Annotated in this window: 48 protein-coding genes and 4 pseudogenes; 21 read left to right on the top strand and 31 right to left on the bottom strand. The window is 39.2% G+C overall.

Annotated elements, in window-relative coordinates; translation table 11 throughout:
* Positions 1-436 precede the first annotated feature (436 nt).
* The 4 genes from AB3217_RS10745 to AB3217_RS10730 form a co-directional block, all read right to left on the bottom strand.
* On the bottom strand, positions 437-613 hold the full coding sequence (locus tag AB3217_RS10745) for a hypothetical protein (protein ID WP_020090529.1): 177 nt from the start codon (positions 611-613) through the stop codon (positions 437-439).
* Positions 613-831, bottom strand: coding sequence for a hypothetical protein (locus AB3217_RS10740; RefSeq protein ID WP_010579558.1), 219 nt, complete (start codon positions 829-831; stop codon positions 613-615). Before AB3217_RS10740 ends, AB3217_RS10745 begins: the two co-directional genes overlap by 1 nt.
* Before the next feature lie 121 nt (positions 832-952).
* Positions 953-1,162: a hypothetical protein gene (locus AB3217_RS10735; RefSeq protein ID WP_367366146.1), complete on the bottom strand. Its 210-nt coding sequence runs from the start codon at positions 1,160-1,162 to the stop codon at positions 953-955.
* Between the two features lie 268 nt (positions 1,163-1,430).
* Entirely contained in the window at positions 1,431-2,606 is a 1,176-nt protein-coding gene (locus tag AB3217_RS10730; protein ID WP_003561746.1) for an IS256-like element IS1310 family transposase, read from the bottom strand.
* A 163-nt stretch (positions 2,607-2,769) separates the two neighbouring features.
* Here AB3217_RS10730 and AB3217_RS10725 point away from each other — a divergent pair.
* Positions 2,770-3,129, top strand: a pseudogene (locus AB3217_RS10725) (hypothetical protein); the annotation flags it as partial.
* Positions 3,130-3,186: 57 nt separating this feature from the next.
* On the opposite strand, the gene AB3217_RS10720 reads toward AB3217_RS10725, so the two are convergent.
* Together AB3217_RS10720 and AB3217_RS10715 are read right to left on the bottom strand one after the other, a co-directional pair.
* Entirely contained in the window at positions 3,187-3,636 is a 450-nt protein-coding gene (locus tag AB3217_RS10720; RefSeq protein WP_367366145.1) for a DUF305 domain-containing protein, read from the bottom strand.
* Between the two features lie 113 nt (positions 3,637-3,749).
* Positions 3,750-4,775: an IS30 family transposase gene (locus AB3217_RS10715; protein ID WP_367366144.1), complete on the bottom strand. Its 1,026-nt coding sequence runs from the start codon at positions 4,773-4,775 to the stop codon at positions 3,750-3,752.
* Positions 4,776-5,572: 797 nt separating this feature from the next.
* Here AB3217_RS10715 and AB3217_RS10710 point away from each other — a divergent pair.
* Positions 5,573-6,832 carry a cytochrome P450 gene (locus tag AB3217_RS10710; RefSeq protein ID WP_367366143.1) on the top strand — a complete coding sequence of 420 codons (1,260 nt, stop codon included), beginning with the start codon at positions 5,573-5,575 and terminating at the stop codon, positions 6,830-6,832.
* Between the two features lie 529 nt (positions 6,833-7,361).
* Here AB3217_RS10710 and AB3217_RS10705 read toward each other — a convergent pair.
* The 6 genes and pseudogenes from AB3217_RS10705 to mobQ all read right to left on the bottom strand — a co-directional run bounded on the left by AB3217_RS10705 (position 7,362) and on the right by mobQ (position 13,715).
* A pseudogene (locus AB3217_RS10705) lies at positions 7,362-7,790 on the bottom strand (Spx/MgsR family RNA polymerase-binding regulatory protein).
* A 231-nt stretch (positions 7,791-8,021) separates the two neighbouring features.
* Positions 8,022-8,525: a type 1 glutamine amidotransferase domain-containing protein gene (locus AB3217_RS10700; protein ID WP_003561273.1), complete on the bottom strand. Its 504-nt coding sequence runs from the start codon at positions 8,523-8,525 to the stop codon at positions 8,022-8,024.
* A 46-nt stretch (positions 8,526-8,571) separates the two neighbouring features.
* Positions 8,572-9,684, bottom strand: a complete 1,113-nt coding sequence (locus AB3217_RS10695; RefSeq protein WP_324614406.1) for an ArdC-like ssDNA-binding domain-containing protein — start codon at positions 9,682-9,684, stop codon at positions 8,572-8,574.
* A gap of 3 nt (positions 9,685-9,687) precedes the next feature.
* Positions 9,688-9,903 carry a hypothetical protein gene (locus tag AB3217_RS10690; protein WP_004466187.1) on the bottom strand — a complete coding sequence of 72 codons (216 nt, stop codon included), beginning with the start codon at positions 9,901-9,903 and terminating at the stop codon, positions 9,688-9,690.
* A 121-nt stretch (positions 9,904-10,024) separates the two neighbouring features.
* Positions 10,025-11,680, bottom strand: a pseudogene (locus AB3217_RS10685) (DNA topoisomerase).
* A complete protein-coding gene (gene mobQ / locus AB3217_RS10680) occupies positions 11,655-13,715 on the bottom strand; it encodes a MobQ family relaxase (protein ID WP_367366142.1) in 2,061 nt (686 codons plus the stop codon). The pseudogene AB3217_RS10685 and the gene mobQ overlap by 26 nt, the downstream one beginning before the upstream one ends.
* A 251-nt stretch (positions 13,716-13,966) precedes the next feature.
* Between mobQ and AB3217_RS10675 the strand changes: the two genes are divergently transcribed.
* Positions 13,967-14,194, top strand: coding sequence for a hypothetical protein (locus tag AB3217_RS10675; RefSeq protein ID WP_003555660.1), 228 nt, complete (start codon positions 13,967-13,969; stop codon positions 14,192-14,194).
* A gap of 22 nt (positions 14,195-14,216) precedes the next feature.
* The gene (locus tag AB3217_RS10670; RefSeq protein ID WP_057707345.1) at positions 14,217-14,495 is read left to right on the top strand and encodes a hypothetical protein; all 279 of its coding nucleotides are present in this window, start codon (positions 14,217-14,219) and stop codon (positions 14,493-14,495) included.
* On the opposite strand, the gene AB3217_RS10665 is transcribed toward AB3217_RS10670, so the two are convergent.
* The 9 genes from AB3217_RS10665 to AB3217_RS10625 all read right to left on the bottom strand — a co-directional run bounded on the left by AB3217_RS10665 (position 14,485) and on the right by AB3217_RS10625 (position 20,565).
* On the bottom strand, positions 14,485-15,165 hold the full coding sequence (locus AB3217_RS10665) for a zeta toxin family protein (RefSeq protein ID WP_367366141.1): 681 nt from the start codon (positions 15,163-15,165) through the stop codon (positions 14,485-14,487). The genes AB3217_RS10670 and AB3217_RS10665 overlap by 11 nt on opposite strands.
* Positions 15,162-15,347, bottom strand: a complete 186-nt coding sequence (locus AB3217_RS10660) for a hypothetical protein (RefSeq protein ID WP_010620892.1) — start codon at positions 15,345-15,347, stop codon at positions 15,162-15,164. The genes AB3217_RS10665 and AB3217_RS10660 overlap by 4 nt, the downstream gene beginning before the upstream one ends.
* 46 nt (positions 15,348-15,393) lie before the next feature.
* On the bottom strand, positions 15,394-15,675 hold the full coding sequence (locus AB3217_RS10655) for a type II toxin-antitoxin system RelB/DinJ family antitoxin (RefSeq protein ID WP_010014831.1): 282 nt from the start codon (positions 15,673-15,675) through the stop codon (positions 15,394-15,396).
* Between the two features lie 416 nt (positions 15,676-16,091).
* Positions 16,092-17,180 carry a replication initiator protein A gene (locus AB3217_RS10650; RefSeq protein ID WP_367366140.1) on the bottom strand — a complete coding sequence of 363 codons (1,089 nt, stop codon included), beginning with the start codon at positions 17,178-17,180 and terminating at the stop codon, positions 16,092-16,094.
* Positions 17,181-17,782: 602 nt separating this feature from the next.
* Complete coding sequence (locus AB3217_RS10645; protein WP_281165970.1) at positions 17,783-18,031, bottom strand: hypothetical protein; 249 nt, start codon at positions 18,029-18,031, stop codon at positions 17,783-17,785.
* Positions 18,032-18,044: 13 nt separating this feature from the next.
* Positions 18,045-18,851: a ParA family protein gene (locus tag AB3217_RS10640; protein ID WP_281165971.1), complete on the bottom strand. Its 807-nt coding sequence runs from the start codon at positions 18,849-18,851 to the stop codon at positions 18,045-18,047.
* Positions 18,852-19,388: 537 nt separating this feature from the next.
* A complete protein-coding gene (locus tag AB3217_RS10635) occupies positions 19,389-19,826 on the bottom strand; it encodes a MarR family winged helix-turn-helix transcriptional regulator (protein WP_367366139.1) in 438 nt (145 codons plus the stop codon).
* A gap of 110 nt (positions 19,827-19,936) precedes the next feature.
* Positions 19,937-20,095, bottom strand: coding sequence for a hypothetical protein (locus tag AB3217_RS10630; RefSeq protein WP_319077531.1), 159 nt, complete (start codon positions 20,093-20,095; stop codon positions 19,937-19,939).
* Positions 20,096-20,286: 191 nt separating this feature from the next.
* Entirely contained in the window at positions 20,287-20,565 is a 279-nt protein-coding gene (locus AB3217_RS10625) for a BRCT domain-containing protein (RefSeq protein ID WP_020923847.1), read from the bottom strand.
* A gap of 836 nt (positions 20,566-21,401) precedes the next feature.
* Here AB3217_RS10625 and AB3217_RS10620 point away from each other — a divergent pair.
* The 3 genes from AB3217_RS10620 to AB3217_RS10610 all read left to right on the top strand — a co-directional run bounded on the left by AB3217_RS10620 (position 21,402) and on the right by AB3217_RS10610 (position 23,352).
* Positions 21,402-22,208 carry a ParA family protein gene (locus AB3217_RS10620; RefSeq protein WP_035168925.1) on the top strand — a complete coding sequence of 269 codons (807 nt, stop codon included), beginning with the start codon at positions 21,402-21,404 and terminating at the stop codon, positions 22,206-22,208.
* Positions 22,209-22,210: 2 nt separating this feature from the next.
* Positions 22,211-22,579, top strand: a complete 369-nt coding sequence (locus AB3217_RS10615; RefSeq protein WP_020090532.1) for a DUF5388 domain-containing protein — start codon at positions 22,211-22,213, stop codon at positions 22,577-22,579.
* A gap of 551 nt (positions 22,580-23,130) precedes the next feature.
* Complete coding sequence (locus AB3217_RS10610) at positions 23,131-23,352, top strand: MFS transporter (protein WP_080945476.1); 222 nt, start codon at positions 23,131-23,133, stop codon at positions 23,350-23,352.
* 94 nt (positions 23,353-23,446) lie between these two features.
* Here AB3217_RS10610 and AB3217_RS10605 read toward each other — a convergent pair whose 3' ends face one another.
* Positions 23,447-24,016 carry a recombinase family protein gene (locus AB3217_RS10605; protein ID WP_024855672.1) on the bottom strand — a complete coding sequence of 190 codons (570 nt, stop codon included), beginning with the start codon at positions 24,014-24,016 and terminating at the stop codon, positions 23,447-23,449.
* Positions 24,017-24,125: 109 nt separating this feature from the next.
* A complete protein-coding gene (arsC, locus tag AB3217_RS10600; protein WP_046870756.1) occupies positions 24,126-24,542 on the bottom strand; it encodes an arsenate reductase (thioredoxin) in 417 nt (138 codons plus the stop codon).
* Between the two features lie 259 nt (positions 24,543-24,801).
* Between arsC and AB3217_RS10595 the strand changes: the two genes are divergently transcribed.
* Positions 24,802-24,879, top strand: coding sequence for a putative holin-like toxin (locus tag AB3217_RS10595; RefSeq protein ID WP_255318524.1), 78 nt, complete (start codon positions 24,802-24,804; stop codon positions 24,877-24,879).
* A 208-nt stretch (positions 24,880-25,087) separates the two neighbouring features.
* On the opposite strand, the gene AB3217_RS10590 is transcribed toward AB3217_RS10595, so the two are convergent.
* Positions 25,088-25,477: an AP2 domain-containing protein gene (locus tag AB3217_RS10590; protein WP_003691192.1), complete on the bottom strand. Its 390-nt coding sequence runs from the start codon at positions 25,475-25,477 to the stop codon at positions 25,088-25,090.
* 213 nt (positions 25,478-25,690) lie between these two features.
* Between AB3217_RS10590 and AB3217_RS10585 the strand changes: the two genes are divergently transcribed.
* Positions 25,691-27,031 carry an ISL3 family transposase gene (locus AB3217_RS10585; protein WP_003691194.1) on the top strand — a complete coding sequence of 447 codons (1,341 nt, stop codon included), beginning with the start codon at positions 25,691-25,693 and terminating at the stop codon, positions 27,029-27,031.
* Between the two features lie 67 nt (positions 27,032-27,098).
* Here the strand turns inward: AB3217_RS10585 and AB3217_RS10580 are convergent, their stop codons facing one another.
* Positions 27,099-28,193, bottom strand: coding sequence for a glycosyltransferase (locus AB3217_RS10580; RefSeq protein WP_003691196.1), 1,095 nt, complete (start codon positions 28,191-28,193; stop codon positions 27,099-27,101).
* Between the two features lie 582 nt (positions 28,194-28,775).
* Here AB3217_RS10580 and AB3217_RS10575 point away from each other — a divergent pair.
* Positions 28,776-29,951 (top strand): IS256 family transposase, encoded by a 1,176-nt coding sequence (locus tag AB3217_RS10575; RefSeq protein ID WP_087742475.1) that lies wholly within the window; start codon positions 28,776-28,778, stop codon positions 29,949-29,951.
* Between the two features lie 93 nt (positions 29,952-30,044).
* Here AB3217_RS10575 and AB3217_RS10570 read toward each other — a convergent pair whose 3' ends face one another.
* Positions 30,045-30,578, bottom strand: coding sequence for a cob(I)yrinic acid a,c-diamide adenosyltransferase (locus tag AB3217_RS10570; RefSeq protein ID WP_033615094.1), 534 nt, complete (start codon positions 30,576-30,578; stop codon positions 30,045-30,047).
* A 163-nt stretch (positions 30,579-30,741) separates the two neighbouring features.
* Between AB3217_RS10570 and nrdJ the strand changes: the two genes are divergently transcribed.
* The 3 genes from nrdJ to AB3217_RS10555 are packed head-to-tail and all read left to right on the top strand — an operon-like array spanning position 30,742 to position 33,858.
* A complete protein-coding gene (nrdJ, locus tag AB3217_RS10565) occupies positions 30,742-32,928 on the top strand; it encodes a ribonucleoside-triphosphate reductase, adenosylcobalamin-dependent (RefSeq protein WP_033615096.1) in 2,187 nt (728 codons plus the stop codon).
* 29 nt (positions 32,929-32,957) lie between these two features.
* The gene (locus AB3217_RS10560) at positions 32,958-33,338 is read left to right on the top strand and encodes a DUF4430 domain-containing protein (RefSeq protein ID WP_010078094.1); all 381 of its coding nucleotides are present in this window, start codon (positions 32,958-32,960) and stop codon (positions 33,336-33,338) included.
* Positions 33,280-33,858, top strand: a complete 579-nt coding sequence (locus tag AB3217_RS10555; protein WP_367366138.1) for an ECF transporter S component — start codon at positions 33,280-33,282, stop codon at positions 33,856-33,858. The genes AB3217_RS10560 and AB3217_RS10555 overlap by 59 nt, the downstream gene beginning before the upstream one ends.
* 133 nt (positions 33,859-33,991) lie before the next feature.
* Here the strand turns inward: AB3217_RS10555 and AB3217_RS10550 are convergent, their stop codons facing one another.
* Positions 33,992-35,167 (bottom strand): IS256 family transposase, encoded by a 1,176-nt coding sequence (locus AB3217_RS10550; protein ID WP_317767504.1) that lies wholly within the window; start codon positions 35,165-35,167, stop codon positions 33,992-33,994.
* A gap of 107 nt (positions 35,168-35,274) precedes the next feature.
* A complete protein-coding gene (locus tag AB3217_RS10545; protein WP_225361824.1) occupies positions 35,275-35,475 on the bottom strand; it encodes a DUF536 domain-containing protein in 201 nt (66 codons plus the stop codon).
* A gap of 19 nt (positions 35,476-35,494) precedes the next feature.
* Between AB3217_RS10545 and AB3217_RS10540 the strand changes: the two genes are divergently transcribed.
* The 6 genes from AB3217_RS10540 (at position 35,495) to AB3217_RS10515 (ending at position 39,392) form a co-directional block, all read left to right on the top strand.
* The gene (locus AB3217_RS10540; RefSeq protein ID WP_060463328.1) at positions 35,495-35,803 is read left to right on the top strand and encodes a TetR/AcrR family transcriptional regulator; all 309 of its coding nucleotides are present in this window, start codon (positions 35,495-35,497) and stop codon (positions 35,801-35,803) included.
* A gap of 36 nt (positions 35,804-35,839) precedes the next feature.
* Positions 35,840-35,968, top strand: coding sequence for a hypothetical protein (locus AB3217_RS10535; RefSeq protein WP_257788172.1), 129 nt, complete (start codon positions 35,840-35,842; stop codon positions 35,966-35,968).
* Between the two features lie 57 nt (positions 35,969-36,025).
* On the top strand, positions 36,026-36,730 hold the full coding sequence (locus AB3217_RS10530) for an NrtR DNA-binding winged helix domain-containing protein (protein WP_035426685.1): 705 nt from the start codon (positions 36,026-36,028) through the stop codon (positions 36,728-36,730).
* Positions 36,731-36,845: 115 nt separating this feature from the next.
* Positions 36,846-38,285 (top strand): nicotinate phosphoribosyltransferase, encoded by a 1,440-nt coding sequence (locus AB3217_RS10525; RefSeq protein ID WP_317767330.1) that lies wholly within the window; start codon positions 36,846-36,848, stop codon positions 38,283-38,285.
* 1 nt (position 38,286) lies between these two features.
* Positions 38,287-38,835, top strand: a complete 549-nt coding sequence (locus AB3217_RS10520; RefSeq protein ID WP_317767332.1) for an isochorismatase family cysteine hydrolase — start codon at positions 38,287-38,289, stop codon at positions 38,833-38,835.
* A gap of 317 nt (positions 38,836-39,152) precedes the next feature.
* Positions 39,153-39,392, top strand: coding sequence for a hypothetical protein (locus AB3217_RS10515; protein ID WP_225418902.1), 240 nt, complete (start codon positions 39,153-39,155; stop codon positions 39,390-39,392).
* Between the two features lie 94 nt (positions 39,393-39,486).
* Here the strand turns inward: AB3217_RS10515 and AB3217_RS10510 are convergent, their stop codons facing one another.
* Complete coding sequence (locus AB3217_RS10510; protein WP_317767336.1) at positions 39,487-40,071, bottom strand: recombinase family protein; 585 nt, start codon at positions 40,069-40,071, stop codon at positions 39,487-39,489.
* A gap of 697 nt (positions 40,072-40,768) precedes the next feature.
* The gene (locus tag AB3217_RS10505; RefSeq protein WP_241468145.1) at positions 40,769-41,155 is read right to left on the bottom strand and encodes a general stress protein; all 387 of its coding nucleotides are present in this window, start codon (positions 41,153-41,155) and stop codon (positions 40,769-40,771) included.
* 298 nt (positions 41,156-41,453) lie between these two features.
* Between AB3217_RS10505 and AB3217_RS10500 the strand changes: the two genes are divergently transcribed.
* Positions 41,454-42,122: a DUF421 domain-containing protein gene (locus AB3217_RS10500; RefSeq protein WP_195753494.1), complete on the top strand. Its 669-nt coding sequence runs from the start codon at positions 41,454-41,456 to the stop codon at positions 42,120-42,122.
* 45 nt (positions 42,123-42,167) lie between these two features.
* Here the strand turns inward: AB3217_RS10500 and AB3217_RS10495 are convergent.
* A pseudogene (locus AB3217_RS10495) lies at positions 42,168-43,084 on the bottom strand (IS30 family transposase).
* Between the two features lie 26 nt (positions 43,085-43,110).
* Here AB3217_RS10495 and AB3217_RS10490 point away from each other — a divergent pair.
* Complete coding sequence (locus AB3217_RS10490; protein ID WP_367366137.1) at positions 43,111-44,325, top strand: IS66 family transposase; 1,215 nt, start codon at positions 43,111-43,113, stop codon at positions 44,323-44,325.
* The last annotated feature ends 225 nt before the right edge of the window (positions 44,326-44,550 follow it).

The following is a 44,550-nucleotide window of genomic DNA, read 5'->3' as shown; positions in this document are numbered from 1 at the left end:
AGCTCACTCAATTTAAAATTTTTGAAATTCAAGCATTAAAGCGTTGTTGTAAGAAGACACTGATGATTATTCCTTTAAAATAAATATTATCAAATGGCGATAAGAGCATAGTGCCCCATATCCAGTAACGGCAACCCATTTTAGATTGAACTACCCAAAACTTTAAAACAACTTCAAAACGAGCTTTTGCGAATACGGGTAGCATACTTGGAAAAATCGAAGTCTTGGCATAGAAAAGCCCAGCTAATCACTGAGCTAAGGCATAAATTCAATGTTAAATTAGTTGGGGTGTTAAAAGCAGTACACATGTTGAGTAATCGTTACCACGATGCACTGCATCATGAATATCAATCAGGCTCATCAACGCTGTTGATGAGATTAAAAGCATTCACTTGGAAAATTCCGATTAAATTTGTAATCTAACATAAACGGCTTATTAATCACGCCTAACCGGCTCTTCAGGTTGTTTTTCAGGGTATATTTTTTCTGGATTTATTTGGGGATTTTCAGGTGGAGTCTTTACTGGAAATCTTTGTGGTAATTGCTTTTTAGGCTTTTCTATTGGTATATGAGGAGTAATTTTGTTTGGGTGTTTTTCCAAAAGTGATATCATTAGCTATGCCTCCTTAAATTCTTCTTGAATGGAGTGTCGTCTTTTAAATCAGAGCGATGTTGATACCATTTTTCCGCTTGTTCCGTAGCAATTGAAATGGCCCGCTTATCGTCATAATTTTTTTCTTTAAGCGCATTTGCGATCTCAATAGCTTTTTTTCGAACCACTTTTTTCAAATTTTTCATTGATGGTGGGTAATTTTGTTCATTCCAAGGCATTTCAATAACCTCCATTATTTACAATTAAGTAAATTTTTTAGTCAATTAATCGTAAAGTTAAAGTCCAAGTTAATCTCTTAAGTAGCAATATCAATATTCCAACACCACTTCTTAGCATAAGTTAATGCAATTTTCTTACGACTAAACATATATGTTCTTTAATAATAACAATTGGAAAACCTTTTTTGTCAGTTATAGGTACTTTATCGTGTGTCTTGGCGGTCTTTTCGCCACCCTTTTCTCCTAATTTCTCATAAAAATTTTTATCATGTGACTTAGCGGTTGCTTTTCCGCCCTTCCGGCCAGCTTTTTCGCGTGCATTTTCTATCACTCATACTTGTATCTTCCTAATCATATGATTTTAGATATGGAAAAGAGTATATAGATTATTTGTTATATATTAAATAAGATTACAGCATGTTGGTAAGCGTTGTCAAAAAAGTTGCTTTAGTTTCAACCGATAGTCACTAGACTCATATTTTAACTAAGAAATAGTATCCATGTAATTTGCCCCAAAAAGGTTTCTAATTATAAATTTCGGGTAGCGTCAAGAATCTTGTGTAAATGAAATGCCTTCGTACATATAATATGTATCTAACTTAAATAAATGATGCTTCCAAGGTGTCCTGGAGTCCTTTGAACCCTCGGTGGATCCGCTTCAGAGACTTCTCGTTATAAACATTAAACTGAGAAACCAGGAAGCGATCCAGTGAATCTTCCGTTGGAAATTGTTCTTTGTGGTGGGTGGTGCGCTTGAGATGCTTATTAAAGTTCTCAATCAGGTTAGTGGAGTATAGTGATTGCCGGATAGCTGGTGGAAAGTCCATGAAAGTGAGTAAATTCGGCATTTTAAGCAGATCTTTGATTAATTTGGGATAGGTCTGATGCCAGTTGTTGGCGAACTCATTCAGTTTCAGTTCGGCTGCTTCACGGTTGGCGGCCCGATGAACTTGTTTAAAGTCACTGATCACGGCCTTGCGGTCTTTTACGCGAACTTTGTTCATCAGATTCCGCCCAACATGAACCAGGCAACGTTGTCGTTTGGCTTTAGGGAAATGCCGATTCAAGCCTTCATCCAAACCAACTAACCCATCGGCCACAAACAACAGCACATCTTTAACGCCCTGCTTGATCAAGGTTCCCAGCAGTTCAGTCCAGATTCCAGTCGATTCCGTTGGCGCCACTTGGTAGTTCAGCACTTCTTTCGTACCATCTGGACGAATGCCAATCGCAATATGAACGGCTTCTTTTTGAACGGTATCCCGCTTTAACGGCAAGTAAGTGGCATCTAAGAAGATGGCCGCATATTGTGAAGCCAGTCGACGTTGCTGGAAAGCTTGAACCTGTTCATTGACGGCTTTAGTCATGTTGGAAACCGTGGCTTTGGAGTAGTGAGCACCGTACATTTTCTCAATGAGTTCGGCAATTTCAGCAGTGGTAATGCCCTTGGTATACAACTGAATGACCGTTGTTTCTAAATTATCACTGTGCCGACCGTAGGCTGGCAAGGTATGATTTTCAAACCGGCCATTGCGATCTCGAGGAATGGTTAAGTTAAGTTGGCCGTACTTCGTATCAAACGAGCGCTCATAACTGCCGTTGCGGTTATTACCAGTGTTAATCCCAGCGTATGAGTAGCGTTCGTAACCCAAAAACTCTGCCAATTCGGTTTGAAGCAGCTGGTTAATCGCAATTTCGAGGTGGTGACGAAAAACTTCGTCCAAATCTTGCTTTTGGGCTAGTGCAGCGATAATTTCTGTGGTAAGTTCATTCATGGGGAATGCCTCCTGTGATGTTTTCTGTGGTTACTAAATATCATAAGGGAAGGCATTCCCTATTTCTATACAATTCAGAAATCTTTCCCGAATTGTCAAATCAAGTGCAACACTTGCTAAACTTCACTTATAAGTGGTCTAGGTGGTGGTCATGCGAGTAGCTGCTCAGGATGCGAATGCAGATGGTTTTGTTGATCTCATGGAGACTGAAGCCGTTTCGGGGACGACGATGGTACCTTTTGACGATGCCCCAGAACATATGGATATTCCCCATGACCGCTATCCAACTGCGGATGAGCACGGTGATTTTACTTATGAGAAGAAAGTCCCATTAAGTGAGCTACAAGCTAACTTTAAAAAAGCATTTGGTGAGTCGGAATTACACCTTGAAAAACGCGTGATCTATATTCACGGCGTGACTGCTAACGTGCACTTGCCAGAAAGTGTTGCCGGAATGGTCGGCCACTATGATGCACACGTTACGTTACCGATCGCGACTGGTCAGATCGTTGCGGTTGATTAATAAGCCTAAAAAATAAGGAAGTTGGCCCGATTGGTCAACTTCCTTATTCTTTATCAGCTATTGATCGGCAACTTTTTTCAATAATCGTTTCATCTCCGTGATCTCTTCACGTTGCGTTTTAGCGATCTTCTGTGCGAGGGCTTTGACTTCCGGATCGCTGAGATGCGCGCGTTCACTGGTTAGAATCGCGATCGAGTGATGGGGGATCATTTCTTGCATCCAAGCTGCATCGTGCACGGTCGCTTGGCTACGAACTAGATAAAGCGAGCCAGCAAATATCACCGCACTACCAAGTAGGATCAGGCGGTTCAAACGTTTATTCTGATACATTGACCACATGAATAACAGCATTACAATGGCCATGGTGGCGCCCATAATTAGCGCCATATACATTCGCGTTTGGCTTAGAAAAATATCATCTAATTGGAACACATCAAGGTACATTAACCCATACATAATAACTGTAGAGACAAGAATCATCAGTAAAAATTTCGTGTATTGTTTCATGACGTCCTCCTCGCTTTCGCTGGGTTTATTTTGACTATAACAAAAAAATGCCCGAATTGTCAAATCAAGTGCAACACTTGCTAAACTTCACTTATAAGTGGTCTAGGTGGTGGTCATGCGAGTAGCTGCTCAGCCATGAATTCATTGGCTGATTTATAACCAAATAGTTTACGTGGCCGTTGGTTAAGTGCCGCGGTCGCTTGCTTAATATGATCATCACTGAAACTGGTAATTGATTGACCTTTAGGGATAAATTCTCTTAGTAGCCCATTAAGCTGTTCGTTACTGCCCCGTTCTGACGGCGTATAAGGATGAGCAAAATATAGGTTGGTACCAGTGACCTCACTCAGCGCAGAAAATTCTGCACCATTATCAAAAGTGAGTGACTTAACCACCTCAGCATCAAGTTTATTCACAAACTGTTGAACTGCAGCCTTACAGGTTTCAGCCTGATAGTTGGGGATTCTGATCACGACTTCGTAGCGCGTCATTCGTTCAGTTAGGGTGAGCAGTGCCGGTTGATCGCTGGTTCGCTTGCCTTTGACTAAATCACCTTCCCAATGACCAAATTCAGAACGATCATTAGCCGCTACTGGTCGCTGTTCAATTGAAGTCCCCAAGATCTTTTTATTTTGGCGTACACGACCAGTACTGTGCTTTTGGTGACGCTTGACCTGTTGTGGTAAATCGATATTGGCGACAGCTAGTAACCCGCGATCAATGTAGCGATAAACAGTGGGTGTTGCGGGGCAATATTCAGCTGGATGGTGACGTTTATAAGCACCGACAAAGCTATCTACACTGTGCACTCGGAACTTAGCCTTAAGCGCAGTGGTCAATTGGTTAAAAAATTCCGGATTATGTTCGAGTAGACTTTTGCGATGGCAATTTAAAAGGCGTTGTTCGTATTGAATTTGACCGCTATCGGCAAAATAACGCTGGGTATAAACGCCATAACTGGACATTTGCGTCACGGTGCCGCGCTTGATTTCACGGCTGATCGTGCTGGGATCGCGGGCTAATCTTTTAGCAATCGCTCTGATCGAATAATGATCTTCATAAAGACTCTGGATTTGGCCACGCTCCTCACTTGATAGTTGCTTATAAGATTTTTTGATGGTATCTTTAGATTGGGTCATGAATTCCGTCCTAACTTATTGGTTTTGTCACTTATAAGTTTAAGGCTTCATGGCCTTTTTGGTCTAGTTATTTAGGTGTTGCACTTACATTGTAAATCCGGCTTCAGAAATCTTTTATGCATTTACACAAGATATTTTACGCTCTCTAGAAAAGAGCTTGGAAATAAGTGTTTAATGAATACCACAACTAGCGCTTTTAGTTTTTTAATTTATTGTTGTTATTTGGTGAACTCCAATTACTCCTTTATGCATGTTTCCTAACATTATGCATAGCATACTTATTGTCAATTGTGAGGTTTAAGGACTTCACCTTAAACCTTTTGGCACTTGGGGAAGTCATGGGGTAACTGACGCCATTGAGATACGGTACGGAGAAAATATAGAGAATGGCATTAAAAATCTCGTAGAGAGCCACTTGGCGTGGTCGCGTGCGTTGACGTACGGCTTCCAAATCAGATTGAATTAATCCAAATTGCTGAGGCGTAATGTCACTAGGTTAACCAATCATCTAAAATCACCTTTTTAATGAATTTATATCAAAAGGGATTCTGTCTAACAAAGATTAAAAACAGGTTCTAACATCTGGTGTGACTGTTTCTGACTAGCCTGCATTGTTTCTAAGCCCATAAACTGGGCCTTAGCTTGCTGATGACTTATCATATGATAGATTAAAAAAAGATTACACCAATGCCTTGAAATGAAATACATAAATGGTGTACAAATATACTTGTAGGAATGCAAATTTTCTATAAATTATTCAAAAGTAGGATTATGAGAAGATGAAGGGAGCGATATAAATGGAGAAGATACCGGAAGTGAAAGTTCACTTGGCCGATTTAAAAGCTCTTTATAATGCTGGTTATGAAGTATTGACGAAACTACGTAAAGAGGCGAATTCACCTGTTGTAGAAGCGCACTTTCTAAATCAGGAAATCATTGCTATATATGGTAGAAATGCTGCCAAAATTTTCTATGACAAAAGATTTTTCAAACGCAGCAATGCCATGCCGAAACCAATATTGAGGACATTACAAGGTGAAGGGGGCGTTCAAACACTGGATGGTGAGGCCCATCATAAACGGAAAAAAATATTTATGGATTTAATGACACCAGAGCGTTTGGACGATTATAAGAGATTATTAGAAAAGAATTTGATCACCGCCTTAAATAAACAACAAGAAACTTTTGAGCTTTATGCATTGACTAAAGACGTGCTGTTTAAAACGATTTGCTCATGGGCTGGTATCAATCTAGAAAACTATTCTCGTGATAAGATAACTGAACTAGAAGATGACCAAGTAGCTATGTTTGAAGGAACTGTCACGTCGATTCCGGATCACATCAACGGGCTTACTGGCAGAAAAAATGCTGAAGAATGGGCTCAAGAACTGATAAAAAATGCACGTGAAGCTCCGTTAGAAACTGATAAGAATTTGGCCCTTTATGCTTTTTCAACTGCTACTGATGAAAAAGGAGATTTATTGCCACTCAGAACCGCAGCTGTAGATCTATTAAATATTATTCGGCCAACAGTTGCTATCACGGTATGGATAGCTCTTATGGGACATGCACTGTTTAGCCAGAATAATAACTATATTGCTCTGAAAACGGACTTCTTCAAGTTGCAAGATTCATTTATTAATGAATTACGACGCTATTATCCTTTTTTCCCTATGATTCCGGCCATCAGTATCGACGATGTAGAGATTGATAGTTACTTAATTCCTAAGGAAAGTTGGGTAGTTTTGGATATTTATGGGACTAATCATGATACAAGATACATGAAAGATGCCGATGATTTTAGGGTTGATCGTTATGTTGGCCGTACCAAGGAAATCTCCTATTCTGAACAATATGAAATGATTGCTCAGGGAGGTGGAGATTTTCGCGAAATGCATCGTTGTGCAGGAGAATGGATTACTTTACAAACATTACGAGTATTTAGTGATCAGTTAGTCAACAATTATAAGTTTGACATCCCTGCTCAGGATTGGACAATTCCGATGAATCAATTTCCTACCTACCCTAGAAGTAAAGTATTATTATCGAAAGTGTAAAAGTATATGTCTGAAGATCAATTTGGATGTAAGCTGATTCCTGAGACAACTTTTAAGAGAGGGTATAATGAATAAATCATCTCTCAAAAGGAAGGAATCAGCTTACATCCATTCCTTATTGATTTGCTTAATTAAGACTGTGTCTCCATAGAATTAATTTAATTTTTTAGCTGAATTGTTTAAATTGACGGCTCAGCTACAATATCAACAGTTATATACCTGGCCGACTTTAACCATATTACCAACCTAACTTATAACCGTAATAGTGGCAATATACATTTTTCTGATGTCAAAGACAAACGGTTAATCAAAATAATTTCACTACAAACCACAATTTGTTTAAGTGCAGCTGCAGCCAGCTTTCCTGATCAGTCAAAACTATAGTCAAGTAGTGCCCGTCTGATTATTATACGAGTACCTTAGACCATATGAGCAAAACAGGGGTTGAACAGTACGTGAGTGATCAGAAATAAAACATTATTAGACTTGTTATCACCAACTAAATCATAGTTCACAGAAAATGACTCAACTACTCTATTATATTTTCAGTTCGAAGTCGCTTATCTTCATGCATTATGTCAAAAAACTCTTCCTTTCTAATTTCATGGGGAAGAAATTTGCGAATATCTTCTTCATTGTATCCGACTTGTAAACGATTCTCGTCAACAATAATAGGCCGTCTCAATAAGTGGGGGTCTTCATTAATAAGGTTACATAACTCTCCCAATGTTAAATCAGCTAGTTTTTCCTTTAACTTTCCATAACCTCTGGAACGCCTAGATATTATTTCTTCAGTCCCTCTTTCTGTTAATTTAAGTATTTTTACAATCTCTTCTGTTGTTGGAGGTTGTTGAAAAATATTTTGTTCTTCATAAGTTATATTATATTTATCTAACCAATTTCTAGCTTTTCGACATGAAGCGCAGCCTGGTTATGAATAAAATAAAAGGCTAGTCACTAACCAAAAATCGGTCAGTGACTGGCCTTTTATTAATTAGTATGTTTTAGAATTATAAGTTCATTTTAATTTCGCAACGGAGGTTTAAAAAATGCTATATAAAAAGTCCCCGTGCTACTAACACGAGGACTAAGTTACTTTAATGGTAACTGTTTAAAAAATTTATTTTAAAGCAGCCAAACTCGTCAAGCTATAATTGGTACATGTTTATATGCTTATCAACCATCAACATTATAAAGCTGCTAGGAAGGCCTCGTTAAATGCTGGAATGTCTTTTGGTTCGCGACTAGTAATTAGATTACCATCGATCACAACATCTTTGTCTTCAATGCGTGCACCGGCATAATACAAATCAGGTTGTACAGTTAAGTATGCTGTCATTGTACGACCTTGCACTAACCCGGTTTGAATCATTAATTGTGGACCGTGGCAAATAGATGCCGTTAACTTGTTAGTTGCCAAAAAGAACTTTGTAAATTCGACAAACCGTTGATCCGCACGTAATTGATCTGGTGAAAATCCTCCTGGAATGAACAATGCATCAAAGTCTTGAGGATTCACTTCATCAATGGACTTATCAACATTAATCTGAGTACCATGTTTACCTTCAACAGTGCCTTTTTCAAAGCTGATCGTTGTCACCTCGTGTCCTGCAGACTTAAGAGCCTCTACAGGTTCAGTATATTCAACGTCTTCGACTAGATTAGTCACCAAAACTGCAACTGATTTTGCCATAATAAAATTCCTCCTTTACTTATAGTATATAATATATACCTATATATCATAGACCACAATAACGCACTTTTTTGTGCCTATCATAAACTTCAGAAAAATAGGTAATAATCATGACAGACCCTGTACGAAAGTATGCCCTTGATAAAATACAACAAAAAGATTTTAATTGCGCTTTCTGTTGTGGAGTAGTTACTTGTTGAATTTGTTGTTGCAAGCTTTGGTAGGACTTATTAAGATCATGGGCTGATAACTTTTTTAGATCATGCTCAGGCTCTTTTTGGGCTTCTTGTAAGCCTAATTGTTTGGTTAACCCGTCGCTAAGCTCAATCACTTTGTTGCTCACTTGCTGGATCTCACTTAAAGCACTATGGATCACGGCTTTATCTTTAGCCCAGGTGGCCACGTAACCGAGTGAGTAGTTGCTGGTATCAACGCCAATATTTTGCATGGCAACATATGCGACCGCTTCGGCTTGCGTTTCTTGATAGGCTCGCGGGCGATCTTTAAAGGCTGATTTTAACCCATGTAACTGACTATGCGCATATTCATGATATAACGTCTTCAATTTTAAAGCATTATCGGGCTCATCGCCACCAATGACGATTTCATTAGTGCTGGGTTGAAAATACCCCTTAGCCCCATTTAGCGTCGCTAAAGGCACTTCACTGACTTTAAGGTCGGTTTGCTGGTTTAAATAATCTTTGAACGCGTTATACAAGCTTGTCACATTCTGATGATCGGTCAAATTTTCTTTGACAAAGTCTTTAGCACTTAACACTGGCTCACCGCTAGTTTGTGCCACATCAAAGACGGGTAGATAACGGTAACCGACAATGGCGCGTTCATCGGTGGTACCAAGACGCTTTTTCTCGGCTGGTGTTAACTTCTTAATAATCGGAGCCGCAATCCGAATCGCTTTTGCGCCCCGGTTGACGGTGCGGTTAAAAGCCTTCTGCCATTGCTTAAAACCGGCGACTTGAGTGGCTTGAGGATTTTGCGCATAAATTAAATCAATGTTTCTGGCGCTATAACGATGAAATTTAGCCAGGGTATTGAGATACTTTTTAAATTGGTCACTATCAGTTAATTTTAGGATTTGCTGTTCGGCTTGGGCGACTAATTGTGCTTTCCAGGCTTTAACGTCTGCTTTACTCGGCATTGTCTACCCCTCCTCATCTTCAAAAATATCATTCAATATAGGGGCTACGTTGATTTGAATCGGGGTCGTGCCATAAAGGGCGATGTAGCCATCAGCTAATTTTTGCCAAGCCACTTGATAATAGGCTCCGTTACCAGTGATTTCTTTTAAATACTTGTAGGTTCCTTTAGCCTGTAAAACTGGTAATTCACTCCCAATGACTGCTAATTTATTATCCATTTTATGATCTCCTTTGCTTTGTTAATCTCACCCGTTGTTTGGGTTTACTTTTAGGGTTGTAAAAGTGAACCTAAATGACGGGTTCACCAACCGGAACGTAGTGCAGGGCGGTAGGCAGGTTCTAATCAAAATCAAAACTTAATTTATGGCCGTCAAGCTTTAACTTGGCGTCAAACGACTTTCCTTTTTTACTCTTGAAACCCTTTAATTTGCTCGTTTTCCCCTTGGTGACCAGTGCTTTGATCACGGTCTTCCCGAGCGTCTTACCGCTCCATTTCTTGGGTAGAGTAAAGTCTTCGCCCTGCTCAGGCTTCACAATGTAAAACTTTTGTTTGTTTAAAACAGTTACTTGCGGTGTTTCTAAGAACACCTCGGCGTTTTTTTGCGCTTGCTGTTGGTGATTAATTTGTTGCTTTATGGCCGCACTGCCAGTTAATTGTGTCGGAACATCAGCAATCAACTTCGCCACAAACTTCTTAATTTGGCTCAAAAAATTATCCGGAGTGCGTTCTTCGGTACTGATTTGCTGTAACGCTTGCTCCCATTTAGCTGTCATTTCTGGACTAGTTAGCAAGGGTTCGAGTTCGACCGCTTTACATAAAGTAATCCCGACTTCACTGACGTGGAGCTTATTCTTTTCAGTAACTAAATAGCCGCGTTTCTTTAACACTTCTAGCACATTAGCCCGGGTCGCACTTGTCCCAATGCCTTGCACATCTTTGAGAATTGCTTGGGCTTCTTCATCATCAAGCGTTTTGCCGGCGGTCTTCATGGCCGTAATCAGGGTACCTTCGGTAAAGGGTACCGGTGGTGTCGTTTCTTTTTGCGGTGTTTGCAGATTTGCTTGAACTTGGTCGCCTTGGTGAACGATCGGTAGGGTGGCTGCTCTTGTTGGTCGACTTTGTGATCATCAAATAGAGCTTGCCAGCCTTGCTTAGTTGGGACCTTACCGGTTGCTTTAAAATTGGTGTCGCCAACCTGAGTGATAATGGTGGTTTCTTCGTACTCGTACGGGTCAGCAAACATCGCTAACGTCGTCCTTAAAACCAGGTCATAGACTTGTTGCTGTAATTTAGGCAAGCTGGCTAGTTTCTCTTTCGTCGGCACGACTTTAGTCATAATAATGGCATAGTGTTCTTCAACTTTTTTCCCATCAACATAGCGTTTGTTCGGAGTGGTATTGGTTAAAGCGACTGGCTTAGAGACCAAACCCAGATACTTCGTCAGATTAGCCACTAAATAATCAAATTCTTCATCAGTGATATAAGCACAATCCGTTCGGGGATAACTCATCAACTTGGCTTCATATAAACTTTGAATGGCCGCTAAGGTTTGGCTGGCACTGGCGTGATAACGTTTATTCATGGCACTTTGGAGACTGGATAGTGAGAATAGTTGGGGACTAGCACGCTTTTTGCCTTGTTTTTGGACGTCCTTGATTAAACCATCCTGCGAGCCTTTATGAACGTGTTTAGCTCGCATGAATGTTATTGGCCCTGTTTCGTCTTTAAATCGCTGATAGGGGTCTAATTTTGCGACGAATTTTTGCTGATTAGCAAGAATTTCAGCATTTAGTTCAAAATAGGGTTCCGGCTTAAAGTGTTTGATTGCCTGGTCCCTTTGATAGACCATATACAAGGTTGGCAGCTATAGGTAACTAATCGAGCACGCTCTACGTACCAAATTTTTATCAATATAAAATACATTATGGGCTACCATTCATACCAATTAACCAGTCGCTAATTTTGTGATTACAAGTGCATACCCCCATCTTCATGCCGGTTCCGGGTTTGGTGTTGCCGCTGCTTTTTCGTCATTTCCCACTCGGTTTCTTTTAAGCCGCGTTCTTGTTTTTGCCGTTGGTAATCTTCATCACGAGCATATAGAACAGTCATGATCGCGTCACTAAAGGCCGTCTTTAAGTAATAGTCTGGACTAACTGGCTTGTAATTTAGCGGTTGATAATGCCCCATATTTGCTTTTCTGTACTGGTCGTCCTTGGCTTGTTGCCCTTTTAACTGCTTTTGGATTTTCTCGATCTGACTGTTCTTAATCGTCGGATCGGCTTTGCATTCGCCAAAAAAGAGTTGTTTAGTGCCATCATGCTTTAAAACCCGTTGTAAGTGATGATTTTCTAACTGATCTAAGCTAAGCTGTCCCGATAAATAAGCTAGTCCTTGTTGATGTTCTTGGGGACTGAACACCTGTGGTGGATTTGCTTGCCACTGTTCAATTGTTTCAGCCTGACATGGCTTTAAAACAGGATCATAGTACATCACGGCTGTATAGGCTTGTTCCTGTTTAATCAATGGCAATCCATCTAAATCGCCTTTGGGAAAGGCCCTTTTCAATACTTCATGGTATTGCGTTTTAATGACTTGCTTAACGGCCATGATTGTTCGCAAATCTTTGACTGCGCGAGTAATCTTTTGCTGCTCGGTTGGTGAATACTTTTCTAGTAGACCTTGATCAACGTGTTCTAGACTTTCTAAGCTATCATCATGAATCATCAGCGTATATTTAAGCTCGATTTTGACTTCCTTTTCTTGTTGCATTAATAACTTAAAACCAACGTATGGCCGCTTAGTAAAGGTCAATAATTGTTGCGTCAACAAATCATCACGAATATTCATTAAACGTTCGTTTAATTCACTACCCTTGAAAACTGTTTGTTCGCTATCGGTTTCCTTAATTAATTCTCGTCTTTCAGCTTGCATGGTCTGTTCAAAGTTAAGCTCTGGATAAAGTTTTTTCGTAGTGCGATCAACTACTTTATTTAAGAGTTCATCTGCTTTTTTGAGTGAGCTTTCTTGTTGGTTAATTGTCAATAATTGTTTAGTCACATCTTCACCAACCGCATGTTTAATTAAGGTGCTGTTTTTCCAATTAAATAGCATGCGCCGCTTATCATCTAAGTTCTCCAAACTGATATAAGTTTTCAGTTCATGGCTTAACTCTTTGACTACCCGTTTTTCATTAAACGAGAAGTGTTTACTTAGGCTATCTAAATGACCTCTATTGATTACTTTTTCTTGGTTATTTTTATAACTGGCTTTGGCCTTGCGATAGTCCTTAACTTGTTGGTTAAATTCGTTTCTTTCATGCCGCTTACTATTGATTCCCTCATGTTGAGTTGGAACTTCATTTATTCCTTGATCTTCAAAGGATTTTTCACTGATCCGATCGGGAATATTTTTTTGCTCTAAAACTTGATTTACACTAACCGCCCAATTGTGCCGCCATTCAGTTATTTTTTCTTTTTTATCCCAATCAACCAACCAAATTTTTCGGTTTCTCACATTCCCTGCAGGGGTCTTAGTTTTATTACCATGACTATCTAAAATGTATTCGGTTTTTGTTTTCTGTCCCCAAGTACCATCGGGGTTAAATGGGCGATTGGTTAACATCACATGAGCGTGCGGATTATCTGGGTGGTCGCGATGAATTGCCACGTCGGCTACCATGCCCTCATCAACAAAATTTTCTTGCACATATTTTGTCAGTAATTCTTTCTGTTCGGATTCACTTAATTCTACCGGTAAAGCCACGTTAAACTCTTTTGCATACCGTGAGTTTGATTTACGATCTTTCGTTTCAACTTCATTCCACAACTGCTCTCGATCACTGGCCCATTCTGGTGCATTTTTGGGGGTTAAAATAAAGCTTTCTGGCATAACCGAGCGGGCATAAAAATAGTGGCGACCTTCCTTATCATCAAATAGCTTTTCACCACTTCGATAAGCGGCACTGGCAATCGCACTTCGTCCTTTACCAGCACTAATATTACTAAAACTCATGTGAAAAATTGCCATGTCGGTCACCACCTTTCTTTGGTTTTATGGGTTTGACTTTGTTGTCGCCATCGGCGACTTCTAATACAGGTTTTAATGGGTTTAGCACAACGTCATCAAAGATGACGTGTAAGTGCGCATTGACCTCGTTTCACTCGGTCTTCTGATTCTCTTAACTTTAACTTAGTGTATGCCTTCCGCTTCGCTATTTCAACTTTTATACTTTGACTTAACGTTTCCCTTATGATATAGTGTCGGTGATTATTTCTAATATGATTGGAGGGATCGTTATGTCTCAAAGTAACTTAGAAAAACAAGAAGCTAAATTAAAAGCCCTTAATCAAAAAATTAAGGACGAAAAAAATAAGATTGAACAACGGCTAGGTAAACAAATCATCAGTCAAGCCAATTTAGATTATGCTAATTTGTCTAACGATCAGATTAAGCTTTTAGCCAAGCAATTTTCTGAATTTTTAAAGGTAAAGTCCGTAGATCATTAGCCATACGAGATGGGGAAATTCCATGTCTAATCAATATGAAAAACTAGTCGAGCAGCAAGCGCGTTTAAAACAAAAAATTGAGCGGGAAGATTTTAAATTACGGCAATCTAAATACTATGAAAATCGGCAAGCCCGCAAAGCCCGTTCTCGCCGATTAATTCAAAAAGGGGCTTTATTAGAAAAGTACTTTCAAGCTAATAACCTCTCGGTCGAACAAACCGAAGAACTTTTAAAAACATTTGCTGACTATGTTAACGCCCATAAACCGAATAAACTCAAAAACGATCAACCTAATAACTAGGCCGATCGTTTTTATTTTCTGGATCATTTTTAGGCTTTACTTCTGGGTTTTGATCTGCAAAATTTTGTAACTGCTTTTGCACCTTTTCTGGATAAGTAATATTTTGGTTTATCCAAGGAAAATGCCTCAAATCGTTTTTAAAAACTTGTCCCTTCTCTCTTGCATAAACAGAGGTAAACTTTTCGCTATTATCATAGATCATGACCTTATCAGATTTAAAGGCCACCAATGGCAAATTATGTTTGGATTGCTGATAACGTTTCTTGATCGTTGCTACTGGAACACCGTGCCCACCTTTTTGTACCCGTTCGTTGACCCTTTGGATAGCTAAATTTTCATCTCGCAAAGCAACATATAATAAAGTCACTTCAAAGCCATTTTTGTGAGCTTTGTCAATCATATTGAGTTGAGCTTTGCCTCTACCTGCCAGTGTTGTTTCTACGTGAATACTTTGCTGGTGATCTAAAGCATAGTGTAGTTGTTTGATTTCTTCTTTCATGGCTTTTAAGTTGTCACTATCTTTATGCCAATCGCCACCCATTTGTCTTAAAAGTTCATCAGCGTTAATCCGTTTTGTTTTGTCAAACAAGATGGGAAATGTATCGTATAGCGTACTTTTTCCTGCTCCGTTAATACCAGCAACAATTATATATTGGGGTTTATCTATCAACGGACAAAGTCCTTTCGCTTAATAACCTCATCTTGCCTTTTATCTAAAAAGTAGGTATATAAAGCGTCATATACTTTGCGCTTTTCTGGATCTGGCTCATGTAATGACTTATCAAGTAAATCTTTTAAATCAGTTTCTTTGGCAATTTCAAAAAAGTCATTAATTGTGATTGTATCTTTCATGTTCATCACACTTCCAAGTTATTAATTTATTTAATCTGATAAGCCATTAGTCCTCATCTGGATCATTGAGCCAATCAGCGACTTCTTTAGCGTCTTTGAACTCTGTTACTGGTGTCTCTTTGGTAGCCTTTAAAAGGCTTAAATTAGCTCTTTCGGCTTCGCTCAGGGCTGGTTTAAACGGTAATGCTGCGTCAGCTACGATCCGCTTATAAAACATATTGATCGCGGTAGTTGGGTTTAGACCTAACTGGCTTAAAACGGCTTCGGTATTATCTGCCAATTCTTTGTCAATCTGGACTTGTACGCGTTTCTTTTCCTTAACTGCCATGATTTTCTCGCCCCCCTTTTATTACTACTCACATTATACTAATCTTTGAGTACCATCTCAATTAGCCTGCTTCTTTAAAAGTTGTGAATTTAAGTTTGCTGTCCTTTCCGCAATGGCACTTATATAACGTTCCTAAAGTGCCCGTAAGCGCATTTTAAAACTCGTTTAATATAATTATGCTCTATCTGTTTAAAACAGCTTAAATGGCCTTATATAGCTTTTTAGTTTTAAGCACGCTCATCGTTAGGGTGTTTGGCCGCATATTCTCTAGCCGCTTGTTTATTCCACCAAGCGCCAATTCAGCCACTCAAGGTGTCTATTTTTGCTTCTAAGCGATTTTAAAGCGATTTTAATATAATTATGCATGTAACACTTAAAACGGCTTAAATGAGCTTATATGCCGTTTGATTTTAAAATCATTCATTGTCAGCGTTCTGCTCCTCGGGGTGTTTAGCAACATATTCTCTTGCCGCTTGTTTATTCCACCAAATCCCAAATAGGTTTTGCATGGTGCCGTATAAGTAGTTCTCCACGTTCTTGATATGCTTTTCATTGCTTCTTAGGGCGTTAAAGTAGCGTCTTAAGGCTTTAGTCATCAAAGGTTTTAGTTCTTCGTCGTAAAGCGGGATTATGACGCCAATATCTTGATGATCCTTTTCAACTCGGTACTTAGCATTTAAGATAATGCCAATGAAGCGCCGCATTTGTTGCGGAGTGCGGCACCAGAAACTTAGTAATTGCACGGCTTCGGGTTCTAAGAAAACCGGTAAGCCACTGTCTTCATCAGTTAAGAAGTCATTAGCATGGTTCACCAAATCCTGGTTTTGCTTTTGAATTTCTGCTGGTGAAAAATGGGCTGTGGAAAAGTCCAACTTTTGAGTATCTATATTGTATCTATTAGTATCTAAATTATTAGTATAGTCTAGATCTTGTCTCTTTTTGAGAAGTCCGCTTGTACCAAGGGATTCAGATGTATCAGAAACGGTATCATGCGGTTTTCTCTTTTTGAGAAGTCCGTTTGTACCAAGGGGTTCAACGGTATCATGCGGGTTTCTCTTTTTGAGAAGTCCGCTTGTACCAAGGGATTCAGGCGATTTTAATGGCTCTCGCTTAATATAAACGTCTTTTGCTGTTACTTCCAAATCTGCCAAATATAATCTATTTGGTTCGTTTTTGCCTGATCTTGGATTAAAACCCATATGTTTTTGATACAAAAGTTTTGCGTCCATTAATTCGTGTTTAATCTTATTGATTTTATTATTTGACCAGTTTCGTAAATCTTTTAGTTCATTGTTTGTGTATATGAAATATACGTTGTTATTTTCGTCAACCCAATTATTGCTCAGTGAGTAACTTAGACGATCGCGTAACACCGAATAAAGTAAAATGGCACTATCGCTAAGATCCTTATATTTTTCTCCTTGGAGTAAGATCTGCGGCAAAGCGTAGAACTTTACTTCATATGCCCTTTTAGCATTTGTAAAGTTGAAATTTGATTGATCCATAATAAAAGCTCCCTTTCTTAACTGACACACGCTGTCTTAAAAGAGAGTTGCTAAAACATCTGACTTGTTTTAAAATACAAGTCTGGTATGCTTTAACTGAATTACAAAGCGAACATTGGACGTGATCGGCTTTGTAAATTCACCGGCATGTGTCTATTCTGGGTTGCCCATACGGCAACTTTTTTAATTTCTAACAACAAAAATGGACTAAATAGCATTGGTTAGCTACTTAGTCCATTGGGTTTAATTTGTTTTTAACTATCCTTCACTTGTCCCATAGGACTGGTTTGCGGTATAATTAACCTACAAATTAAGAACAATGTTCAGACGATTTTAACTTGGCGGTCTAAATCGTCTGAATCTAAGTGGCTCTCTATTAGCTACTTTCTAAACCTAAAATCCCTGATTCCTCGTGAATCGGGGATTTTTCTGTTTAGCTTGATCTCTTTATTCGATTGTTAAATTAATCTTAGTCTAGCATAGCGCTTACCTACAGGCAACCGTATTTGGTTCAGTGCACTTTACTAGATTTTACCTAAATACAAATTAGCCAAACAAATAAATTGTGTATTTACTTGTTTGGCTAATTATTTATTTAACTACTAAATTGCATCTATGATTGAAGCTAAGAATTCTGAACGATTTTTAAATCCGTTTTTTCGGGCAGCCACATCCATTTTTTTAAGTTGACTTTCAGTAATTGAGAAGGTCACTGATCGCTTACGCTCTACTTCCTTTCGACTGATATTTTTCAAAAATGCGACTGCATCTTTCTTGTTGTCTTTCAACGTAGTCTCGTAACTTTCTCTCATTTCTTCGTCTTTTTTGTGGTTGAATGAATCTAAACTCATAATCTAACTCTCCTTACTTGGTTTTATTTGCTAATTCTTGAAAAAGATGATCGGCGTGTTCTATGAACTTTTGATTTTGCTTTAAAATGGATTCATCATGATTGGCTAATTCAAATATTGAAGCGTGCTTTGCAGTAGCTTTATTAAAGAGCTCTCTTTCAGGAATTATAGTCGCGACTGTTTCATCGCCTTCTATGTGTTTGAGCAAATCGCGAGACATGCTTGTATTATGTCTAATCATATTGCCGATAAAGAAAAGCTTTGCGTCTACGTAAGTTTCGCCAGTTCGATAATCAAAAAGTGATTTTCTGAATTTTTCGAGTCGTGTTTCTAGATCAAACTTAGCATTGTAGCCATGTTCACTGGGTGTGATGGGACTAAGAAGGTAATTACTGATAGCAATAGCATTTTTAGTGATGGTGCTAAAATCTGGGTGTGTATCAATTAAGATATAGTCATAGTCGGTTAAGCTTAATGAATCGGAGTTGTTTTTAAACCACATGAACAACATCATTTCTTTGTTACTGTTATTTTCTAGATAACTTCCTAAAACATCTAGGTCTATAAAACCGGCGATTAAATCTAGATTTGGTCCGACACTGTCAATTTTTACTTTTTGAGCATTATTGTCTTCTTTGAATGCTTCAGCGATGGTATTGTTTCGTCGTGTCTTTTCAAAAACGGTTGTTAAATTGCACTGATGGTCTAAATCGATTAATAGAACCTTCTTACCATTTTTAGCTAACCAATCACCATAATTCAAAGTCAAGGTTGTTTTACCGACACCACCCTTGATAGCAGTAAAAGTAATAATCTTCATCTTGATGCCTCCTTCATCTAGCTTAATTATATCATTATCAGGCAAACAAATAAACAATTTATTAAATAATTAACGTAACGATTTTGGCCGCTTTAATCATGTACTTCGGCAATATCAACAGCACTCATTCCCGGCTGATAAGGCTTAAACTAGTCTGATATGCTTAACACTTCTTTACTATAGATTGCTTTAAGTGTAAACCGTCAGGCTTTTTTGCTGTCTAAATTTAACTAGCACCACGCGTATGAGTATTATAATTGAAAATACTAATTTAAACACTTTAATTATCACATATTCAAAACGTCAAAAAATTTGTATCTAAATATATCTAAGCTTTTTTAATGGTGAGAAACTTTGCCACTTGCAACGCTCGATTAATTACTTGGGTATACAAAATGATTATTGTCACGAGCCAAAAATAATCTTAATGTTTAAATTTGCTTCACTTCAACAAAAGACCGATCTGCCAAAACCCAAAGATTTTAACAGACTGATCTTTATTTACATTAATGCATCTTGACTTATTTTGAAAAAGCTTTAATTTATCCTAGCAAGTTGTTGTAACAAAGCTTCCACTTGTTTAGTCAACTTCTCCAGATTGTGACTCTGGTCGAAAGTTTTTAAGTTCGCTTGCACTTGCCGAAAAACCTTTTGGACTCTTTCTTGGCCATTAACAGTCAAAGTTAGCCGAACAATTCGTCGATCATTTGGATTCACTTGTGATTGAATTAAATTATCTTGAATCAATCGCCAAGTATTCCTGGAAATTAGTGTGCGCGTAACAATGAATGCATCAGCTAATTCACTAGCAGTAGCTTGCCCATGTTGTTCAAGATAGACTAATATTCCCCACTCACGCATTGAAAAATCAGTTTTGGCCAATCCTTGCGCTAACATCTGGTATGCCTGTTTCTGAATAGCTTGCAGGGTTGCTAAGCTCTCAAACTGGTTCTTAATTTGCTGATGATTTAGCATATAATATCATCCTATTCTTTTTGCTGCCGCTTAGTCATTCCGAAGAGTCCTAACAAACTACTCATGACTAATAGTAATAAGCCACTCAGTGTCATATGTCATTGATCAGTTTAATCAGTTTGAGCCAACCATTGATCCACAAAATTAGTAGCCGTTGCTTGACCATCCTGAACCGGCTTAGCAGGCATCGTTGATTGACTTGGGTTAATAGAAACTCTAAAATCTGTCGATAAATTATTTATAATTCCTATTATAATAAATTGACTCAAACCCATTGTGAACGTTAGAAATGTTAATAATATGCATTGAAGGTTGATTTTCTTTTTTATATGACCACCTTATTAAGAGATACACTATAAAAATTATATAAAAAGCCAATTTTTTTAATATCAAATGGTAGATTGCAAATTTAATCCGAATTTTTGGACAAATTTGCAATCTACCAACTCACTTTGTGAATTTAACCGCCCAAACTCCTAGACCATTGCGCCAATCGTGCCTGACACCAGTCCAAAAAATCCCGTTCTGAAATCGTTGGTGTTCCCGTCAATAACTTTTTTGTGATGGGCTCCTCACCTAAAGCCGTCTCAATTAACCCAACCACTAAATAATCTGTCTGTTTCGTAACCCAATTTTGTGGTTTCGCCCCAAAGACTTTCGCCAAACTAAAAGCTTGATCCCGAGTCATGGTAGTTAGACGTCCGGTAAAAGCAATCTCACAATCTCTTAAATCAAGCATTTTAAATCATCAACTTTCTTGATTCTAATGTTGGTTTTGACTTGACGGGTTATGGTTTTCCATTCAGTTTAGAGGGAGTGACGTTTTGAGCGCAGAATTGTTCCCTGGAAACAGTTATTTGGAATAACTGAACCAGAGTGCAATTCTATGCTAAGGTTTCCCCCTAGTTCGTCGGTCGTTAACGCCCGTCGCTTGTCTGTACAATTGCGGTATTGCTACCACCACTCATTATAAACCTACGTTTTCGGTTTAGCCTACTAAAAAACGCCCTAGTAGGCGTTGGCAATACGTATTTATTTTTGTTCGATCACCAACTAATCAATGGCACCAAGCCTAAGCTTCGTTTTACCACCCGCGCCGTTAATGGTCGCGCTCACCATTCACCACCCAGCCGTACAGATAACCTTGTTGTGGTATAGCCAGACTTATTGAAGTCGCACTGGCAAACGTGTCCCCTTAGATTTAGACCCCAGCTTGTCCCCTAGGGCTTTAAAAATCGCACCGGCCATGATATAATAGTCATTAAACAAGCTGACTTTTATGTGGCGCTCACCGATTCCAGTCGGTGGGTGTTTTTTTGTATTCACTTACAAGTACAATTGTATTTCTCTCAATAAAAGAAATCAACACTTTTTTAAAAAATGTATACATTTTTACATTAGTACAAATACTAATGTAAAAATTAGTATTTGTATACTCATTCAAAATGCCTCTATTGCAGTCTGCATAGAGCTCATGTATACATTTTTACTTTTACACACTTGTATTTGTATACATGTACTAATTTTTGTGCTATGCTTTAAGAGCATTACACTACATATTTATGAGGTGATATTTTGGATAGCAAAGTCATAACATTTTCAAACTTTAAAGGCGGGACTGGCAAGACAACTAATAGTACAATGACTGGTATCGAGTTGGCACGTCGTGGGTATAAAACACTATTAATAGATTTGGATCCTCAAGCTAACGCCACTAATTTATATTTAAAAACTAAAAATAACGTCGGCGGTGAAGTAACTTCTTTTGATGAAACCTTGATGACCGCAATTAAAAACAAAAACCTCAAACCAGCTATCATCAACGTAATCCAAAATTTAGATATTCTTCCATCCTCAGCTGACTTTTCTTTATATCCTAGATATATGGAGAATATAATTTCTGACTACACCGATCGTGTAAAATACTTGTCTACCTTAATAAATCCGTGGAAAGATGACTATGACTACTTGTTGGTAGACGTTCCACCTACAATTAGCCTAATCACAGATACCGCATTATATATGACAGACTACGTGATTGTCGTTCTTCAAACTCAGGAAAGATCGCTTCAGGGTGCCCAGGCATTCATCAAATACATGCAAGATCAAATTATCAATGAATTCCACGCTCCGACATTAGATTTACTAGGAATATTGCCGGTTTTGCTGAAAAATGGTGCCCCTGTCGATAAGAGCACCTTAGCTAAAGCAATTGATATATTTGGTAAAGAAAATATTTTTGACATAACAATTAAAAATATGGAACGCTTAAAACGATATGATGTAACCGGGGTGACATTTAAAGATCAGTTTGATAAAGCAGTTCAAGACGTATACTCCAACGTTACTGATGAAATATTTAGCAGAATGGCTGGTGAATAGGAATGAGCGGATTATTAAACAATCCCAATCTAAAAAAACAACCAAAGACGGACCCACTTGATCGTGGACAAGATATCAAACCCAAAAACACCTTTACTACAGATGATCTTAAAAGTAATAATGGCAAACCATCAAAACCGGGAAAAAGCGTTGCAGATTCTGTTACTTTTTATGCTAACGTTAGAATCAACAACCATATTAAGAACAAAGCGGAAGCTTTATCTGGAATTGGTCTATATAAATCTCAAAAAGATGCCATTGATAACGCATTAGACTATCTCATTGATTCTTTAGACGCTGAAGACAAGCGAAAATTTACTTTTCAATTAGATATTCTGGAGAGTAGAGACGCCCGAACTAGGGGAAAATAATATCGCGCTCTCAGACAACACGTTCAGCTTTTAGACGTATACTTGTCCGTTTAAATTAAGCAGAATGCACACAAAAAAGTCCTCTATTATGCGGAATAGAGGGCTTTTCTGAAATCAGTACATACAGGCTTTGCTTAGGAGCGTTGCTTGTGTCCATTTAGGACATACACAATCATAGCACGTATTTGACAACTATATACACGTATAAGCAAACAATGCACGAGAATGCGTTTATATGGTAGATTGTAAAGAAAGTGGCTCATCAACAATTGAACAGCCTATTTTCCACTACTGGATCAGCCAAATTAACAACTAAAAACAAACAGACGAACCTAAGACGTGCCCTTAAACAAGCGGCCAAATCTCAAGTTGATTTACCATAGCCCCAAAAGGGAACCGATCTTCACCAGGTCTACCAAGCCCAGAAGAAGTTAGCACTAGCTACTGACAACTTAAAAGCGGGTAACCAGCAACTAGCACTTACCTTAACCAAGTTAGAAAATCAAAATACCGCTATATCTAAACTGTCAGTAGCTTCTCAAAAAATTAATTTGGGTAATCAGAAAATAAGCCAGGGTCAGAAAAAATTGTTAGTAGGTCTCAAACAATTGGCACAAAAAGAAGCTTTAACGACAGCTTTGAGAAAAATTAAGCATACTAAGAATCGACAGATCAGCCAGGCCTTCAGTCATACCTACTTAGTAGGAGCGGTGATTGTTTTGATTCTGTCACCAAGTGCTTTGTTGACAGATCGTAAGCCATTAAAAAGTTGAACTGGGAGCTAGCCATTAACTTTAATACGGATTACTAGCTAAATCTAAAAGGGGCCTCGTATTCGAAGCCCCTTTTGGTATGGTGTAAACAGTTTTAAAATATATTGTTTTTAACTAATTTAAATCGTCGCTGTTGCGTGCGTTTACTAATCCCCGTCTTTCGTTCAATCATTTTATAGGTCATGCCTTGTTTTCGTAACTCGTAGGCAAATCTGATTTGTTCCTCAGAATACGTTTTCGGTCGCCCTTCCCGAAACAACGGATCATGTTGCTTGGCATACACTTTACCTTCTTGTGTGCGCGTGACAATCATATCGCGTTCAAACTGCGCAAAGGCGCTAAATATTGTAAAGACTAGTTGTCCAGTCGGCGTATTGTCAATTAAGCCCATATTCAAAATGTTAACTTTGACATTTTCTTTAAACAACTCTTGGATAATGGCTAAGGCCTCGCGTGTGTTCCGCGCAAACCGATCCAACTTAGTGACAATCAAAGTATCGCCTGTTTTTAGAACGCGCAACAGTTTTTGAAACTCCGGTCGTTCGGTAGTTGTGCCGGTAAACTTTTCTTGAAAGATTTTTTCTGCTCCTGCCAATTTTAGTAACTCAATTTGATTTGCTAATTTTTGATCAGTGGTACTGACCCGCGCATAGCCATATTTCATCTTTTTATCTCCTTACTTATGTCATTAAGTAATGACACGGTTCTAACCCTTTAATTATACAGTATCAAAAAAGAGGCCACAACTGTTGAGTTATGTCGCTTTTCTGTAATCAATGAAAGTGGTCATTTAAATCTATAATTAATTTTTTAATCTCGTCACGAACCTTACGGAATACTTCTAGTTGCTCTTCTAATGTTCCTGTTGCTTGCGCTGGGTCAGATAAAGGCCAGTGTAAACTTTTTGTTTGCGGGGGAAGCATAGGACATTTATCCTTTGCATCACCACATAAAGTAATAACTAAATCTGAAGTATTAAAATACTTTAGATCAATTAATTTAGAGTAGTGGCTACTAATATCTACTCCGTCTTCAGCCATAACTTTAACAGCATTTGGATTTAGTCCATGCGTTTCAATACCCGCGCTTTCTATCTCAAAAATATCGGGCGATAGTATACTTTTGGCATATCCTTCAGCCATTTGACTGCGACAAGAATTTCCTGTACATAAAAAATAAATTTTTTTCATTTTAAACCACCACCGATTTAATTTGTGTAACATCGTTATACACAATAAAACTTAAATGCAATGTTTCAATGCCTATTAAGGTAATATAACATTAATCATCAATAGGTAAATTACTAGTTATCCTGTATAATAGTTCAAGTAGAGAAGTTAAGGCGGTGGCTATTTCCTTAAAGGGGGTGGTGCTTATGGTGTAAAAACTATAAACTCACATTCTAGGAAAGGAGTAGCCCAAGTGTCCGTTTCGGACGCTTTACAATTAATGCTGGCTTTCGGTACTTTTATCGTGGCCTTAATCGCATTAGTTGTTGAGTTGATTAAAAATCAGCAAAAAAAATAACCGCCTTAGCTCTGGCAAGCTAGCGGTTATTTAATCGTATTAAGTTATGCCACCGTCTTAAACGGTTCTACATGGGAAGTCTTGTTCAAGCAAGGCTTCTTTTTCTGCTTCTATTATATCATGTCTGTAAAAAATTGGGTAGTAAGGTATTTTTCAGCTTATTTTTTATAACAAATCTATTTCGTGTCTTATAAAGGCTATGAATTTTTTATTTATTTTTGTATTTTTTTAAAATGGGTTCAACTAATTCTTTTTCAGCTTTTTTTCGAGCTTGGATTGCACTTTCCTTATCTTTAAAATATCCTAGCTCGTAGCGTATATGTTTTACTGTGATATAGCTACGCCACCTCTTATCACGTTTACTATAAGAAACCCCTGTTACACCACTAGAATTATTTGCCTTTAATTTGTCGCTTGTTGCTAGTTCCAATATAGATAGTTTAGTATTTTTTTCACGACCGTCATTTTTTCTAAAAGTTTTTTTTATCTTCTCTTGTATCTTTTCATCTTTGTAAATATTTTTCCATTTTTCTCGTGCCTTCTTTAATTGACAACCACAACTCTTGGTAGTTCCTTGAATAAGTTTTGTGCTTGCCACGTCGGTATAATTACCACAATCACATTTACAAAACCATGTAGTACCCGATCCCTTCTTAACACCAACGGATTGTCTTAAAACTGGGTTCTATAATATTTGGTACTGATAGAAAAATCTTCTCTCAGTACCAATTTTGTTTTATGATAAAAAAATAGAGATGAAGACACACTTCATCTCAAAGAAACAATCCCTACACTGAAAGGAATGTCCTACATGAAGAATTGTACACTGGATCTATTGGGAATTAAAGACTCACACCTGGAATTTGATCCAAAATATAAGAATAAAGTGATAGCTGCAGGATTTTACCAACATAAAAAAGTCCGCAAGATCCATTTGCGGCAATCTTATCCTTGTGCTTGCCCAGTTTGTGGTCAAAAAATGCGCTACAACGGTTTTAAAACCGTTGAGATGCTCGGTTTGCCTTCGGGTGGGATCACAAATGTTTTTTCGATCCGCAAACAAAAATATCTCTGCCCGGCTTCAGCTGCCTGCCCTAAAACTATTACAAAACTTGCGGAGATCAAGGACGTCAAGGCTAACGACCAAATCTCACAAGCCGTTAAATATCAGGCTATTTCTAAATTAGACCAGAATATCTCACAAAAAGATATTGCCGCTGATTTTGGGATCTCTGGAATGACAGTGATGCGCTTTGCGCAAGAGCTCTCAACTTACTTAAGGCCCAATCATCATTTCTTACCGCAAAATATCGCTTTTGACGACTTTAAAGCGGGCAACTTTTCTAGTAGCGGCATGAGTATCATTGTCATGGACATTGCGACACGCCGCACGTTAGATATCGTGCGTTCTCGGCATAATACATACTTACGAAGTTACTTTTTACAATATGACCGTCAAGCTCGCTGGGCAGTCCAAACGGTCACAGTTGATCTGTACTCGCCTTATCGATCCTTGATCCATGAGATCTTTCCGCAAGCGCTGATCATTGCCGACCGCTTCCATGTCGTAACCCAAGCTTATCGGGCCTTAAACTTAGTTCGGACACAAACCATGAAACAGGCGGGACAGGGTTCGCACAACGCACGTGCTTTGAAACATTATTGGAAATTGTTAACTAAAGACTCGACCAAACTTGATTTTAAAACCTATCGTAAAAGCAGAAACTTTCGTAATATGCAGTTATGTGAACAGGATATTGTGGAGCGTTTATTAAACATGTCCTCCGCTTTGCGACAAGCTTACGTTTATTATCAAACACTTTTACAAGCTGTCCAGCAGCGAGATCCAAGGCTCTTAGAAAGTCTAACACGTTCAGCTGCAGGCATGCCTGAGCCCATCAAAAAAACTAATCGTACCTTGCGTAAACATCTACAAGAAATCAAGAACAGCTTTCAGACGACCTTTTCTAATGGACCCGTGGAAGGAACAAACAACAAGATCAAAGCCATTAAAAAGACTGCTTACGGTTTCCGGAACTTTGAAAACTTCCGTTTACGTCTTCTCATCGAATTAAAGAATAGTTATGTCAGTTTGAATTTTCATAGTCACATTAAAAAAGCTGCTCATTCCATTCAGGAACAAGCAGCTTGACCAAGTAGACCAATTGCTTATTATTTTTAATAATTCATTTCATCAGTACCACTTGATAAAGAACCTATTATAAAGAAGAAAGTTTAATGGCTGATTTATCTGTGTTTTTATTATCAGCAGCAATTAAGTTATAGATGTTTTCTATGTGCTTAATATAGCGAGAAATATCAAATTTCAAAACTGTTTTTTTGATATCTGTATGATTATATTTACCACGCAAACGATAGATTTGCCGGCATGCAGCTATAAAAGCTTTTTGGTCGTTCATTGGAGTTAAAATTCCATTGTGGGAATTAATGATGTCTGCCGGTCCAGTAGGACAGTTTGTTGAAACAATTGGCAAGCCATAAGAAGCAGCTTCAATAACAACCATTGGGAATCCCTCATATTTTGAACAGAGCAGCAGGCAATCAGCTTCATTAATTGCTTCCCAAGGATTAGGCATCCAACCTTGCCAGTTAATGTTTTGTGAAATATGCAAATCATTTGCTAATGTTTTTGCTTTTGGAAGATCAGCTCCCTTGCCAAAGATGTCCAGTTTCCAAGGAATATTAAGCTGTGCCATTGATTCAAGAAGCATACGTACATTTTTTTGATCATCCAACAATATTCTTCCAATAAAAATTGCATGGAAAGGAGCGTTAGCTTTAGGTGTGCTGATTGTTTTCTTATTTACAGTGCGGATAGGATTATAGATCAGAAAGATTTTTTGGGCTGGGACCCCGAGTTTGATCAACTGTTTTTTTATCCCTGTACTAATTGCAAGATGATATTCTGAGAAAGCAAGTTCTTGACGAGCAAAAATGTTTGATTCAGCAATGGAGGTATGTCCCCAAGAAACAATTTTATAATGAAGGTCATATTTTTTCCTGATCTGATAGGCAGTTACACAAGCTCTGCCTTCGAGTCCCAAAACGATATCTGGTTCTGCTGCTAAAACATTTTTTTCAATAAACTCTTTTTGTGCTTGTGTATCTTGTGCATGGCAAATTTTAAGTTGGTAGCCGGTAGTACGTGTAATCCATTGGAGCCATTCAGGTTTTCCGCTTTTAGGGATCAAAACCTGATATTCATTTTTTAAATCTTCGTTGACCAAGTTCGAAATGACTCTTTCGGTACCGCCATGTCCCTCTAAATACTGTGTTATTAATGTTATTTTCACGATAATTCATCCTTTCATTTTATGAAGCCAACATTAATCTGATGTAATCTTAAATAAGTTGTATTAGTGAGTCAGTAATTGTTAATTAACTTAAAAATTCTAAAAATAGTTACACCGCATTTGTTAATTATAAAAAATTTAAAACACAATAATGCAGTTGTAACAAAAGTACAGACAGCTAAGGTATGTGATTTTGTTTCAAACAAATGCAGAACTCGATTTTAAAATTCACCCGGCTTTCATTTTATCAACAAAGAAAATAGTTTACTTATGGCTAGTTGAATACATAAGAATGGCATTATTTAAATAAAAAAAAATAAAGGTACAATAACCTTATCCAAATGGTTGTTGAAATGATATGACAATACAGAAACTAAAGAATCTATATTATACTTACCCCCATCTAAACTTTATTATAGATCTAATCAACAGAAAAACTCAAATAGTTGAATTTTGTAAACAAAAGAGAGCGTAAAATATCTTGTGTAAATGCATAAAAGATTTCTGAATTGTATAGAAATAGGGAATGCCTTCCCTTATGATATTTAGTAACCACAGAAAACATCACAGGAGGCATTCCCCATGAATGAACTTACCACAGAAATTATCGCTGCACTAGCCCAAAAGCAAGATTTGGACGAAGTTTTTCGTCACCACCTCGAAATTGCGATTAACCAGCTGCTTCAAACCGAATTGGCAGAGTTTTTGGGTTACGAACGCTACTCATACGCTGGGATTAACACTGGTAATAACCGCAACGGCAGTTATGAGCGCTCGTTTGATACGAAGTACGGCCAACTTAACTTAACCATTCCTCGAGATCGCAATGGCCGGTTTGAAAATCATACCTTGCCAGCCTACGGTCGGCACAGTGATAATTTAGAAACAACGGTCATTCAGTTGTATACCAAGGGAATGACCACTGCTGAAATTGCCGAACTCATTGAGAAAATGTACGGTGCTCACTACTCCAAAGCCACGGTTTCCAACATGACTAAAGCCGTCAATGAACAGGTTCAAGCTTTCCAGCAACGTCGACTGGCTTCACAATATGCGGCCATCTTCTTAGATGCCACTTACTTGCCGTTAAAGCGGGATACCGTTCAAAAAGAAGCCGTTCATATTGCGATTGGCATTCGTCCAGATGGTACGAAAGAAGTGCTGAACTACCAAGTGGCGCCAACGGAATCGACTGGAATCTGGACTGAACTGCTGGGAACCTTGATCAAGCAGGGCGTTAAAGATGTGCTGTTGTTTGTGGCCGATGGGTTAGTTGGTTTGGATGAAGGCTTGAATCGGCATTTCCCTAAAGCCAAACGACAACGTTGCCTGGTTCATGTTGGGCGGAATCTGATGAACAAAGTTCGCGTAAAAGACCGCAAGGCCGTGATCAGTGACTTTAAACAAGTTCATCGGGCCGCCAACCGTGAAGCAGCCGAACTGAAACTGAATGAGTTCGCCAACAACTGGCATCAGACCTATCCCAAATTAATCAAAGATCTGCTTAAAATGCCGAATTTACTCACTTTCATGGACTTTCCACCAGCTATCCGGCAATCACTATACTCCACTAACCTGATTGAGAACTTTAATAAGCATCTCAAGCGCACCACCCACCACAAAGAACAATTTCCAACGGAAGATTCACTGGATCGCTTCCTGGTTTCTCAGTTTAATGTTTATAACGAGAAGTCTCTGAAGCGGATCCACCGAGGGTTCAAAGGACTCCAGGACACCTTGGAAGCATCATTTATTTAAGTTAGATACATATTATATGTACGAAGGCATTTCATTTACACAAGATTCTTGACGCTACCGTAAATTATCTAACCTTTGAACTAAGTTCTTTATTTATACCTGTTTTTCCGATATACCTGCTTGCCAATTCACATAACGAGCCATTGCAAACAAGTAATCAGACAATCTATTTGTATACCGTAAAATTGATGCTGTTATTGATTCATCTTGAGTAGCTAAAAAGTCCACTGATCGTTCAGCCCGCCGTGCAAGGGTCCTAGCATACTGAATTTCAGCAGCAACTGAGTTACCACCGGGTAACACAAAGGCCTTCAATGGAGGTACTTCTCCCATCCATTTATCAATTTTAACTTCCAAACGCATTACGTGGGCATCAGTAATTGTTTGATGGCGTGGCACACCTATATCCGCTAGCAACTCATATAATTCTGTCTGCAACATTAAAAGTTCATTACCTAACCACTTGGCATATCCATCATAATCTATATGAGCACAAACAACTCCTAGCCACGAATCTAGCTCATCAATATCACCCAAAGCCTTAATTTGAGGGTCATATTTAGGTATCTGCCCACCTTTTATTTGAATAGTAGTTCCTTGATCGCCACGTTTCGTGTACAGTTTCATCCTTAGACCTCCAATCATATTTTGTATTTCACTTCAAACAGTATCATGTTAAAAGCATTTATTTTAAAAGTCAAGACTCTAAATACAATATATTGTGTGTATAATAATATTTGTACACAATATATTGTATTTAATTAAAATGCTTATTTAGGAGGAAACAGTTATGAAAGAAATAATTACCATACCAGATACTGTCATTAACAACATTATGCAAAACGTTGCGCCACATTGGGGCCAACTTGGTTGGGTAACATACAAACGAACATATGCACGTTGGATATCTAACAAAAACCGCAGTGAAGAGTGGCCGGAAACAGTGAAACGGGTGGTTGAAGGCAATATTAATCTAGATCCTCGTTTGCATAAAGACAATCCAAACCCAGAAGTTGTCCATTCTTTGTCTATGGAGGCACAACAACTATTTAAGATGATCTATGGTTTAGCGGCAACACCGAGTGGCCGTAATCTATGGATCTCCGGAACTGATTATCAGAAACGTAATGGTGATTCACTTAATAATTGCTGGTTTATTGCGATTCGTCCCCAAGAATACGGTAATAGTCATATTAAACCAATTATGGTGTCAAAGACCGAAAAGGCTGTTTCAATGCCCTTCGCTTTTCTGTTTGACCAATTAATGAAAGGTGGCGGCGTTGGCTTTTCAGTTGAAAAAAATAATGTTACAAAGATACCAATCGTTGATCATGCTATAAGTTTGCAAATTATTATTAGTCACGACAGTGCTGCATACGATGAATCCTTAGCAACAGGTGCGAAAGACCGTGACAAAGCATTGATTGCCCGTGATGCCCTTATTTATGTGCTGCCAGACACGCGCGAAGGATGGGTAGAAGCATTGGCCCAACTCATTGATGCCCACTTTATTGGAAATTACAAGGAGATCGTGTTTGACATAAGCAAAATTCGTGCACGGGGTGTACGAATTCATGGGTTCGGAGGAACCGCATCAGGACCTGCTCCATTAATTGAAATGTTGAAGGATGTAAACGTCATCATTAATAACAAAGTCAGCGCAAAGCTCAACTCGGTCGACTGCACGGACATTAGTAACCTGATTGGTAAAGCGGTTGTTGCTGGTAACGTGCGACGTTCCGCCGAAATTGCTCTTGGGGATAGTAATGACTATGATTTTATTACCATGAAACAAAATAAAGATAAACTTTATCACCACCGCTGGGCTTCAAACAATAGTATTATCACTGACGAAAAATACGCAAATTATGGTGATGTAGCAGAAGCTGTCGCAAAAAATGGTGAACCTGGAATCTTCAATCTAGATATGTCACGAAATTACGGACGGATCACAGATGGTCGGCAAAATAATGTCGATGCAACTGTAGAAGGGACTAACCCTTGTGGTGAAATTTCATTATCAAATGGTGAGCCTTGCAACCTTTTTGAAGTATTCCCGAGCATAGCTGAAGAACAAGGATGGAAACTAAAAGACGTTGTCACTTTGGCTGCCCGTTATACTAAAAGAATAACTTTCAGTCACTACGACTGGGAGGTATCGCGGCAAAGTATTGCCAAAAATCGGCGAATTGGAGTCTCCCTTTCTGGCATTCAAGATTGGTTTCTAAAAGACTTCGGTAATCGAGTTGTGACAGGATTTAACACCGAAGGTGACGCTATCTTTGATAAGCGAATCGTTCACGCTATTGATGAGCTTTACCATAACGTTGTACAAGCTGACAATGAATATTCTGCTGTGTTGGCCTGCAATAGATCAATCAAGCACACCACAGTTAAACCCAGTGGAACCGTATCAAAACTCGCTGGTGTCTCTGAGGGCATGCACTTTCACTATAGTAACTATCTGATTCAAAGAATCCGTTTTCAGGAAACTGACCCGCTTCTTCCGGTACTACAAAAATGTGGATACCACATTGAACCAGATGTTTACACCAAAAATACTAAGTGTGTCGAGTTTCCAGTAAAATCCGAACATGCAGACAGCGAACATTTTGCTAGTGCAGGTAATGTATCAATTGCTGAACAGCTTGCCACTCAAGCATTTTTACAAAAATATTGGTCAGATAATGCCGTTTCCTGCACGATTACATTCCAACCAAGCGAAACACAGCAAATTGCTCCCCTATTGGCTAAATATCGAAATGCCATTAAGTCAACATCATTACTGCCATATGCTGGTGATGCCTTCGAGCAGGCACCGAAACAACCAATCACAAAGACAGAATATAAAGCATGCCTGACAAAAATTACCGATGATGTTGAAATGGTCTATGCCCGTGAACATGGACTGGAAAATCAGGACTTGGAAATTGTCGGCCAACAGGATTGTGTTGACGGTTCATGTCCAATTAAATAAGTGTAATTTAAAGAATGGAGGATAGCATTATGTCTTTTTTGAAACGTCTCGTCGTTACCATGCTCACTATTTTGGTGATAACCACAGGTGTCGCTGGTTGTACTCAACAATCAACTAGTAAAACTAATAGCGATCACGCCACCATAGTATTGATCGTAAATCACAAACAAGTTGCCAAGAAGCATGTGGTAGTGGTTAAAAAAGAAACTATAATAAAAGCACTTAGGTCCAAGTTTAAGGTAAAAACTACAAAGGGATTCATTACCTCAATCAATGGTCACACACAGAATACGAAGAAAAATAAATATTGGATGTATAAGGTCAACGGTAAAACTGCATCCAAAGGTGCCGATGCTACTACCATACACAAGGGCGATAAGGTTGCATTTACACTCAATGCACAGAAGTAACCACATAGGCACACGGCGTCTAACATTTTTGGCCTTGATGACGGCGCTCTGTGTGGTAGGCCGCTTTGCATTCATTTCTATTCCTAATGTACAACCAATAACGGCAATTGTTGTGTGGTTAACACTAACGATGGGTATTTTTGACGGTACAGTGGTCTCCATGCTGAGTATGTTGATTACCAACCTGTTTATGGGTATGGGATACTGGACATTGGCACAACTAGCTGCATACTTCACAGTTGTCTTGCTGGTAGCATTGTTAGGACAATGGCATTGTTCGCATCCACTCTTGATTCACAGCATAATAGCCGCATGCATGGGCTTTGTCTACGGTTTTGCCGTTAGCCTGTTTCAAGCACCAATTCTCGGTGGGTTCCCTGCTGCATTCGCCTATTGGTTAGTCGGAATTCCATTTGACGCAATGCACGCGTTCGGTAACATTGTTATTTATCCCTTGCTAGCTCCACGCCTCACTAAATTGATAAAGCGTTATCCAAGGTTTATTGGTCCCCACAATTAGATAATCAATTGAAATTTGGAGAATCAAAAAAGCGACTATTCATGTCGCTTTTTTTGATTAACATATAATCATAGGGTAGCGTCAAGAATCTTGTGTAAATGAAATGCCTTCGTACATATAATATGTATCTAACTTAAATAAATGATGCTTCCAAGGTGTCCTGGAGTCCTTTGAACCCTCGGTGGATCCGCTTCAGAGACTTCTCGTTATAAACATTAAACTGAGAAACCAGGAAGCGATCCAGTGAATCTTCCGTTGGAAATTGTTCTTTGTGGTGGGTGGTGCGCTTGAGATGCTTATTAAAGTTCTCAATCAGGTTAGTGGAGTATAGTGATTGCCGGATAGCTGGTGGAAAGTCCATGAAAGTGAGTAAATTCGGCATTTTAAGCAGATCTTTGATTAATTTGGGATAGGTCTGATGCCAGTTGTTGGCGAACTCATTCAGTTTCAGTTCGGCTGCTTCACGGTTGGCGGCCCGATGAACTTGTTTAAAGTCACTGATCACGGCCTTGCGGTCTTTTACGCGAACTTTGTTCATCAGATTCCGCCCAACATGAACCAGGCAACGTTGTCGTTTGGCTTTAGGGAAATGCCGATTCAAGCCTTCATCCAAACCAACTAACCCATCGGCCACAAACAACAGCACATCTTTAACGCCCTGCTTGATCAAGGTTCCCAGCAGTTCAGTCCAGATTCCAGTCGATTCCGTTGGCGCCACTTGGTAGTTCAGCACTTCTTTCGTACCATCTGGACGAATGCCAATCGCAATATGAACGGCTTCTTTTTGAACGGTATCCCGCTTTAACGGCAAGTAAGTGGCATCTAAGAAGATGGCCGCATATCGTGAAGCCAGTCGGCGTTGCTGGAAAGCTTGAACCTGTTCATTGACGGCTTTAGTCATGTTGGAAACCGTGGCTTTGGAGTAGTGAGCACCGTACATTTTCTCAATGAGTTCGGCAATTTCAGCAGTGGTCATTCCCTTGGTATACAACTGAATGACCGTTGTTTCTAAATTATCACTGTGCCGACCGTAGGCTGGCAAGGTATGATTTTCAAACCGGCCATTGCGATCTCGAGGAATGGTTAAGTTAAGTTGGCCGTACTTCGTATCAAACGAGCGCTCATAACTGCCGTTGCGGTTATTACCAGTGTTAATCCCAGCGTATGAGTAGCGTTCGTAACCCAAAAACTCTGCCAATTCGGTTTGAAGCAGCTGGTTAATCGCAATTTCGAGGTGGTGACGAAAAACTTCGTCCAAATCTTGCTTTTGGGCTAGTGCAGCGATAATTTCTGTGGTAAGTTCATTCATGGGGAATGCCTCCTGTGATGTTTTCTGTGGTTACTAAATATCATAAGGGAAGGCATTCCCTATTTCTATACAATTCAGAAATCTTTTATGCATTTACACAAGATATTTTACGCTCTCTCAGATTCGGTTTGTTGAGGTAATGATGGCTGTGATTGTTTGTGTGTAGTTAAATCTAATTGTTGTGCTTGATCGGCAATCCTATTAGTCGTTGCAATCTGTTCGTCCTTAACCTCTAACTGCTGTTTAAGTAGCTCAATAAAAGCTGATTGTTCTTTGGTTTGAGCCTGTAAAAAATTATTAACCGTCAAACCGTACCAAGAAATTTTCGTGATCGATATTAGTAACCAAGCCCATATTTCCCGGCGGACTTTTTACCGGAATTTCAAAAGCAAAGACGATGTGATTAATCAGTATGTTATTTCCTTACTAAAGAAATACACTGATTGGATCTTGCAAGTTAACCCCCAAACCTATAAAGAAGTCATCGATGACTTCTTTACTTACTGGCCAGCTCACTCAGCTAAATTGGCTTTGTTAGTTAAAGCTGGTTTAAGCTATAAGATCTTGGATAATGCTAACCAAACGATGCCGGTTTTCTTTCGGCGTTTCCATCTCCGCCACCCCAGTGTTGCTTGACACGTCGATGTCACTAACGATACCAAAGTTGAATATATGACCCGCATTGCCGTCGGTATTTTCTGGAATACTTTTTGCTTATGGTTAGCCCAGCCGACGTCGATCACCATTCAAAATTTAGCAATCCTCGTCAAACATGATTTAAAGCAACTGGGCAATTACTAGTGGCCGAGAAATGCTAAAATAGAGTTGAGTTAACAATTATGAAGGGAGGAGCGTCAATTGGATAGTGAAATTATTGCCCGGCCATTGGTGACCATCACCAACGTCATTTGGAGTTTTAATACTGAATTACACCGACCACAATTACTATTGATTAAGCGGGCAGATGAACCTCTAAAGGGACATTGGGCCCTCCCCGAAACCCTCTTGCGGAGTAAAGAGAGTGCCGACGCGGCCTGCATTCGTCTAATTGACGATAAAATTGGCCTGCAAGTTCCGATGAATTCAACCGAACAACTGGCCACCTTTACAGATCCCAAGCGGGTTACGGGAACTCGGGCACTGGCACTCGCCTATATGACCTATTTACCATCAACCCCAAAATTGCATCCAGGGTATGGGGCCACAGATGCCCAATGGTTCGTGCTTGATAAAGATCAGGGCAACTATGTGATCACCCATGACCAACAGGAGATTATCCTAAGTCCCGCCGGTCACCTGGTCTTTGATCATATTCAAATCATTACCACCGCCATTAATCGGATTAAAAACAAGCTGGACTATCAACCCCAAATTCTTCGGATCTTAGGTAATACCTTTACCCTGCGCCAAGCGCGCGAAGTCTTTGCGGCTTTCTTAGGTACGACAATTGACAAGATTGATAATTCCAACTTTAAGAAAACTCACAACCACCTCTTCAAAGAAGTCGGGGCCGCCACTTTGAACCATTCTGGGCGGCCACCAAAGCTCTACCAACTTAACTAAAGGGCATCATTTGCATTTTGCTGCAAAGTATTTATACTAGACGTAAATAAAAGTTAACCATACTTTTATTTTTAGCCAAATTAAAGTAATTTTTACTCAAAAGGAAGCATTTAAGATGAATCTACAACTATTAACCGACTTATATGAATTTTCCATGGCCAATGGGTACTACGCTACCCTACCCCATGATCGACAAGCTCGCTTCGACGTCTTTTACCGCCGGGTTCCCGACAACGGTAGTTTTGTCATTGTCGCTGGTCTCCAGCAAGTGGTAGAACAAGTTCAAAATTGGCATTTCACTAAGGAGAATATTGAATACCTGACCTCCCTGAATGAATTTACTCCCGAGTTTTTGGATTACCTGAGCAAGATTAAAAATCACTGCTCGATTAAGGCTTTACCAGAAGGAACCCCTGTTTTCCCACGGGAACCAATTATTTCAATTAGTGGACCGTTGATTGAAGCCCAGCTGTTAGAAACCTTTATTCTAAACATCATTAACCATCAATCATTAATTGCGACGAAGTCTTGGCAAATCAACCATGCCGCTCAAGGCCGACCAATTATGGAATTTGGCGCGCGGCGGGCGCAAGGCCCTGATGCCGCCACGTATGGGGCGCGAGCCGCGGTGATCGGCGGTTGTACCAGCACGTCGAACTTACAAGCAGCCAGTAAATTTAATATTCCCGCGGCCGGCACAATGGCACATGCCTGGGTCGAAAGCTTCTCTGATGAATTAAGTGCCTTTCAAGCTTGGGCCAAGGTTTATCCTGACAAAGTTTCCTTGCTCGTTGATACTTATGATGTCTTGAAGTCAGGAGTGCCGAACGCGATTCGGGTCTTCAAGCAAGTTAGCGCTCAAGGGCACCAACCAGTCGGGATCCGGATAGATTCCGGTGACATTTCGCAATTAGCCATCAAAGCCCGGAAGATGCTCGATGATGCTGGCTTCCCCAAGGCAAAGATTACAGCTTCAGATGCCCTTGATGCGCATGTAGTTAAGTCGTTGTTGGATGAAGGAGCTCCAATTGATAACTTTGGGATTGGGGAACGTTTAATTACCAGTTCCTCCAGTCCGGTATTAAGTGGCGTTTATAAGCTCGCCGAAGAAAAGATTAATGATCAATGGATCCCAAAAATTAAGGTTAGTGATAGCAGAGAAAAGATCACCCTGCCTGGTAATAAGCAAGTTTACCGGATTTACCGGCAAGATAACCTTCATCAAGCGATCGCCGATGTGATTGTCCTGGCTGATGAGCACATCACGGCTCCATTGAAAGTGGTTAATGCTAATTCGGCAGCCACGCACGCCAGCCAAGTTCTGACTAACTTTAATGCTAAGCCATTGATGCAAGAATATCTGGGTTCCAATGCTTCCCCAATCGAAAATGATCTCTTTAAGATTCAGCAATTCTCAATGGATCAAGTAGCAGAATTACCAGAAGCCACAAAACGGTTAGTTAACCCCGATCGGTACCCAGTTTACTTAACAGCTACATTGGCTGAATTGCAAGAACAGTTAATTACTAAAGCTCAATTTACGGAGGAACATTAAGATGGCTAAAGCGCTCTTAATTATTGACTATACAAACGACTTTGTGGCTGATAAGGGATCACTAACGGTTGGCAAGCCAGCGCAGACGTTGGCCCCAGAAATTATGCGGTTAGCCGATCAATTCTTAAGCCAGCATGATTATGTGATCTTTCCCACTGATGGTCACCGGCTTAATGACCCATTCAATCCAGAAACCAAACTATATCCGGCCCATAATATTATTGGGACGACCGGTCAGAAACTATACGGCCAAGTCGGCAGCTGGTTTGATCGACATCATGACGATTCCCATGTCTACAAATTCAATAAGAACCGTTACTCCTCCTTCCAAAACACCAATTTGGATAACTACCTGCGGGAACGGCGGATTGATGAAGTCTGGATTGCTGGTGTCTGCACTGATATTTGTGTCCTCCACACCGCAATCAGTGCCTACAACCTGGATTACCACATTGTGATTCCACAAGCAGCCGTGACCACGTTCTCACCAGCTGGTGCTGAATGGGCGATGAATCATTTTAAAAACGTATTAGGGGCCACAATTCGATAATTCACTTTCAAATGATTATCAAAAAAACCACGAATTAATTACAAAAAATTCCCTTTGCTAAATGCATTGGGAATTTTTCTTTTGGCGTTACCTTTCTAGGGTAAAAGGTAACATTTTATTTTCAAATACAATCTTGAAAATAAAATTTAATGGTTATTAGGAAATGTGTTCCTAATGCCCTCGGCAGAGCTCCCTAGTCAAAATGGGGTTACTCCATTTTGACTAGGGAGCTAGTAAATTGGATATCTTATCCACTTTACTGTACTGCAAACATGTTATAATTACTTGTAAGATAATAACTTACGGAGGCATAAAAGATGGCAATAAAATGTACCGTAACAACTGACTTACAAGCGAAAGATACTAATGGATATTCCGGCATTCAGAAGCATGTTGAACATGATGAAAAGATTAATCACAGTAATCAAGATATTGTGTTTAATGAAACGCAGTTCAACGTGTACGATGAATCGAAAGCTACTAAGCATGCAATCGAAGAATGGAACAACAAACACTTCCAGAACTATGTTGAGCACAGTTGTTTGCATTCCGATTAATAAATGATACCACTCTAACATGATTCCCATCATTTTCTCAAAATAGTTTTGCTGCTCATAAAAAACGGTTTTTAATTTATCTAACATATAAATCTCATCTTTTTATATTAAACTTTTTGCGATATCTGATAAAGGTCGTCCGTTTAATCCCGGTATTTCGAGTCACATCAATGTCACTCATGCCTGCCTGGTAAAGCTTAAAAGCATGTTGCAAACGGGGATCATCTTTGGCATATTGGGGTTTGCGCCCATGATATTTACCCTGCTGCTTAGCTAAGGCAATCCCTTGTTGCTGGCGCTCAATGATTCGCTTACGTTCACTTTCGGCCTGATACTTATAGAGTTCAATAATCAAGTTGGTCATCAGTTGACGTAAATTTGGGTCAGCAATCCCTGTCATGGACGGCAAATTTAACACATCTAGGGTGGCACCCTTATTTTGAATAGAGTTCATGATCTTAGTCAAATCATGGTTGTTTCTGCCTAAGCGATCTAATTCAGTGACCATTACAATATCACCCTCACGAATATAGGCCAGCATTTTTTGCAGTTCTGGTCGCTTGGTGTTAGCCCCACTTAATTTATCCGTAAATAATTTATCAACGCCCTTTAAAGCCGCTAACTGTCGATCTAAGTGTTGCTCCTTGGAACTCACGCGAGCGTAACCGATTTTAGACATTTCCAAGCCTCCTTTTGGACAGTTCTAATGAACATTAGTAAATCCTAGTATAGCACAAAACCAGAAACGGCCAATAGGGTATACCCTATTGGCCTTTTTGAAAAATCGTTGTATCAAGATAAGAGGAAACTGGCAAAAAAACGTCAGTTTCAACCCCTCGGGCGCTGTCGCCCCGAACCCCGACCAAGCTGAACCAGCTTGACCGTGAAACATGAGCGGGGGCTCCCGCTCATACTCACCCCATCACTCGCCGTGAGGGCAGGAAAGCAAAGTTCAAGAAACTTTGGCTTTCAGCCAATTCAGTGTCTGGGTTTAGTTAGCTAGTCAACTCCTTATCCTCGCTCCCGTTGGTCGTTCCGGTACCGTTGACTACCAGCTCGTACCCGCTTTTAGTTGCAACGTGGTGCAAGGATTAAGTTCGAAGGAGTGCAAACTAAAAAGTGTAATTTTAATCTAAGTCATTTATATTCTTTCAATTGATACACACAAACTGTGCTTCTTTTAATTTAATACGGGATTTTTACTAGTATTCGTGTATTTTATAAGGAGTTCTACTTTTTGTTAAGGATCAGATTTAATGCGTTAAATAGATATTTACTACTGTAATAATAGAAAGCACAAAAAAAAGATCCTTAAAAGGATCTTTTTTTGTAACTAGTAGAAAAAATCTTGCAGATTGTTTTTACCGTTTACGTGTTTAATTATTATCTCCATCAGAATTGGCTTTTCCGCCTTTTTTCCCAATTTTTTCGTAATGGTCTTTATCATGTGACTTAGCGGTTGCTTCTCCGCCTTTTTTCCCAATTTTTTCGTAATGGTCTTTATCATGTGACTTAGCGGTTGCTTCTCCGCCTTTTTCCCCAATTTTTTCGTAAAAGTCATCACCATGAGAATCGGCAGTTGCTTCTCCACCCTTTTTTCCGTTTTTTTCATAAAAATCTTTGTCATGAGATTCGGAAGTGGCTTCTCCACCCTTTTCACCATTTTCTTTGTAGAATTTGTCACCATGATTATTTGAAGTAGCTTCTCCACCTTTGCGTCCAGCTTCTTCTCTGCTCATTTTTTCGTTATCTTTTTCAGCCATAATAATCCTCCTTTAATATTGAGTATTTGTATCCGCTTACAATTTCTTCTACTAACACTATAGTATCAAGATAATTTTTTTAAGCAAACAAAAGGGCTTCTCAGAAGAAAACATCATATAAATGTAATGAGTTTGAGACATTAAAAATAAAGAGAATATTTTTTTCCTAACTAACTAAAATGATAAGTTCAATAAACATAGCTTTTTTTTTACAAAACTAGTTGTATTTATAAGAGCCTGAAATAATTGAGTTCCAAGTATAAAATGATATAGTCACTGTATATAAGGAGGGGAATACATGTTATTTTCTATAGCTCTTAAATTAATAGTGGGTTTACTTGGTCTATTAGTAGTTGTTCGTCTTTTGGGGAAAAAGGCTATCTCAGAGATTACTCCCTTTGATCTTATTTATACTTTAGTATTGGGTGGGATTTTAGAAGAATCCATATACGATGACAAAGTAAATATAGGACATTTGTTGTTTGCTCTATTTTTATGGGCAACAATGATTTACATCATAGAGCGAGTTGTTCAGAAAAATGAGAAAATTAATCGTTGGTTAAAAGGAGAACCTTCCGTTCTTATTAGAGATGGAGTCTTAAATTTAAAAGAAATCTCTGGAAATCATATTGAAATGGAACAATTGAGAACTATGTTAAGACAGCAGCAATGTTTCTCACTTGAAAATGCAAAACATACTGTTCTTGAAAATGCGGGACAAATAAGCGTACTTAAAAAATCAGAAGAAGATAAAGTCATGTCTCTTATGCTTGTAGATCAAGGGCGTATACAATATAGAGTTCTTCAAACTCATGAACTAGAAAAATCGTGGTTAATGGAAAATTTAGAAAAAGAAGGCTATACAATGTTACGAGATATTCTCTATGTTGAATGGTCAGAAGAAAAAGGATTTTATATTTTAACAAATGACGATGTGATTAATACAACTTATAGAATAGACGGCTAACTAACTATAAGATGCTTTTATTTATAGAATAGGTAGATTGCAAATTTAATCCGAATTTTTTGACAAATTAGTCAGCATGACTTGGTAAGGTGTTTGCCAGTTGAGCACTTTCAGCGGTCGCTGGTTAATTTGGAGTAACGTAGTTGTCAAATCTTGAGCACTAATGTGCTCAAAACAAGTCCCTTTAGGGTAAAAATAACGTAAGTTCCGATTAAAGCGTTCATTATTACCACGTTCAGCCGGTGCATAAGCATGACAGTAATAAACCCGTACTGTTGTTCAAATGAAACCAGGCCGCTAAATTCAGTGCCACGGTCCACGGTAAGACTGTTCACCGGACCCTTAAAAGTTGTTAAAAACTTAGTCAGTGCTTCATTGACAGTTGCTGCTGTCCGATCTTTTAACCGGTAGGCCCAAATAAAACGTGATTTACGATCAAGTAAAGTTAATAAAACTGCCTTACTATGTCCACGAGGGCCAACAACCGTATCAATTTCAAAATCACTGATGCGCTTACGTTGATTGATTACGTTTGGCCGTTGTTCAATTGACTGCCCTAATGATTGGTTATACTTAGAACGCTGGTCAAGGTTACGCCGTTGGCGTAACCCATGTTCAGGCAGCGCATTCAACTCGATTTGCCCTTGAGTTAACCAATTATAAATGGATTTAGTGGCTAGTTTTAGTTCATGCGCAATTACTTCTGGTAATCAGCTTAGACGTAAATGGTTTAGAATGGTTTGCTTTAATTTAGCATTCAGTTTAGTCTTACGGCCACATCGTGCCCGCTTATATTCAGCATCTGCTTGAGCCAATTTAGCCTGATAAGGTTGACATCGCGACAATTCATAAAAAATGGTAGCTGGTAATTGCTTTAACCGATCAGCCATTTGGCTATTGGACAGCCCTAGTTCACAAAAGGTTTCGATTTTAATTCGTTCGGAATAGGTTATACTAGACAAAAGATCAGCTCCTAAAAGATGGGTTTGTGGTAAACACCATTTTAAAGGAAGCTGATCTTTTTTGTCCGAACAGCGTTCGGATTAATTTTACAATCTACCATACGCTCACCTATAAGTGCCTTGAATGTGAACTAGAAGATGGGATTGCGCATTTAATTCAAGCGCACACACCAGCAGCTTTAATTCCGCATAGTCTCGCTTCAGCTTTGGTGGTTGCCGAGATCATTTGTCAAAAGTTTATCTTAGGTACGCCGTTATATCGGCAATTACCCAACTGGAAGCGACTAGGTATCGCACTTTCAGAAGCCACGGCGACCAACTGGATCATTAAATTAAGTCAAATGGTTGCGCCAATCTACGACCTATTGTGGCAAGCAATCAGCGCGCAGCGCTATTTGCAAGGTGACGAGACCCCAATTCAAGTACTACGTGAATCAGGTAAAGCCGCAACCGCAAAATCCTATATGTGGGTGGCCCGAACGGTCAAACAATGTCCCCAGCAAATTATTTTATATGCTTATAGCAAGACACGTTCAGGCACCTTCGCCCAAAAATTATACCAGAACTTCGCTGGTATCCTACAGTGCGATGGTTATGCCGGCTATAACTTGTTAGCAAACAGTGTGACTCGGGTCGGTTGTTGGGCCCATGTGCGGCGTAAGTTTTACGATGCCGCCCAAGTTAACGGTAAAACAGTAGCAAGTGTCCCCCTGACATTAATCGATGAGATGTTTGCCCATGAACGACAATGGCAGCATTTTTCCCCGCGCGTGCGGCGGCGTAGACGACGTAGTCAGATTCGCAAGCTACTTAAGCGCTTCTGGAAATGGATCGATTCGGCACAGGTACTACCTAAATCACGTTTAGGCAAGGCAATCACTAACGCCGTTGATCAAAGGCCTACCTTAGATCGGCTAATCAATATTGGCATGATGGACTGGAGCAATAATGCTTCTGAATGCAATATGAAGCGTCTTGTGATCGGCCGAAAAAATTGGCTTTTCAGTACGAGTCCAGCCGGAGCCAGATCAACCGCCATTTGGCTAACTTTAATTGAAAGTGCCAAGGCCAACGGCATTGATCCACGAGCTTACATTACTTATCTGTTAAAAGAACTGCCGCAACAACCAGATTTCGCCGATCCGGCGCAGTTAGCGGTTTATTTACCATGGCATTATCCAGGTGCTCGGCATCAAAATAAAAAAACAACGGACAAGCATCAAACTAAAAATGCCGCCTAACAAAAGACAACCAGATTTCTCAAAATCGAGAAGTTTGGTTGTCTTTTTAAAACGGGTGATTATTTACCGCTTACGAACCTTCTGAGTTGGAGTAAATCCAAATTCAGGGGGGATATGTTTTCAGCTAAATACAGCAACAAGTATTAAGCGAATATCACCAGGGAACTTCGTCCTTGTTACTTACGAAAAAGTATGAAATTAATGGAAGTGCAAGGATTTATCAGT

It is taken from the genome of Pediococcus parvulus, assembly GCF_964063155.1.
GTDB lineage: Bacteria > Bacillota > Bacilli > Lactobacillales > Lactobacillaceae > Pediococcus > Pediococcus parvulus.
Note: the sequence above shows the minus strand (reverse complement) of the source record. Positions and strands in the feature narration are given on the sequence as shown.

Bases quoted from the DNA above. Each gene is read 5' to 3' on its own strand.
- AB3217_RS10745 (WP_020090529.1), bottom strand. From the start codon at position 613: ATGATATCACTTTTGGAAAAACACCCAAACAAAATTACTCCTCATATA.
- AB3217_RS10740 (WP_010579558.1), bottom strand. From the start codon at position 831: ATGCCTTGGAATGAACAAAATTACCCACCATCAATGAAAAATTTGAAA.
- AB3217_RS10730 (WP_003561746.1), bottom strand. From the start codon at position 2,606: ATGAATGAACTTACCACAGAAATTATCGCTGCACTAGCCCAAAAGCAA.
- AB3217_RS10720 (WP_367366145.1), bottom strand. From the start codon at position 3,636: ATGAAACAATACACGAAATTTTTACTGATGATTCTTGTCTCTACAGTT.
- AB3217_RS10715 (WP_367366144.1), bottom strand. From the start codon at position 4,775: ATGACCCAATCTAAAGATACCATCAAAAAATCTTATAAGCAACTATCA.
- AB3217_RS10710 (WP_367366143.1), top strand. From the start codon at position 5,573: ATGGAGAAGATACCGGAAGTGAAAGTTCACTTGGCCGATTTAAAAGCT.
- AB3217_RS10700 (WP_003561273.1), bottom strand. From the start codon at position 8,525: ATGGCAAAATCAGTTGCAGTTTTGGTGACTAATCTAGTCGAAGACGTT.
- AB3217_RS10695 (WP_324614406.1), bottom strand. From the start codon at position 9,684: ATGCCGAGTAAAGCAGACGTTAAAGCCTGGAAAGCACAATTAGTCGCC.
- AB3217_RS10690 (WP_004466187.1), bottom strand. From the start codon at position 9,903: ATGGATAATAAATTAGCAGTCATTGGGAGTGAATTACCAGTTTTACAG.
- mobQ (WP_367366142.1), bottom strand. From the start codon at position 13,715: ATGGCAATTTTTCACATGAGTTTTAGTAATATTAGTGCTGGTAAAGGA.
- AB3217_RS10675 (WP_003555660.1), top strand. From the start codon at position 13,967: ATGATTGGAGGGATCGTTATGTCTCAAAGTAACTTAGAAAAACAAGAA.
- AB3217_RS10670 (WP_057707345.1), top strand. From the start codon at position 14,217: ATGTCTAATCAATATGAAAAACTAGTCGAGCAGCAAGCGCGTTTAAAA.
- AB3217_RS10660 (WP_010620892.1), bottom strand. From the start codon at position 15,347: ATGAAAGATACAATCACAATTAATGACTTTTTTGAAATTGCCAAAGAA.
- AB3217_RS10655 (WP_010014831.1), bottom strand. From the start codon at position 15,675: ATGGCAGTTAAGGAAAAGAAACGCGTACAAGTCCAGATTGACAAAGAA.
- AB3217_RS10650 (WP_367366140.1), bottom strand. From the start codon at position 17,180: ATGGATCAATCAAATTTCAACTTTACAAATGCTAAAAGGGCATATGAA.
- AB3217_RS10645 (WP_281165970.1), bottom strand. From the start codon at position 18,031: ATGAGTTTAGATTCATTCAACCACAAAAAAGACGAAGAAATGAGAGAA.
- AB3217_RS10640 (WP_281165971.1), bottom strand. From the start codon at position 18,851: ATGAAGATTATTACTTTTACTGCTATCAAGGGTGGTGTCGGTAAAACA.
- AB3217_RS10635 (WP_367366139.1), bottom strand. From the start codon at position 19,826: ATGCTAAATCATCAGCAAATTAAGAACCAGTTTGAGAGCTTAGCAACC.
- AB3217_RS10625 (WP_020923847.1), bottom strand. From the start codon at position 20,565: ATGCTTGATTTAAGAGATTGTGAGATTGCTTTTACCGGACGTCTAACT.
- AB3217_RS10615 (WP_020090532.1), top strand. From the start codon at position 22,211: ATGAGCGGATTATTAAACAATCCCAATCTAAAAAAACAACCAAAGACG.
- AB3217_RS10605 (WP_024855672.1), bottom strand. From the start codon at position 24,016: ATGAAATATGGCTATGCGCGGGTCAGTACCACTGATCAAAAATTAGCA.
- arsC (WP_046870756.1), bottom strand. From the start codon at position 24,542: ATGAAAAAAATTTATTTTTTATGTACAGGAAATTCTTGTCGCAGTCAA.
- AB3217_RS10595 (WP_255318524.1), top strand. From the start codon at position 24,802: ATGCTGGCTTTCGGTACTTTTATCGTGGCCTTAATCGCATTAGTTGTT.
- AB3217_RS10585 (WP_003691194.1), top strand. From the start codon at position 25,691: ATGAAGAATTGTACACTGGATCTATTGGGAATTAAAGACTCACACCTG.
- AB3217_RS10575 (WP_087742475.1), top strand. From the start codon at position 28,776: ATGAATGAACTTACCACAGAAATTATCGCTGCACTAGCCCAAAAGCAA.
- AB3217_RS10570 (WP_033615094.1), bottom strand. From the start codon at position 30,578: ATGAAACTGTACACGAAACGTGGCGATCAAGGAACTACTATTCAAATA.
- nrdJ (WP_033615096.1), top strand. From the start codon at position 30,742: ATGAAAGAAATAATTACCATACCAGATACTGTCATTAACAACATTATG.
- AB3217_RS10560 (WP_010078094.1), top strand. From the start codon at position 32,958: ATGTCTTTTTTGAAACGTCTCGTCGTTACCATGCTCACTATTTTGGTG.
- AB3217_RS10555 (WP_367366138.1), top strand. From the start codon at position 33,280: ATGCTACTACCATACACAAGGGCGATAAGGTTGCATTTACACTCAATG.
- AB3217_RS10550 (WP_317767504.1), bottom strand. From the start codon at position 35,167: ATGAATGAACTTACCACAGAAATTATCGCTGCACTAGCCCAAAAGCAA.
- AB3217_RS10535 (WP_257788172.1), top strand. From the start codon at position 35,840: ATGACCCGCATTGCCGTCGGTATTTTCTGGAATACTTTTTGCTTATGG.
- AB3217_RS10525 (WP_317767330.1), top strand. From the start codon at position 36,846: ATGAATCTACAACTATTAACCGACTTATATGAATTTTCCATGGCCAAT.
- AB3217_RS10520 (WP_317767332.1), top strand. From the start codon at position 38,287: ATGGCTAAAGCGCTCTTAATTATTGACTATACAAACGACTTTGTGGCT.
- AB3217_RS10515 (WP_225418902.1), top strand. From the start codon at position 39,153: ATGGCAATAAAATGTACCGTAACAACTGACTTACAAGCGAAAGATACT.
- AB3217_RS10510 (WP_317767336.1), bottom strand. From the start codon at position 40,071: ATGTCTAAAATCGGTTACGCTCGCGTGAGTTCCAAGGAGCAACACTTA.
- AB3217_RS10505 (WP_241468145.1), bottom strand. From the start codon at position 41,155: ATGGCTGAAAAAGATAACGAAAAAATGAGCAGAGAAGAAGCTGGACGC.
- AB3217_RS10500 (WP_195753494.1), top strand. From the start codon at position 41,454: ATGTTATTTTCTATAGCTCTTAAATTAATAGTGGGTTTACTTGGTCTA.